This is a genomic window from Herbaspirillum chlorophenolicum (genome assembly GCF_001189955.1).
Taxonomy (GTDB): Bacteria; Pseudomonadota; Gammaproteobacteria; order Burkholderiales; family Burkholderiaceae_D; genus Herbaspirillum; species Herbaspirillum chlorophenolicum.
Map to the genome: position 1 here is coordinate 1 of NZ_LFLT01000027.1, position 55,019 is coordinate 55,019.

General features: G+C 61.9%; 57 protein-coding genes and 5 pseudogenes (2 of these 62 only partly in view). 24 read left to right on the top strand and 38 right to left on the bottom strand.

Features of this window, described 5'->3' with window-relative positions; genetic code table 11:
• Window positions 1-20: 20 nt before the first annotated feature.
• Window positions 21-574, top strand: a pseudogene (locus AKL28_RS15940) (YceI family protein).
• A 23-nt stretch (window positions 575-597) separates the two neighbouring features.
• Entirely contained in the window at window positions 598-1,173 is a 576-nt protein-coding gene (locus AKL28_RS15945; RefSeq protein WP_034303217.1) for a YceI family protein, read from the top strand.
• A gap of 44 nt (window positions 1,174-1,217) precedes the next feature.
• Here AKL28_RS15945 and AKL28_RS15950 read toward each other — a convergent pair whose 3' ends face one another.
• From AKL28_RS15950 to terL, 10 genes and pseudogenes are all read right to left on the bottom strand, one after another.
• Window positions 1,218-1,484, bottom strand: coding sequence for a hypothetical protein (locus tag AKL28_RS15950; RefSeq protein ID WP_155835296.1), 267 nt, complete (start codon window positions 1,482-1,484; stop codon window positions 1,218-1,220).
• Window positions 1,485-1,508: 24 nt separating this feature from the next.
• Entirely contained in the window at window positions 1,509-1,775 is a 267-nt protein-coding gene (locus tag AKL28_RS15955) for an antibiotic biosynthesis monooxygenase (protein WP_050469154.1), read from the bottom strand.
• A 41-nt stretch (window positions 1,776-1,816) separates the two neighbouring features.
• On the bottom strand, window positions 1,817-2,839 hold the full coding sequence (locus AKL28_RS25085) for a SphA family protein (RefSeq protein WP_306411267.1): 1,023 nt from the start codon (window positions 2,837-2,839) through the stop codon (window positions 1,817-1,819).
• A pseudogene (locus tag AKL28_RS25090) lies at window positions 2,822-4,270 on the bottom strand (aldehyde dehydrogenase); the annotation flags it as partial. The pseudogene AKL28_RS25090 and the gene AKL28_RS25085, both read right to left, overlap by 18 nt.
• 96 nt (window positions 4,271-4,366) lie before the next feature.
• Complete coding sequence (locus AKL28_RS15965; RefSeq protein WP_269432196.1) at window positions 4,367-4,630, bottom strand: GMC oxidoreductase; 264 nt, start codon at window positions 4,628-4,630, stop codon at window positions 4,367-4,369.
• Between the two features lie 341 nt (window positions 4,631-4,971).
• On the bottom strand, window positions 4,972-5,568 hold the full coding sequence (locus AKL28_RS15970; protein WP_050469156.1) for a phage virion morphogenesis protein: 597 nt from the start codon (window positions 5,566-5,568) through the stop codon (window positions 4,972-4,974).
• Between the two features lie 89 nt (window positions 5,569-5,657).
• The gene (locus AKL28_RS15975; RefSeq protein WP_050469157.1) at window positions 5,658-6,938 is read right to left on the bottom strand and encodes a PBECR2 nuclease fold domain-containing protein; all 1,281 of its coding nucleotides are present in this window, start codon (window positions 6,936-6,938) and stop codon (window positions 5,658-5,660) included.
• 2 nt (window positions 6,939-6,940) lie between these two features.
• Window positions 6,941-7,207 (bottom strand): hypothetical protein, encoded by a 267-nt coding sequence (locus AKL28_RS24515; RefSeq protein ID WP_061286694.1) that lies wholly within the window; start codon window positions 7,205-7,207, stop codon window positions 6,941-6,943.
• 8 nt (window positions 7,208-7,215) lie between these two features.
• The gene (locus tag AKL28_RS15980; protein ID WP_050469204.1) at window positions 7,216-8,754 is read right to left on the bottom strand and encodes a DUF935 domain-containing protein; all 1,539 of its coding nucleotides are present in this window, start codon (window positions 8,752-8,754) and stop codon (window positions 7,216-7,218) included.
• A complete protein-coding gene (gene terL, locus AKL28_RS15985; protein ID WP_231602463.1) occupies window positions 8,747-9,832 on the bottom strand; it encodes a phage terminase large subunit in 1,086 nt (361 codons plus the stop codon). The genes AKL28_RS15980 and terL overlap by 8 nt, the downstream gene beginning before the upstream one ends.
• Before the next feature lie 38 nt (window positions 9,833-9,870).
• Here terL and AKL28_RS15990 point away from each other — a divergent pair, with 38 nt between their 5' ends.
• From AKL28_RS15990 to AKL28_RS24520, 14 genes are all read left to right on the top strand, one after another.
• On the top strand, window positions 9,871-10,371 hold the full coding sequence (locus AKL28_RS15990; protein ID WP_050469158.1) for a phage protein Gp36 family protein: 501 nt from the start codon (window positions 9,871-9,873) through the stop codon (window positions 10,369-10,371).
• The gene (locus AKL28_RS15995) at window positions 10,358-10,837 is read left to right on the top strand and encodes a phage tail terminator protein (protein ID WP_050469159.1); all 480 of its coding nucleotides are present in this window, start codon (window positions 10,358-10,360) and stop codon (window positions 10,835-10,837) included. The genes AKL28_RS15990 and AKL28_RS15995 overlap by 14 nt, the downstream gene beginning before the upstream one ends.
• Entirely contained in the window at window positions 10,834-12,306 is a 1,473-nt protein-coding gene (locus AKL28_RS16000) for a phage tail protein (RefSeq protein ID WP_050469160.1), read from the top strand. The genes AKL28_RS15995 and AKL28_RS16000 overlap by 4 nt, the downstream gene beginning before the upstream one ends.
• A 56-nt stretch (window positions 12,307-12,362) precedes the next feature.
• Window positions 12,363-12,725: a phage tail tube protein gene (locus AKL28_RS16005; protein WP_050469161.1), complete on the top strand. Its 363-nt coding sequence runs from the start codon at window positions 12,363-12,365 to the stop codon at window positions 12,723-12,725.
• A 10-nt stretch (window positions 12,726-12,735) separates the two neighbouring features.
• On the top strand, window positions 12,736-13,059 hold the full coding sequence (locus AKL28_RS16010) for a phage tail assembly protein (RefSeq protein ID WP_050469162.1): 324 nt from the start codon (window positions 12,736-12,738) through the stop codon (window positions 13,057-13,059).
• 222 nt (window positions 13,060-13,281) lie between these two features.
• Window positions 13,282-15,432 carry a phage tail tape measure protein gene (locus AKL28_RS16015; protein ID WP_050469163.1) on the top strand — a complete coding sequence of 717 codons (2,151 nt, stop codon included), beginning with the start codon at window positions 13,282-13,284 and terminating at the stop codon, window positions 15,430-15,432.
• Window positions 15,429-16,586 (top strand): DNA circularization N-terminal domain-containing protein, encoded by a 1,158-nt coding sequence (locus AKL28_RS16020; protein ID WP_050469164.1) that lies wholly within the window; start codon window positions 15,429-15,431, stop codon window positions 16,584-16,586. The genes AKL28_RS16015 and AKL28_RS16020 overlap by 4 nt, the downstream gene beginning before the upstream one ends.
• A complete protein-coding gene (locus AKL28_RS16025; RefSeq protein WP_050469165.1) occupies window positions 16,579-17,631 on the top strand; it encodes a phage baseplate assembly protein in 1,053 nt (350 codons plus the stop codon). Before AKL28_RS16020 ends, AKL28_RS16025 begins: the two co-directional genes overlap by 8 nt.
• Entirely contained in the window at window positions 17,628-18,203 is a 576-nt protein-coding gene (locus AKL28_RS16030) for a phage baseplate assembly protein V (protein WP_050469166.1), read from the top strand. Before AKL28_RS16025 ends, AKL28_RS16030 begins: the two co-directional genes overlap by 4 nt.
• A 1-nt stretch (window position 18,204) precedes the next feature.
• Window positions 18,205-18,615 (top strand): phage GP46 family protein, encoded by a 411-nt coding sequence (locus tag AKL28_RS16035; RefSeq protein ID WP_050469167.1) that lies wholly within the window; start codon window positions 18,205-18,207, stop codon window positions 18,613-18,615.
• Window positions 18,612-19,661, top strand: a complete 1,050-nt coding sequence (locus AKL28_RS16040; protein WP_050469168.1) for a baseplate J/gp47 family protein — start codon at window positions 18,612-18,614, stop codon at window positions 19,659-19,661. The genes AKL28_RS16035 and AKL28_RS16040 overlap by 4 nt, the downstream gene beginning before the upstream one ends.
• On the top strand, window positions 19,658-20,230 hold the full coding sequence (locus tag AKL28_RS16045; RefSeq protein WP_050469169.1) for a hypothetical protein: 573 nt from the start codon (window positions 19,658-19,660) through the stop codon (window positions 20,228-20,230). The genes AKL28_RS16040 and AKL28_RS16045 overlap by 4 nt, the downstream gene beginning before the upstream one ends.
• The gene (locus AKL28_RS16050) at window positions 20,145-21,704 is read left to right on the top strand and encodes a hypothetical protein (protein WP_156226363.1); all 1,560 of its coding nucleotides are present in this window, start codon (window positions 20,145-20,147) and stop codon (window positions 21,702-21,704) included. Before AKL28_RS16045 ends, AKL28_RS16050 begins: the two co-directional genes overlap by 86 nt.
• 1 nt (window position 21,705) lies before the next feature.
• Window positions 21,706-21,879, top strand: a complete 174-nt coding sequence (locus AKL28_RS24520; RefSeq protein ID WP_156226364.1) for a hypothetical protein — start codon at window positions 21,706-21,708, stop codon at window positions 21,877-21,879.
• A gap of 225 nt (window positions 21,880-22,104) precedes the next feature.
• Here AKL28_RS24520 and AKL28_RS16055 read toward each other — a convergent pair whose 3' ends face one another.
• The 9 genes from AKL28_RS16055 to AKL28_RS16095 are packed head-to-tail and all read right to left on the bottom strand — an operon-like array spanning window position 22,105 to window position 29,819.
• The gene (locus AKL28_RS16055) at window positions 22,105-23,232 is read right to left on the bottom strand and encodes an MFS transporter (RefSeq protein ID WP_231602464.1); all 1,128 of its coding nucleotides are present in this window, start codon (window positions 23,230-23,232) and stop codon (window positions 22,105-22,107) included.
• 47 nt (window positions 23,233-23,279) lie between these two features.
• Entirely contained in the window at window positions 23,280-24,116 is an 837-nt protein-coding gene (locus tag AKL28_RS16060) for an alpha/beta fold hydrolase (RefSeq protein WP_034303221.1), read from the bottom strand.
• A 2-nt stretch (window positions 24,117-24,118) separates the two neighbouring features.
• Window positions 24,119-24,310, bottom strand: a complete 192-nt coding sequence (locus AKL28_RS16065; RefSeq protein ID WP_034303223.1) for a 2-hydroxymuconate tautomerase — start codon at window positions 24,308-24,310, stop codon at window positions 24,119-24,121.
• A 23-nt stretch (window positions 24,311-24,333) separates the two neighbouring features.
• Window positions 24,334-25,122 (bottom strand): 2-oxo-3-hexenedioate decarboxylase, encoded by a 789-nt coding sequence (gene dmpH, locus AKL28_RS16070; protein WP_034303225.1) that lies wholly within the window; start codon window positions 25,120-25,122, stop codon window positions 24,334-24,336.
• A complete protein-coding gene (gene dmpG / locus AKL28_RS16075) occupies window positions 25,119-26,150 on the bottom strand; it encodes a 4-hydroxy-2-oxovalerate aldolase (RefSeq protein ID WP_034303227.1) in 1,032 nt (343 codons plus the stop codon). Before dmpG ends, dmpH begins: the two co-directional genes overlap by 4 nt.
• A gap of 16 nt (window positions 26,151-26,166) precedes the next feature.
• A complete protein-coding gene (locus tag AKL28_RS16080) occupies window positions 26,167-27,078 on the bottom strand; it encodes an acetaldehyde dehydrogenase (acetylating) (RefSeq protein ID WP_050469171.1) in 912 nt (303 codons plus the stop codon).
• Between the two features lie 46 nt (window positions 27,079-27,124).
• Complete coding sequence (dmpE, locus tag AKL28_RS16085; protein WP_034303231.1) at window positions 27,125-27,907, bottom strand: 2-oxopent-4-enoate hydratase; 783 nt, start codon at window positions 27,905-27,907, stop codon at window positions 27,125-27,127.
• A 2-nt stretch (window positions 27,908-27,909) separates the two neighbouring features.
• Window positions 27,910-29,364: a 2-hydroxymuconic semialdehyde dehydrogenase gene (locus tag AKL28_RS16090; protein WP_050469172.1), complete on the bottom strand. Its 1,455-nt coding sequence runs from the start codon at window positions 29,362-29,364 to the stop codon at window positions 27,910-27,912.
• Between the two features lie 23 nt (window positions 29,365-29,387).
• Window positions 29,388-29,819, bottom strand: coding sequence for a GlcG/HbpS family heme-binding protein (locus AKL28_RS16095; RefSeq protein ID WP_034303235.1), 432 nt, complete (start codon window positions 29,817-29,819; stop codon window positions 29,388-29,390).
• A gap of 152 nt (window positions 29,820-29,971) precedes the next feature.
• Here AKL28_RS16095 and AKL28_RS16100 point away from each other — a divergent pair, with 152 nt between their 5' ends.
• A complete protein-coding gene (locus tag AKL28_RS16100) occupies window positions 29,972-30,877 on the top strand; it encodes a LysR family transcriptional regulator (protein WP_050469173.1) in 906 nt (301 codons plus the stop codon).
• 48 nt (window positions 30,878-30,925) lie between these two features.
• On the opposite strand, the gene AKL28_RS16105 is transcribed toward AKL28_RS16100, so the two are convergent.
• From AKL28_RS16105 to AKL28_RS16140, 8 genes are read right to left on the bottom strand one after another with little or no spacing between them, the layout of a single operon-like run.
• Window positions 30,926-31,870: a catechol 2,3-dioxygenase gene (locus AKL28_RS16105; protein ID WP_034303239.1), complete on the bottom strand. Its 945-nt coding sequence runs from the start codon at window positions 31,868-31,870 to the stop codon at window positions 30,926-30,928.
• A 28-nt stretch (window positions 31,871-31,898) separates the two neighbouring features.
• Window positions 31,899-32,276: a 2Fe-2S iron-sulfur cluster-binding protein gene (locus AKL28_RS16110; protein WP_141839018.1), complete on the bottom strand. Its 378-nt coding sequence runs from the start codon at window positions 32,274-32,276 to the stop codon at window positions 31,899-31,901.
• 1 nt (window position 32,277) lies between these two features.
• Window positions 32,278-33,342 carry an NADH:ubiquinone reductase (Na(+)-transporting) subunit F gene (locus AKL28_RS16115; RefSeq protein WP_050469174.1) on the bottom strand — a complete coding sequence of 355 codons (1,065 nt, stop codon included), beginning with the start codon at window positions 33,340-33,342 and terminating at the stop codon, window positions 32,278-32,280.
• A gap of 9 nt (window positions 33,343-33,351) precedes the next feature.
• Entirely contained in the window at window positions 33,352-33,714 is a 363-nt protein-coding gene (locus AKL28_RS16120) for a phenol hydroxylase subunit P4 (protein ID WP_050469175.1), read from the bottom strand.
• A gap of 57 nt (window positions 33,715-33,771) precedes the next feature.
• Window positions 33,772-35,289 carry an aromatic/alkene/methane monooxygenase hydroxylase/oxygenase subunit alpha gene (locus AKL28_RS16125; RefSeq protein ID WP_156226365.1) on the bottom strand — a complete coding sequence of 506 codons (1,518 nt, stop codon included), beginning with the start codon at window positions 35,287-35,289 and terminating at the stop codon, window positions 33,772-33,774.
• A 36-nt stretch (window positions 35,290-35,325) separates the two neighbouring features.
• Window positions 35,326-35,598, bottom strand: a complete 273-nt coding sequence (locus tag AKL28_RS16130; RefSeq protein WP_034303245.1) for an MmoB/DmpM family protein — start codon at window positions 35,596-35,598, stop codon at window positions 35,326-35,328.
• 22 nt (window positions 35,599-35,620) lie between these two features.
• Entirely contained in the window at window positions 35,621-36,613 is a 993-nt protein-coding gene (locus tag AKL28_RS16135) for an aromatic/alkene monooxygenase hydroxylase subunit beta (protein ID WP_050469176.1), read from the bottom strand.
• A gap of 19 nt (window positions 36,614-36,632) precedes the next feature.
• Window positions 36,633-36,866, bottom strand: coding sequence for a phenol hydroxylase subunit (locus AKL28_RS16140; protein ID WP_034303249.1), 234 nt, complete (start codon window positions 36,864-36,866; stop codon window positions 36,633-36,635).
• A 288-nt stretch (window positions 36,867-37,154) separates the two neighbouring features.
• On the opposite strand from AKL28_RS16140, the gene AKL28_RS16145 reads away from it, so the two are divergent.
• Window positions 37,155-38,966 (top strand): sigma-54-dependent Fis family transcriptional regulator, encoded by a 1,812-nt coding sequence (locus AKL28_RS16145; protein WP_082221526.1) that lies wholly within the window; start codon window positions 37,155-37,157, stop codon window positions 38,964-38,966.
• Window positions 38,967-39,754: 788 nt separating this feature from the next.
• Here the strand turns inward: AKL28_RS16145 and AKL28_RS23975 are convergent.
• Window positions 39,755-40,021: pseudogene (locus tag AKL28_RS23975) on the bottom strand (transposase); the annotation flags it as partial.
• Window positions 40,022-40,264: 243 nt separating this feature from the next.
• On the opposite strand from AKL28_RS23975, the pseudogene AKL28_RS16165 reads away from it, so the two are divergent.
• Window positions 40,265-41,379: pseudogene (locus tag AKL28_RS16165) on the top strand (IS3 family transposase); the annotation flags it as partial.
• Between the two features lie 315 nt (window positions 41,380-41,694).
• A pseudogene (locus tag AKL28_RS23980) lies at window positions 41,695-42,829 on the top strand (IS3 family transposase).
• A gap of 36 nt (window positions 42,830-42,865) precedes the next feature.
• Here the strand turns inward: AKL28_RS23980 and AKL28_RS16180 are convergent.
• From AKL28_RS16180 to AKL28_RS16190, 3 genes are all read right to left on the bottom strand, one after another.
• On the bottom strand, window positions 42,866-44,776 hold the full coding sequence (locus AKL28_RS16180) for a TonB-dependent siderophore receptor (RefSeq protein WP_050469180.1): 1,911 nt from the start codon (window positions 44,774-44,776) through the stop codon (window positions 42,866-42,868).
• A 101-nt stretch (window positions 44,777-44,877) separates the two neighbouring features.
• Window positions 44,878-45,903 carry a FecR domain-containing protein gene (locus AKL28_RS16185; protein WP_331456566.1) on the bottom strand — a complete coding sequence of 342 codons (1,026 nt, stop codon included), beginning with the start codon at window positions 45,901-45,903 and terminating at the stop codon, window positions 44,878-44,880.
• Window positions 45,882-46,415: a sigma-70 family RNA polymerase sigma factor gene (locus AKL28_RS16190; protein WP_050469209.1), complete on the bottom strand. Its 534-nt coding sequence runs from the start codon at window positions 46,413-46,415 to the stop codon at window positions 45,882-45,884. The genes AKL28_RS16185 and AKL28_RS16190 overlap by 22 nt, the downstream gene beginning before the upstream one ends.
• Window positions 46,416-46,710: 295 nt before the next feature.
• Here AKL28_RS16190 and AKL28_RS16195 point away from each other — a divergent pair, with 295 nt between their 5' ends.
• Both AKL28_RS16195 and AKL28_RS16200 read left to right on the top strand, forming a co-directional pair.
• Window positions 46,711-47,025, top strand: a complete 315-nt coding sequence (locus AKL28_RS16195; RefSeq protein WP_050469182.1) for a 2Fe-2S iron-sulfur cluster-binding protein — start codon at window positions 46,711-46,713, stop codon at window positions 47,023-47,025.
• A 5-nt stretch (window positions 47,026-47,030) separates the two neighbouring features.
• The gene (locus AKL28_RS16200; protein WP_082221527.1) at window positions 47,031-47,513 is read left to right on the top strand and encodes a GlcG/HbpS family heme-binding protein; all 483 of its coding nucleotides are present in this window, start codon (window positions 47,031-47,033) and stop codon (window positions 47,511-47,513) included.
• 234 nt (window positions 47,514-47,747) lie between these two features.
• Here AKL28_RS16200 and AKL28_RS16205 read toward each other — a convergent pair whose 3' ends face one another.
• Genes AKL28_RS16205 through AKL28_RS16230 form a run of 6 tightly spaced genes read right to left on the bottom strand, consistent with a single transcriptional unit; the run spans window position 47,748 to window position 53,668 of the window.
• Window positions 47,748-48,863 carry a porin gene (locus AKL28_RS16205; RefSeq protein ID WP_082221528.1) on the bottom strand — a complete coding sequence of 372 codons (1,116 nt, stop codon included), beginning with the start codon at window positions 48,861-48,863 and terminating at the stop codon, window positions 47,748-47,750.
• 46 nt (window positions 48,864-48,909) lie between these two features.
• The gene (locus AKL28_RS16210) at window positions 48,910-49,995 is read right to left on the bottom strand and encodes a branched-chain amino acid ABC transporter permease (protein WP_156226366.1); all 1,086 of its coding nucleotides are present in this window, start codon (window positions 49,993-49,995) and stop codon (window positions 48,910-48,912) included.
• A gap of 19 nt (window positions 49,996-50,014) precedes the next feature.
• The gene (locus AKL28_RS16215) at window positions 50,015-50,884 is read right to left on the bottom strand and encodes a branched-chain amino acid ABC transporter permease (protein ID WP_050469183.1); all 870 of its coding nucleotides are present in this window, start codon (window positions 50,882-50,884) and stop codon (window positions 50,015-50,017) included.
• A 2-nt stretch (window positions 50,885-50,886) separates the two neighbouring features.
• Entirely contained in the window at window positions 50,887-51,582 is a 696-nt protein-coding gene (locus AKL28_RS16220) for an ABC transporter ATP-binding protein (RefSeq protein WP_331456567.1), read from the bottom strand.
• The gene (locus AKL28_RS16225) at window positions 51,582-52,337 is read right to left on the bottom strand and encodes an ABC transporter ATP-binding protein (RefSeq protein WP_050469212.1); all 756 of its coding nucleotides are present in this window, start codon (window positions 52,335-52,337) and stop codon (window positions 51,582-51,584) included. The genes AKL28_RS16220 and AKL28_RS16225 overlap by 1 nt, the downstream gene beginning before the upstream one ends.
• Before the next feature lie 29 nt (window positions 52,338-52,366).
• The gene (locus tag AKL28_RS16230; RefSeq protein WP_050469185.1) at window positions 52,367-53,668 is read right to left on the bottom strand and encodes an ABC transporter substrate-binding protein; all 1,302 of its coding nucleotides are present in this window, start codon (window positions 53,666-53,668) and stop codon (window positions 52,367-52,369) included.
• Between AKL28_RS16230 and AKL28_RS16235 the strand changes: the two genes are divergently transcribed.
• Entirely contained in the window at window positions 53,667-53,894 is a 228-nt protein-coding gene (locus tag AKL28_RS16235) for a hypothetical protein (protein ID WP_050469186.1), read from the top strand. The two genes, AKL28_RS16230 and AKL28_RS16235, sit on opposite strands and share 2 nt — an antisense overlap.
• Before the next feature lie 211 nt (window positions 53,895-54,105).
• A protein-coding gene (locus AKL28_RS16240) for a LysR family transcriptional regulator (protein WP_050469187.1) crosses the window boundary here: on the top strand, window positions 54,106-55,019 show its 5' portion. Its footprint extends 19 nt past the window's final position; only the first 914 of its 933 coding nucleotides appear in the window; its start codon is at window positions 54,106-54,108; its stop codon lies beyond the right edge, outside the window.
• Window positions 54,998-55,019, bottom strand: the 3' end of a protein-coding gene (locus tag AKL28_RS16245; protein WP_082221530.1) for a GntR family transcriptional regulator. The gene runs 770 nt beyond the window's last position; 22 of the gene's 792 nt are visible here — the last part of the coding sequence; its start codon lies beyond the right edge, outside the window; its stop codon occupies window positions 54,998-55,000. The two genes, AKL28_RS16240 and AKL28_RS16245, sit on opposite strands and share 41 nt — an antisense overlap.

Genomic DNA, 55,019 nt, shown 5'->3' on the forward strand with positions numbered 1-55,019 from the left:
GCTACACTTAAGGAACAGTAATGAAACCTCTACGCCATCTCGCACTCGCGTCCCTGCTCGTTCCGTTGTTCGGGCAGGCCGCGCCCCTCAAGGTCAACGCTGCGCGCAGCAGCGTCAGCGCCGTGTTCAAGCAGATGAACGTTCCGGTCGAGGCGAAGTTCAAGCAGTTCAACGCGCAGATCGACTATGACGCAAAGCGTCCCGAAGCCGCAAAGGCGCAAGTGAACATCGCGACGGCCAGCCTCGACATCGGCGACCAGGAGTACAACCGCGAGGTCGGAAAGAAGGAGTGGTTCAACGCGGCCCAGTTCCCGCAGGCCAGCTTCGTCTCCACCGCCATCAAGCCCGCCGCCAATGGGACGCTTGCGGTCACCGGAAAGCTGACGATCAAGGGCAAGACTGCTGACGTCGCCTTTCCGCTGACGGTCAAGGCCGACGCCCCAGACAGGTATTCGAGGGTCAGATTCCGATCCGGCGCCTGACTTTCGGCATCGGCGAGGGTGAGTGGAGCGACACCAGCATGCTCGCCAACGAAGTCCTGATCAAATTCCGCGTCACAGCGGGCAACCAGTAATCTCAACCAAGGAAATAACCCACATGAACATCAAGCACATCATCGCAGCCGCCTTTGCCATCAGCGCCGCCGGGAGCGCACTCGCCGCCGACACCTATGCGATCGAGCCGAACCACACCTTCCCGAGCTTCGAGGCAGACCACATGGGTGGGCTGTCGGTCTGGCGCGGCAAGTTCACCAAGACGAGCGGCAGCATCACGCTTGACCGCAAGGCGAAAACCGGCAGCGTCGACATCACGATCGATGCCAGCACCCTCGACTTCGGCCATGCCAAGATGAACGAGCACGCCAAGGGTGCGGACATGTTCGACGTCGCCAAATTCCCGACGGCGACCTACAAGTCGAAATCGATCACCTTCAAGGGCGACCAGCCGTTCGAGGTCAACGGCGAACTGACCCTGCATGGCGTAACCAAACCGGTCAAGCTGACGATCAACCAGTTCAAGTGCATTCAGCATCCGATGTTCAAGCGCGAAGCCTGCGGCGCCGACGCCTCGGCCAGCTTCAACCGCAGCGACTTCGGCATCGACTACGGCGTGCAGATGGGCTTCAACCCGACCGTGAAACTGGCGATCCAGGTCGAAGCGCTCAAGCAGTAACAAGCTTTGCTGGTCGCCAGCTCCGCTCCGCCGCCGGGAGGCCGCTATTTCATCAGCCAGCGCCCGGCCAGGCGGATCAGGAAGGGCATCAGCAGATACACCATCAAACCTGAAATCATCAATGCGGTGACGGCTGCCACCGCCAGGCCCGGCAAACCCGGGACAATCCATGCCGCCATCGTACGGATTGGTGGCGGCAGGAGCACCGTCAGCGGATATACCGCAAGTGCGGACAGCATCCATTGCTTCCAGCGCCTGGGCTGGCGCCGTCCGGATGGCGGGGTGAACCAGAACTCGGCATCATGGTGCACGTGAAAGCGATCGTCGCCGGCCAGTCAGGGTTCGGCAACCTTCAGCAGCGCCTGACGCACCGGCGAGAGCAGCCAGGCGTGCGCGGTTTCCTTGTCGACAAAACGCAGGATGATGACGTACCTGGAACCGGATTCGACCGGACGTATGATATCCGTCCCCAGATAGCCTGCGAAGCGCTGGTGCGCGGCCGTGGCATCGAGAAGCCAGCGCTCGTAATCGGCACGATGTTCGAGACGAACATCGTGCAGGATCACGCTGGTTGCAATGTCGCTCTCAGACTGCTTCGTCATGCATTCCTTCCATGTGCTGGACGCTTACCGCATGGGCCCGATCAGAACGGGATGATGGCCTTGACCCAGAAGGCCTCTCCATCGGAGCGGTTGCGCACACCCGACTGACGCTCGTACTTCGCACTGAGGAACCAGCCGTTCTTGCTCTGGTACTTCACGATCGGTCCCGCCGCGAAGGCACGGCCCCTGTTCGCAGGCACGCTGCTGCCTGTGACGTCGTCGTCGGAAACCTGGCGGTACACATACCCGCCAACCCCGGCCACCCAGCCATTGCCAAGGCCCCAGCCGAGCGCATAGTCGGCATGCAGTTCCTGGCCGGACCGGTAATCGGTATCGCCATTGCGGAAATTGTAATCGTACATCAGCTTCACGTCGGCGTTGATTCCCGACGGCTGCGCGTAAGAAATCGCTATCAGCGGCTCGACATTCCAGTAGTTGCGGCCGATGTTGGCAACGTCGCCGCGTTCATACTTGCCGGTAGGTGCGTTGACCTCGAAGGCGACAACATAATGGAGTTTGTCCGACACGTGATAGCCAAGCGCTGCAGCGAGGTTGATGTCCCCTATTCCGGTCTTGCTCTGCGCATTCGGGCCGACGCGGACGTCGACATTCAACAGCGGAACGATCGTTTGGAAGGCCAGCTGGCCGCCGAATACCCTGGTATCGCTCACCCAGACAAAGCGGGGCACGATACCCGTCACGTCCGCGCGAAAGCCGCCGACGGCCGCAGCGATGTCATTGCCGCTGTCGTCCCGCAGCGCCGTCGCATGGTAGCGGGTGCCGTATACAATCGAATAGAAGCCCGGCGGCGGCAGCGCCCCTGACAGGAAGTTTTCGACGCCGTTGGCATAGATGCTGCCCCCGCCTTCGGTGGCAAAGACAGGGCTGCACAGCAAAGCGGCCAAGGCGGCAAGGGCGTGCGTCGTTCGCGGCAGCATGCGGCCGCGTGTGTGGTTCGTCATGATTGTCTCCTGACTATTCTTGGGATCGGCGGTGGGGCGCTGGTCGCCCGGCACCGCCGTGGAGGAAGCGCAGCGGAAAACGTAGAACGGATAGTCCTGCATCTCGGGCTCGATGGTCACCCACTTAAGTTCGGTGAACTCGTCGATGACGGCGCGGCCGTCGAAGCGGCCATAGCCGCTGTTTTTCGTGCCGCCATAGGGTGCCTGCGCTTCGTTCTGGACCGTGGCGCCGTTCACGTGCACGCATCCGGCATCGATCCTGAGGGCGACCGCCAGCGCACGGTGCACGTCACGGCCGAACACTGCCGACGACAGGCCATAGGCCGTATCGTTGGCGACGCGGATCGCTTCCTCGGCGCCGTTCACGCGTACGACAGTGGTGATCGGGCCGAAGGTCTCTTCGTCATAGATGCGCATGGCGGGCGTCACCTTGTCCAGGATGGTCGCCGGCATCACTGCGCCATCGGCCATTCCGCCGCATACCAGGACTGCCCCCTTGCGGACTGCATCGTCGATCAGATCGTTCAGGCGCGTGCCATTCTCGGCCGTGACCATCGGGCCGATGACGCAGCCCGGCCCTGCGGCAGGATCGCCCATTTTCAGCGCGGATGCGCGTGCCGCGAATTTGGCGACGAAATCGTCGGCCACCTTTTCGTCGACAACCAGGCGCTCGGTCGACATGCAGATCTGCCCTTGGTACAGGAAGGAGCCGAACACGGCGGCCTTGACCGCGCCCTCAATATTGGCATCGTCGAGCACAACCAGCGGCGCCTTGCCGCCCAGTTCGAGCAGGCAGCGTTTCAGCTGGGTGGCAGCCTTCTGCGCGATGATGCGCCCGACCCGGGTCGAGCCGGTGAAGTTGATGCGGCGGACGGCCGGGTGGGCAATCAGCGCATCAACCACTTCCGGTGCATTGTCCGGGTCGTTGGTCAGGAAGTTCAGGGCGCCCGCCGGCAGGCCGGCTTCGAGCAGCGCCTCAGCGACCATCAGGTGCATGCGCGGGCTTGCCTCGGAGGCGCGGAAGATGACGGTGTTGCCGCAGGCGAGCGGATACGCGATGGCGCGGGCCGCCAGCACCACCGGGCCGTTCCATGGCACCATGCTGAGCACCACGCCAACCGGCTGGCGAACCGTCATCGACAGTGTGCCCGGTTTGTCGGTCGGGATGGTTTCGCCCTGGATCTGCGTAACCAGGGAGGCGGCCTCGCGGAACAGGTTCGCGGCCAGCATCACGTTGAAGCCGCTCCAGAGCTCGGAGGCGCCCACCTCGCTGGCCATGACCTGGATGAATTCGGGCACCCGCGCTTCCAGCGCGTCAGCGGCCTTGAGCAGGATCTTGCGCCGCTCGGTCGGGCTGGTCAGCGACCAGGTCTTGAAGGCCGCGGCGGCCGACTCCGCCGCCTTGATGGCGTCTTCGACGGTGGCCGCGGCTGCTGTCGTGACGACGCTGCCGGACACCGGATGCATGCGGGCGTAGGTCGCACCGCCGCGGGCGGCGACATGTTCGTTATCGATAATCAGTTGGGTTTTCATCTTTTGTCTCCTGGTTTGAACGTGGTGTCACCGGTAACCGCAGCTCTGGCAGCAGAACGTAGAAGCCGGTAACGATAAATGCCTGGTGCGGGGCGCTCAGGCCTCGGCTTTCAATATCTCGGCCATCCGTTCGCCAATCAGTACGCAGGTCGCCATCGTCGCCACCGACACGATGCGCGGCATGATCGAGCTGTCCGCGATCCTCAGCTTCCTGATGCCATTCACGCGCAGGCTCGGGTCGACCACGGCAAGCGAATCCTTGCCCATGCGGCAGGTGCCGCTCTCGTGGAAATAGGTCGTCGCGCCATTGCGGATGAGGTCGTTCATTTCCGTACCGGCAAGCTTCCTGGCGGGCGCCACCTCGCGCTTCGGTTGCGAGCTCAATCCTGATCAACATCGCGCCCAGGCCTGTGAGAAACCCATTTTCTTCAACCAGCCGCCAGCTTGCGCGCCCGCAGCCGCGCGAAATTCATCGCCACCGCCACTGCCCCCAGTGCAGTAGGGAGGTAGGAGAAACAGGATGGTCAAAACCATCAGAAACCACCCGGAAAGCCTCGCCAATCCTCACGAACCGCCCGAAACACAAAAACAATGATTCCCGGACAGTTTCGGGATAAAAGTACGGAAAAAATAGGCAAAGGCCGGGAGATATTCAGCGACGCGTTGCGGAATTAATCCCACTTTGAAGCCCGTTTGAACGATCAGCGAATGCGATTCAAGACAAGCATCAGGTGATCGTCGATAACTTCACCGACCAGCGTTGCGTCGGAGCCGGGGAAACCGATCAGCGGTCGGGCCGGGATACCTGGATGCACCACGCGCTTTCTAACCAGGCCGCCGAAGGCCAAAGCCTTTGCCGTCTTCGGCAGAATTGTGTAAGGCGATCCCTTCGGGCCGTAGGAGCCGGTGCCGAAGTGATGCCAGAGCGCTTTCTGATCGCTGAAGCCGAGAGTGAGCGTGTCGCCGTTCACCTGGTAATTGAAACTCCCCAGCATGTCACCATTGCCATAGAGAATGCGGCGGCCTTTAACCTTCTGTGCCGAGGCCAGGCTCATCTGGCCGTTCTTGCGGAATTTGTCACCCTGGGACTTCCATACCGCCGTGCCGATGGTCATCGGAGACAGCGGCTTCCATTTGGTGCCATCAGGGGCAACGCCCTTGGCGTGGCGTTCCTCATTGACGATCTTGAGCGTTTCCCCGATGCTGCCGAGCATTTGAGCCGGCGTGGCAATCTCCCTGCGGATCACTTCAAGTGCCCTGGTCAAATGATCTGCTTGTAAATCGAAAGATATTTGCATATCCTATGTCCTGTGTTCGGTCAGACTGCGTTTCGGCGCTACTGCACAGTATCCGAGGCACTCAAACGCGGCCCAAGTGGTCGCGTTTTTCATTTCTTGAATACCAGCCTGCCGTTACGCTGCTTGTCGAAATAAGCCTCACGCGCTTTTTCCGTCTTCTGCGAGCTCATGAAGGTGGTCGCGCCGGTCCAGCCTGTTTTTCCCCACTCGAAGACGCCAACACCATACTCATCGGAGCCTTCCAGCTCGAACGCCCGCAGATAGCGACGCTTGAGCCGCCAGCGGCCAGCGTCGCCGCCATCTTTTACCCATGTCCACCAAATTTCATCCGGTTCAATCAAGGTCATGGCCAGCATATTGATGTACTCGAGGCGTGATGCCTTGTCGGGCTTGCTCAACCATTTGAATTCACCCGCGCCGTCCTGAAAAAGCGCCTTGGTGACCGCCAGCGAACTCCCGGCGCTGTCCGTAAAGACCGCGCCTTGTTCCATGCTGGCTCCGAACACGTCGAGAAAATCAGACACGGCGACTTCCGGCGCTGTACCGGCTGGTAGCAACACGCTTTTCGGCACCATCGTCGGCGTAGGCAGTGACGGCGGCTTGAACCCTGTCGGCCAGGCCGCGCCGCGCTCTTTTAGAACCGCGTCGTATCCCTGAAGCGGTGGAACGGTCTGCGGTTCGAGCCAGGCTTTACCTGGGTTGTACGCAAAGCCTGGATCAATGCCAACCGGCGTGCGGACAAGGCGCGGTGCGCTGCCATTTTTGCCAACAACGCGCTCTTCCCATTCGATAGGCGGCGCTTCATCGGGGCCGCTCTTGCCTGCACCTTCCCAGGCGCGGGCCGCTTCCGTGCGAGACAGCGAATCGACTTTGCACTTGCAGCCCCAGCCGTTTTGCGGCATGTGGCTATCAAACCAAGGATCATCGGCAGGCAAGATCAGGCCATCCCACGAAAGATGTGTCATGCGCGGATGCTCGGTGCTGGTATGCCGATATCGCCAGAATGGGCGCAGGTGTTTTACCGCCATCATTTGCTTGTAGCGCCCGGCGCTGTACGCCTGGCTGATATTCGTGTCGTAAATCACTTTGCTGCGCCAGCCCGGCGAGCCGTTATGCGCCCATCCGTGCTTCGCCACAATTTCATCGAACTGCTTGCGGAACGCCGGATAGCCGGTGCCTTCTGTTTGCACCTTCCGAATGGCGTTGTAGAAGTCTTCGACCAGGGCGTCATGGGTTGCCCCGGCCACGACATAGGCGTGGCTATGTTGCTCCTGCCAGATATCCGTCCAACCCGACGATGGGAGTTGGATTTTCTTCTGGAAGAAATCGATGGCTTCGGAGAATGGCAAGCGGTCTGGAGATGTGGCCATGTTCAATGTCCAGTCGATTGCAGTTGACGCATGCGGTCGCGTAGCCCTTCAACTGTCCAGGGGCCGTCCGTGCTTGGAGGATGACATGCATCCAGGCCAGCGCCGTCAATCTCAGCCTTCATATTATCGAGGGCCATTGCAACCTGCGGAAACTCCGCCAGCCAGCGCCGATACTGTTCCCATGTGACGCGTCGACGTTCCAATTCCCGCATTTCTGGACCCGCAATAAGCCACTTCAGGCGGATCAGCACTCCTGATAGATTCGACATAGCAGCTCCTATTGACCGTCGGTTATATCGGCGCGGCCCGCCAACTCGGCGGCGGCCATGCCCAGCGCCATCGTCTCAGCCCATTGCGGATGCACTGCCCGCAATGCTTCAATCTTGGTCAGCGCTTCCTCGAAATCACCTGATTCCGCGACGATGGCCGCGATCTGCTGAATCAGCATTTGCTCCTGTGGTGCGCACAGCGCCGCCAGTTGGGCGGCATATGGGCCGGTCACATCTTGTTCGCCAGTTTTGGACAGCATGGCCAGACGCACCAGGTCCGCCTTGCTGGCCGGCTTGGCGTCCGACTTTCCCGACGCGACAAGAATCTTCGCGTCTTTCTTGGCGCGTGGAATCTGCATCGCCTTGTGCGCCCAATCGATGTCAATTTCCATGCCCATGTCCGCGCTCTTGGTCAGCACGTCGGCCATTTTTCCCTGGTCGACTGTCTCTTCGGTCAGGTAGCAAAATGTCGGCAGGCGATCTTCGGGGAACATCCCATTGATCAATGCAACCGGCCTCACCAACTGGCGATTGATGGTCGGCTCAAGCTGGCGCGTGTCATGCAGCATGATTTCCCGGCGCACCTTGTCATGAATCTGGCCGAGGGCATTAGTGCTGCTCTTGCCGTCCGCCTGGCTGGTCAGCGTGCCGCCCAGGATCGCGATGGATTGCTTGCGCTCCCAATAGTCGACCGCGCTCAGAAAGTCGCTGACGTTGCCGCTCATCGCCTGGACAAAATCGATTTTCATAGTGTCCGGCACCACGCCCGCGCTGTCGTTGCCGATGTTTCTCACGGCGCGCAACAGTTCGTCGCGCTGCTTTGCACTGATCCCGGCAGGATATTTACCCAGGCGCAGCGGCATGCCGTAGGTTTCAAGGAAGCGTTGCATGTCCCGGACGTTGTACGCCTTGTATGCATAGGTCCAGGCCAGCACGCGGAACAACGCGGCTTGTTCGATGTAGCCCGACTTTGCATGATGCTCATGGACGATCCAACCCCACTCGCGCAACGGTTCTGGAATGCCCATTTTCAGATACTGAATCGTGCCGGATTCCCGCTCAATCTGAAGCATGCGTTGGGGAACCCATAGGAACTCTTCGGGAACCCAAGTGCTACCGGTTTTCCATTTGATTTCTTGGGCCGAAACGCCTTTGCCTACGGCATCCGTCAAGTTGAATTGCGCACGCTCGAAACTCGGCGTCTTGCGAAAAATGTCCGCGAGCTCATTGGTGCGGTCGATTTCGGACTGGCTGGCGTCGGTAGGCGGATCGATTTTCCAGCCAAGCCCGGTCACAGCACGTCGACGTTTGGACAGCTCGGCGAAGATATGCGTGTCCTGTTCCTCGATCAGCTCAAACAGCGCCGCCTGATCCGTGATGTAGCCCTGATCTGCAACCGCGAACGCCTGCGCCAGCCTGGACGGATCGAGCGTGGTCACTGAGTTGTAGTTCAGTGTGCCGTCCTGGCCGGCGCGTGGACCTGCTTGCAAAATTTCCAATCCCTTCGTTGCAGCCTTGCTCAACGCCGCCTTGATCTCTTTAATCATCGTCATTCCAATCATCTTCATTGCCGCGTGAGCGGCGGCTTGTATTGCGGAGTGACCGCCTCGAACTGGCGGCTGAGATGTATTCCCACTCAACCGCGAATCTGATTGCCAGCCTCCATAACTTTTCCAGGGCGTCGGGGCCGTCGTCGTGATCGGCTTCCGGCCAGAACTTGAGCTGTTCGATCATTACGCTCTGAGACCTATGCAAGCGAATCTTTCCGTTGTTGACGTGCGGTTGCAGAGAGATAATCCGCAGCTCCTTTTCAACGTCTTCCGGCATTGCCAAGCCAGGGAACGCAATGGCTTCCAGTGCTGCGCGCTTCAAGAGTTCGGTGTACATGAATTCCTGAAACTGCACGGTCTCAACGCCCCATTGAAGGCAGTGATATTCCTTCTGGTACTCAATCGCTCGAGAGATGATCAAATCCGGCACACGGCGGCAGATATCGGCTTCCACCAGGTCAAGCACCATCGTTTCCCGGTTGAGGCCGCCGACCAGAATCGCGGACGGGTCGCGTTTCTTGTTCTTCTTTCCAAGAGACGGATCGATAGCACCGAAGTAGAGCCAGTCGTTGCGATGGTCGACCCAGAATTGCACGGTGCGAAAAGGCGCTGTTTCGTCGTTCCCGGCCTCGTTCTGTTGTTCCTGGTTGAACGCATCGTGGTCGACGGCGCGCATGCACATGAGGCGATACAGTGGGCGGACCTCTGGCCAGGACACTACGGCACCCGCATCCATGTCAGCCTTATTCGCCTCATAGAACGCCAGTGCTTCCGCCTCGGCAGCTTCCTTGGCGTCGTCGTCGTCGCTCGCCGTGGTGTAAATGCCTTCCCACTTTTCCCACAAGTCCATGCGGTCAGGCCAGGTCATAATCGACTTGAACACCCTGCGTCGCCAACCAGGCTTACGCGATACCCGATTGATCGCGGCGTCATAGTGCAAGCTGGTGCCGGGCCAAAAGACATCCATGCCGCCGCCAGGACCGGCCAGGCCAAGAACCGCTTTCAATACAAAGCTTTCGACCTTATCGCGTTGTGCCTTGTCGCGCACGTTTTCATCGTTTTCCAGGTCATCCAAAAAGATCAGGTCCGGGCGATGTGGGCCAAGGTTAAGTAATGTTCGCGAGCCGTACCGACCTCCTGGCGCGTAGCAACGCCCAGCGCCTCGGCCAGTTAGCCGTCCCGGCTGACATGGACATGGTGCCGGACGAGGCATTGCGCCTGGCGATTGATGACGGCGATCTGAGCGGCTACACCCAGGCGGAACAGGACGCGCTGGCCCTGGCGCTGGCGGCTATCGACAACGCCCTGGAAGACGCTACCGCCCTGGTGCTGTCGTATGGCATCCCGGCGACGGTGCAAACCGCCTTGCTGGCCAGGATCACGTCCACCATTGCCCTGTACTACCTGCAAGGGGCGGAACACATTACCGATGACATCCGCAAGGCATACGACGATGCCGTGGACAAGCTCAAGGCCCATGCCAAGGGCATATTGAATCTGCTGCCCATCGACGAGTCGCAGCCTGCGCCCAGCGACGATATGGCCATCATCGAAAGTCGGCCAGGCCGTTACGGCGCGCGCCGTCGCCACGGAGACGATTGTGATTTCTCTTAGTCCGGTTATCGCGCTGCTTGAGCCGAAGCCGAATGGCTTTTCTGAAATCTGGTTTCGTGATGTCAAGGGCGCGGCGGAGTTTGCCCAAGTCCCGCCGACAGCACTACCGCTACCGGCATGTTGGATTGTGCGGGCGTCGGACAAGGTGCAGCACGCGGGCGAGCGTGCCGAAAATGTCACCTTGGCCTTCGACGCTGTTATCGCAATTGAAAACGTCCGCGTGCATAAGAGTCGCGGCGAGACCGACGACAAGCTGTTGAAGTACCGCCGCGCCGTCTATGACCTGTTGCTTGGCTATGAGATCGGCGATGTGCGTCCGATCAAGTTCGCAGGCGGCCAGGTGCTTCAGTACACCGATGGCGATATTTATTGGCGCGACCGCTACGAGTTCGACGCCTTGATTACCAATTATTTACCCGACCCGCCCGGATATGGCGACCTCAACTACACAGGAGAAAGACCATGAGCATTTCGTTTAGTGAAGTGCCTGACGCACTGCGCTACCCCGGCGCATACATCGAGATCGACGGCAGCCAGGCCGGGCTGGGCAGTGGTTTGCCTACCGTGCTCCTGGTTGGCCAGAAGCTGCCAACAGGCACAGCGCCAGCCGGCGAGTTGATCCGCTTGTCGGGTGTCAAGGATGCGCAACTGAAAGCCGGCGAAGGCTCGATGCTGGCACAGATGGCCGCTGCCTACCGCAAGGCCGACCAGACCTTCGACTTGTACATGCTGCCGTACGCAGACAATGCGGCGGGCGTGGCGGCACATGGGACGATCACCGTCAATGCACCGGCAACGGATGCAGGCACGCTGGCGCTGTATATCGCTGGTCGCCCGATCATGGTTGGCATCAACAGCACCCAGGACGAAGCAATGGCCGCGACTGCCATTGCCGCCGCCATCACTGCCGCTGGCATGGATATCCCTGTTATCGCGACGGTCGAGGATGCCGTGGTGACATTGACGGCGCGGCACAAAGGAACGTGCGGCAATGCCATCGATATCCGCCTCAACCTGTTCGGTGAAGAAGTCCCCGCCGACCTGGGATTGAGCATTACCGCCATGACAGGCGGTACGGGCGATCCGATTGCCGGCGATCTGGTGGCGATGACCGGCAAGCTGATTTACAACTACGCCGGCCTGGGCATCAACGACGCAGCGACCCTGGCGGCATGGCATGCCGAAACGCAGCGCCGTCGACGCGTGCCGATGCAAGCGGGCTTCCGTGCCTTCACGGCACATCGCGGCGACTTCGATGCCGCTGCCTCGTTCGGCGAATCGAAGAACTATGAGCACATCGCCGACCTCTCGCTTGAGCTCAATCCACCGACCACCTGGGAAGCAGCCGCAACCCTGGTATCGGTCGCCGCGCCAAGCCTGAATAACAATCCGGTGAAGTCCCTGGAGGGCTTGCAATTGCCAGGGCTGAAAGCGGTGACCTATCACGACTGGACAAACTCCAACAGTCTGCTGTTCAAGGGCATGAGCGTGATGGAAGTCGGCAAGGACGGCTCTTGCTCAATCAAGCGTCTGATTTCGATGTACCTGTATCGGCCTGACGGCGCCACCGATGACGCCTACCTGGACATCAACGCTTCCGAGGTTACCGAACGCATCCGCACCGAACAGCGCAACGCAGCGATTCAACGGTTCCGTGGGACGGTGGCGGCAAAGACCAACGAAGGCTTCCGTCCTGGCTTGCCGATCACGACCGAAGACAGCGTGCGGGCGTTGCTGCTGTCGGTCTACAAGAATGTGCTGATGGCCGAGAAAGGTTGGGTGCAAGCCTACGACTACTACAAGAGCACGTTGCTGGTGGAACAGGATGCGACCAATCCAAGTCGCTTCAACTTCCAGGACGATCCCGTGATCAACTCGCCGTTCTATATCGTGGCCGGCCATTCGCGCTTCCGCAAGGCGGTCCCGCTGTTCTAACCGGCAAGCGGGATCTGATACATCGAATTTACATCTGATTTGAAAGGGTTTTTAACATGGCACAACTGACCAACATCCGCACCGTGTCCGTGCCTTCCATCGGCAAGCTGCCGCTGGCGGACAAGCCAGGCACGTTCACGCCCAGCGGCACCAAGCGCGAGCATAAGGCCGGACGCCTGCCGGAAGACGGCGGTCATACCGAGTCCGGCCAGCCCGCAAAGCTGGAGCTCAATCTGAACCTCACGCCTGGCGTCGATATCACTGCGATCAACGCTATCGTCGACGAGGATGTGACGGTACGCCTGTCCGATGGCAAGGTGCATATGCTGAGTATGGCTTTCGTGTCCGACCCTGTTCCGGTCGGCGATGATGGCGGCTCGAAAATCACCATCATGGCCAACACGTCCGAACCGATCTAAGGAGAACGACATGGCAAATTTGACTCTCAAATACCCTCTGACTTTGGGCAAGACCAGCATCAAAAAGCTGACCTTCCGTGACTACACGGTCGCAGGCGATTATCTTTCGTTCGACGTGCGGGGCGGCGTCGCGCAGCGCATCGCGTTGATCGCCAGCCTGACCGGCACGGACGAAGAGATCGTCAAGCAGTTGCGCGGTCCCGACTACCAAGCGGCGGCGAACATGGCCGACGCGATGATCAACGCCGACGAAGAGCAATCGACCGGGAATACCGCCGATCCAGAGGAATCGGAGGAAGACAAGGCAAAAAAGCAAGGGTCGCCCGCATCCTGACCGCTGTCGGGCTGGTGGCGCATGGTCTGCATCAACCTTTGCCGATCATCGAAGCCATGTCTCTTTCCAAGCTGTTCGTCATGGCCGAGATTGCCGCCGCACTGACAGGGAAGAAATTTAGTTAGCACCTGACCAGATACAGCGGGAAACATTTCCCGTATTCTTTTCGAGGGTTCTCCTCGGTAAGCTCCAGATACCACCCCCGGTACTGGAGCTTTTTTTATGACATCGCCTGTTGATGTAGAAATCCGAGTCAAACTACGTGATAGCGGCACTGCCGCTGGCATCAAGGCGCTGACACAAACCGCACAGCAGGAAGCCACGAAGGTCAGCACGGCGACCGAGCGCGCAGCCCAAAAAGCCGCCGAGGCCACGGAAAAGAGTGCGGCACGCCAACGCTCCAGCTACGAAAAACTTTACGCCGCCCGCGAGACCTTGGGCGTGCGTTCCGAACGTTCCATCCAGCGCGAAATCCAGCAGACAGAAGCCGCTTACAACCGTCTCCGCTCGTCCGGTACGATGTCCTGGCGTGAACAGGCTATGGCGGCGGACAAGATGCGAGAAACCGTCACGAAGCTCACAAACGAGATGGGACGCCTCACCGCCGCGCAGAAAGCGCATGGTGCGCTCAAGTTCGCCGGGGCTGCTGCGGTCGGCATAGGTGCTGCCGCATATACGTTGAAGGGGCCGGCTGAACGAGCGATGAGCTATGACCGTCGCTTGGCCAACATGGCTAACACCGCCTATGCTGAACGAGATGCGTCCGGTCGCATGTCGGGTATGAAGACGTTGGAAGATGCTGTCAATCAGGCGCGGCACTCCGGGGGCGGAACACGTGAACAAGTGGCCGAAGCGCTCGATACGATGATCGCATCCGGTACAGTTTCCGATACTGATGCAATCAAAATGCTGCCCGGCATTATCAAAACCTCGACCGCATCCGGCACAGACGCCAAGGAACTGGCGACCATTGGCATCCGTGCGATGCAGAGCTTCAAGATCAAACCGGAGGATTTGCCCAAGGTACTCAGCGCCGCGATGGCTGCGGGTCAGGCGGGTGGCTTTGAGCTGAAGGATATGGCCAAGTGGTTGCCGCAACAGATGGCAATGGCCGGCAATCTTGGCCTATCTGGGAAAGAGGGTTTCGCGAAGCTGGCCGCCTGGAATCAAGCATCGGTCATCACTGCCGGCACGAAGGATGAAGCCGGTAACAATCTTCGCGATCTGCTCAATGAACTGAACACGCCACACTTCCGAAAATACATGGCGGAACAGTATTTGGCCAACGGCCAGAAGATGAAGAAAGGTGACAAAGAAAAGAATCTGAAGTCAGTCGATGATGTATTCCTCGACTATCAATCCAAGGGCGTCGACAAGGTTTCGGCGACCTTGGACATGATGCAGACAGTTTTTTCCAAAAACAAGTCCTATCAAGCCTTGCAAACAAAACTCAAGGCCACAGACAAAGACGACAAGGAAGGCCAACGCACCATCATCGAAGCGATGGCCTCTCAGGTACAAGGTACTGCTGTCGGTAAGGTGTTTCACAATCAACAGTCGCTGATGGCTTTCCTCGGGCTGATGAACAACTCAACTTACACAGACACTGTGCTAGGGAAGGTCCGGGGGCAATTCGCGTCAAAGTTTGATAGTTCTGATGCGGGTTCCTCGGCCGACATCGCACACCAGGTCATTGCGGCAACTCCTGACTACAAGATGGAACAAGCCAAGGAAGATGCTGCGATGGCGCAGAAGTCGGCTATCGACGGGCTTACCCCAGCAATAGGCAGAGCGTCGGAAGCGTTTTCAGACCTGGCCAGTAAGCATCCGCTCCTAGTCGGCACTACCGTCCTGGCGACAACGGCACTCGGCGCACTCGCTGGCGCTGCTGGCCTGGCGTCGATGACGATGGGCGGTAATGCAGTTGGTGGCGGTGCCATCGGTCGCGCCGCGACATGGGCGGCAACAAGCAGCGTGGCCAGCAAAGTGCTTCGCGCCGGTAAGGTCGGTAGCATCGCTGGCGTCGGTGCAATGGCCGGCGATTGGGCGCTGGAAAAGGCGTTCGGCGAGGAATCAGCAATGAGCCGGTACGGCTCCAGCGCATTGAATGGCGCTGCCTTGGGCGCGACTATCGGCAGTATCGTGCCGGTCCTTGGCACTGGCGTCGGTGCAGCAGTCGGCGGCCTTGGTGGCCTCGCCTGGGAAGGCATGAAAGACCTCTTGAAAGGCGGCGAGCAAAAGCCGGTCGACGTGAATGCACGCATGACTGTCGGGCTCGCTCCTGGTCTCGTTCTGCAAAATCAGTCGATCCAGGCCAACGGGGCGAACATCCAGTTCAATACCGGTAACGTCTGGAACGGAGCGCCGCGATGAACTACGTCGACCGTATGGCCACGGCCAACTGGCGCGGCTTCGATTTCCTGTCGGATGGCCACGCGGCAAAAGGTGGCCGGCGTCTGGCCATCAACGAATTCCCTGGTGCGGAGCAACCGCTGGTCAAGGACATGGGCGGCAAGGCATGGGATTACAAGCTCAATGCCTATTTCATCGGCCAAGACTATGACCTGGAGCGAAACGGCTTTCTCGAAAAACTGAACACGCCCGGCGCTGATTGGCTGTTGCATCCCTGGCTTGGCTGGATTTGGGTACGCGTGCGAGATTGGGATGTTGCCGAAACCAACGACAAGGGCGGCTATTGCACGGTTGCCATTGAGTTTGTTCCTGGCGGCGAACAGCCGTACGTTGTCGCCGCCGATAAGGTTGATGTCGCCATCGACAAGACACACCAGTTGTCCGATGCCGCCGAAGCCGACTTCAGCCTGGAGCCCATGAGCGCCGATGGCATGACCTCTTTTATTGCCGCAGTGAGTCAGCAGCTTGAGGGCGTGCGCAATTTGATCTCGCTGGCCAAGCTGCCGCTAACCTGGGCGAATCAGGTCATGGGAGTGATCAACGGTATCAAGGGCGACATCAATACGCTGATGGCCATCCCGCAGCAGTACGCCAATATGCTGCGCGGCTTTGCCGATCTGTTCGGCAGTGTCGACACCGACGACCTGGATGCCACGTCGCGCCCGCGTGTCGTCACTCGCCTGGCCAGCATGGCCACGACGCCCAGGATTCCAGAACTGACCGGCGTGGCCGCGACTGATGGGGCGGTTATCCGTAACCTGGTGCGTGAGTCCGACTTGCGTAGCCGGCTCCTGGTCAGCGCAACCGCCCAGGTGGCTATTGCTGAATACAAGACCGAGGAAGATCGCGATGCTGTGCTGACCAGCACCGTAAATGCTATCGATACCTTGTTGCCTAACTTGCCTGATCCCGTCTTCCAGGCCGCTGTATCGGTTCGTACGGCGGTCATGGAAGCGCTGATGGTGCAAGACCTCAAGCCCGCTGTGGTGCGTGATGTCGTCAAGTCGTTGCCGGCTGTCGTATTGGCCTATCGGCTCCAGATTGACGAAGACGTTTTTCTGGCGCGCAACAAGGTGCGTCATCCGCTGTTTGTGAAGGGGGAAATCAATGGATGAGGCAATTGCCGAGCTGCGATTCAATGGCCAGCGCTACGGCTTTTGGCAGCACGTCGACATCCGTACTTCGGTCGACGATCTGTGCGCAAGCGTCGAGCTGGCCATCACACGCCCAGGCGACGGCAGCAGCAACCCGCTCGGCCTGGACGCCAACACTGTCGCCGAGGTCATGATGGGGAGCGATTTGCTCACCACCGTGCGGCCCGACGTGCTGCGCCGCCTGGTCGACAAGACCAGTCACCGGATATCGATCCAGGCACGCTCCCTGGGGCGCGAGCTGGTCGATTGCCAGTATTCGAAAACAATGTCCGGGCTCAAGCTGGGCGACATTGTGAAGCGTCTTTGCGAGACGTTTAAAGTGCCTGTAATCATCGATGCCGAAACAACCGTGGTGCCGAGCTTTTCGATGCAATGCGAAGTGCCGGCCAATGCGCTTATCAATGCCGTGAGAGCGGCCAATCTGTTGCTTTACCCGTTGCCTTCAGGTGGCCTGATCCTGACTCAGCCGACCGCCGCCGCGCCGGTGGCCACGCTGCAATACGGCGTGAATATTGCGCGCTATGAGGTGGTGGACGAGTTCAAATTGCGGTTCTCCGATTATGTGATCAAGAGTTTCGATTACAGCAGCGACCATTCTTTGAAGGGCAGCATCAAAGACGCGGGCATTCATTTTTTCAGGCCGATGCACATCGTCGCAGACCGGTATAGCAGCAGTATCGGCGGCGTCGAGCGGCGCGCAACGCTGGAACGCAATCGCCGCCTTGCCCGAGCCCATCGCATCGATCTGGAGGTGCCGGGATGGCGTTACCTGGACAGCGACGGCCTCTATAAGCCTTGGGCCATCAATACGCAGGTGCGCGTGATCATTCCCGAAGAAGACATCAACGACGTGTTCCTGGTCGGCGAGCTGCGGCGCTCCTATGACGATAAAGGCGCGGATATGGCGCATCTCCAGGTCATGCGCCGGGACGCGTTCATGGGCGAAGAGAAGAAAAAGACAAAACGCGGTACGGGCGTCAAAGGCGTGAAAGGGACCAGCAAATGAGCGATCAGGTATGGGCGCGGGTGCAATTGATGGTTGCGCAAGGCAATGTCACGCTGGGCGGTGCCGAAAAAATACAAGTCGAAGTGCTGGATGGCGAGCCGCTGGACAACATCAAGCGCGTCGAGCCGTATGGTTTTTCCTATCGGCCAAAACCGGGCAGCCAGGCGCACCTGGTGTTTCCCTCTGGCGACCGGTCCTATGGCGTTGCGCTGATCGTGGGCGACAAGCGTTATCAGATGGACCTCCAGGAGGGTGAGGTTGCGATACACGATGACGAAGGCAATTTCATGCAGTTGAAGCGCGGCGGCACGATCCTGGCCAAGGCTGCAACCGAGGTCATCGCGGAGACGCCGTTATTCAAGACGACCGGCGATGCGCAGATAGGCGGCAATCTGGAGGTCATGGGACAAACCACCTCCGCAGCCGGCTACTACGGTGCTGCTGGCGGCATGGCGGAAATGAAGGGCGGCGCGGATGTGACAGGCGGTTTCAAGGTCAATGGCAAGGATGTGAGCGATGGCCACACTCATACCAGCACTGCACCAGGTACGCCGACATCAAAGGTGAATTGACATGCTCAAACTCATACGAAAAGACGATGGCAGCTTTGACCTGGCCTACGATGATCCGGCATTGCAAGATGCGGATGCAGCGGTGGCCACGGTCATCTATGCGGAGCTGTACACCGATGCGGAAGCGCCGGTCGATCGCGCACCTGATCGCTTCAACCGGCGCGGCTATTGGGCCGACGCTGCGGCTGGTAGCGGTTTGTGGCACGTCCGCCGCCAGCCGCTGACCGACAAGGCCAGGCGCGAGACGCTGAACATTTTCGAGACGCGATTGAAGAACCTCGATCCGGCCTTTACCGATGTCGTTATCCAGGAGGTCACCGTACCCGACCCATCGGGAAATGTTTCCAGCGTTTTTGTTCAAGTCACCGGCTCACATAATAGCGTGAAATTCATTGTGCGAGCCCCTCTGTGACCAAGTACGTCCGCCCCAGTTACGAAGAATTAGAAGCCCGCATTGAAGCCGACCTGGCCGCAATGCCGGCTGTACTGCGCGTACCTCTTTCTCAGTCCTGGGCGCGAGGCAATCACAGCGCGCACGGCCATCTCGATTGGATCGCAGACCAATGCTCGCCGCTCACTTGCGAGCTGGAACGTCTCTACGATTGGGCAGCACTCTACAACGTGCCACGCCTCGATGCGACTTACGCTATCGGGTTCGTCCTGGCCACAGGAACAATCGAGACGCCCCTACTCGCCGGGACGCAGCTTCGCGGCCAATCGAACGGACTCGATTATGCGGTGCTGGAAGCCGTCCAACTCACTGCCAATCCGACGCCGGTACATGTCCGCTGCCTGACTACTGGAACAGAGGGCAATTTGATTGCCGGCCAGGTGCTAACGCTGATTGACCCTGTACCAGGTTGTTCCAATACATTGACCATAGACGGCAATGGCATCACTGGTGGCGCTCCTGATGAGCTGGTCGACGACTGGCGGGCGCGAGTCTGCGATGAATGGCAGGTTGTCGTAACCGATGGCGCTCGTTCTGGCCGGCCAGCCGATTATCGATTCTGGGCTCGCAGTGCGCATCCTTCCGTCACGACAGCCCTGGTGCAGCTTCACACCTTGGGCCTGGGAACAGTGATTGTCCGTCCGATCTGCAATGGTCTGGCCGACCGGTTGCCGACTCAGGCAATCCTCGACGCCATTGCGGCCAAACTGGCGACTGTTGCGCCGGCCACGGCTGACTGGCGCGTTGTCGCACCGCTCAAGCGGCAAGTCGTTATTGGCATTGATCTCTTGCCGACTGCCGACACTGCGCAGAATCGTGCTGCGATCACTGCCGCAGAAAACGCCGCCGTGCTGGCCGAAACCAGCGAGACAGCCGTGTTGGGCTTGGCCGAGATCGATGCCGCCGCCGCAACCGTCACAACGCAATACACCCGCCTGTACCCACTCGCCGATATCGCCGTAGCTGCGGGCGAAGTGCTGGTGCTGTCGCCGATTGAGTGGGCATGAAGATCAAAATTCACTCGCCTCGCGAGTTTGCTGACGCCCTCAAGGCGTTATTGCCCGAGGGCGATGCCTGGGTATGGGCGGAAGGCAGTACAGGCGACGACATCATGCTGGCCACGGCGCAGGAGCTGGCCAGGATCGATGCTGATGCCCAGGACATCCTGGATCAGGCCATCGAGATACATCGCCCAAAGGCGGCAAGCTGGCACATTGACGAATACAGGCGTATTGCGAGCGAGGCCATTGCTGGAACGGCTGAAACGATGCCGCGCCGGATCGCCGTTATCGGTTCCCACATTGGAGATCGCCTCTGGAGCCACGATGCCCCTGAAGAGACGTTCCCGATTGACCTGCTCCAGGTTGAGCACCTTTTCGGCCCGGCCCGTATCGGTAGCCATATCGGCGACGGGCTATGGGGCCATCGCAGCCGCTACATCATCCGCGTGCGCTATTACCGCTCGGTGGTTGATCCCAAGCCGCTTTGGGATGCACTATCCGCGTTTAAGCAAGCACACGTTTTTTTATGGTTTGAAGATATTTCAGGAGCTGGGGGACAGTATGGACAGAATTAACGGCGCAGGGCATGTCAACCACCGTTTTGTGGCGGAGAACAGCGATACGAACACGCCGCCAACGGAATTTACAGCGGACTGGTTCAACGGCGTCCAGGAGGAGCTGATAGGGATTTTGGAAGCGTTGGGAATCGTTCCAAGCGTCGGCGACAACACGCAGGTGCGAAAAGCTATTGAGCGGATGATTGAAGCGCGGCGAAGCACGACACTTGCTGATGTCGGCATTGCAAATGCCTACGCAGCCGTGAACCCGTATCCACTCACCGCCCAGCCCGCGCATGGCTACATCCAACGGGTTGCGATTGCTACAGATAACACTGGCCCGTCCACATATGCGCCGGACGGCATCGACGTGCGCCCGATCTTTGGACGTGGCCTTCTGGCGCTGCAAGGTGGAGAGTTGCTGGCCAAGGGGGTCGCCACGTTCGTTTTCATAATTTCGCCGACGTTGAATGGTGGAAATGGCGCATGGGTACTCGTATCCTCGTCCAGCGGGGCGCAGCAGGTCTCGCCTGCTGTGAAATCCACGCACGCTGTGCAGTTTGCGCAGCTCCTGGCCGCCGTAGGAAGTGCCGGTGCAGTTACAGGCCGCAACAAGCTGATCAACGGCAGCGCGCAGATATCCTCACGCGTAGCACCATCGCTAACCACGGCTGCACAGTATGGGCAAGTGGACTTGTACGCGGGTTGGGCATCTGGCGGAGCGGTGACAGCGGGAACGCTGAGCCAGGATACCGCCGCGCCCGTTGGCCGCACCGGTCTGGCCATCAAGATGGCAGGCGTAACGCTAACGGGAGCTGGCCAGCTTTCACTGCGCTACCGGATGGAAGCTGCTGACGCGGTAAAGCTGAAAAATCAGATAGCGACGCTGCAGTTGCGGGTTCAGCATGATGTCGGCGCGGCGGTTCCTTACACCGTGGTTCTGCGCAAACCGAACGCCAGCGACGTATTTTCTTCCTCCGCAGTTATCGCTACCAGCGGCTCCGTCGCTGTTCCTTCCGGCCAGGGCATCTTACTGAAACCTTGGACTGACGGCATTGCGCTCGGCGATTGTTCTAACGGGCTTGAGGTGGAGGTGCAGATAGCGTGCGGTGCGGTAGCTCTAAAGAATTTTTGGTTCGCCGAATTACAACTGGAAGAGGGAACAATTCCAACCTCATTCGAATTTAAGTCAAGGGCGAGTGAACTGAGCGACGTCCAGCGCTACGTTCTTGTGGTTAACGCAAACGCGCTTCTCCTTTCATCCCAAGTGCCAGCCGCGACGTCGCAAGCTGGGACCATGCAATGCGACTTCCCATGCGAAATGCGGGCCACCCCATCTATTCCTGCTATTGCTTGGTCTTTGGTTCAGGCCCAGACGCCCGTGCTGGCGTCTGCGGGCAATCGCATGCTGCGTTATTCGGTGTTGAGTACAACCAACGGTTCTGTCAATGCCTACAACAACACAACGTTTGTCATTTCAGCGGAGCTATAGCATGTATCAAAAATATGTCACCCCAGGATTTATCGTGCGCCTGTCCGATGGCATGCTGATACCCTCGGATTCGGGTAATTCCGACTATCAGGCCGTGCAGGCATGGCTGGCGAACGGCAACCAGTTGGAGCCGGCCTTGCCTGCGTCCGACCTGAATTCGGGAGCTGTGCAATGACACTTCTCGTTCAGGTCGTGACCAGCCTCCACCTTGCGGTCTTGGACTTGCTCTCGGGGCTTTTCGCCTGTGTGTTTGTGAACTGGTGGGCCAGTTTGGCGCGTGCCGTTCGTATTTTCTATTTCGCTCGCTTGAACCAGGAGCGACGACTATGAAGCCATCCCGAATTCACTGAATTTGTTTATATATTCCCCATCCGGGATTCAAACGCGCTTTGTCCGAAATTCAAAGCCGCTTTACTAGTGCGCCGGCCGCAATCACCGTCGTGGTACCGATCCCCTCCACCAGCGCCCCCGCCAATGCCATCCCGGCGGATTGCCCGAGCAGGAAGCAGGACGAAAAGGCCGATACCGCCGCGCCACGCCGTTCCGGCGCCATCTGCGTGGCGTTGATTTGCAAGGTGTTATGCAGCATGTAGAACCCAAGCCCGGCAAACAGGCATCCGGGAATCGCCCACGGCCACGAAGGCGCCAGCGCCGCCAGCAACAAGCCCGCACCCAGAATCGTCCCGCCCCAGCGTGCCAGGCTCACTTCCCCAAGGCGCCTGACCAGCATGCCCGAGGTCGTCGCAAACAGCACCCCGCCCAGTCCGAACAGCATCACCAGGCTGCCGGCCTTCGACAGCGATACCCCGTGCAGGCGATGCAGGTGCGAAGCAATGAAGGGGAAGGCGCCATACACGAACGCGCCTTCCACGAACACCGTCAGCAGCACCACGCGCGCCCAGCGCGAGGACAGCACATGGCCAAACTCGGCGAGCATGCGGCGCACCGCGTGGCCTTCCGCCTTGCGCACCTGGCGCGCGCGCTCGGGCAGGCGCCGGTTCATCGACAGCAGCGCCACCGAGAGTGCGGCGAACGCCAGCGCAATGCCAAAGAACGGCGCGCGCCAACCCAGGTAGTCGGCCGCCAGTCCGCCCACCATCACGCCGGACGACAAGCCGCCAATCTGCCCCAGCAGGAAGCGCGCCAGGACCGGCTGGCGCCGCTCGTAAGGCACCACATCGCCGATCCACGCCATCGACAAGGGAATGGTCGCGGCGGCAGTGGCGCCCGCCAGCAGGCGCGCACCCAGCAGCATCGGGAAGCTTGGCGCCAGCCCGCATAGCGTCGCGGTGAACGCGCAGGCCACACAGGCCCAACCGACTACGACGTACTTGCCGAAGCGGTCGCCCAGGGGGCCGAAGAACAGCTGCGACGTACCCCATGCGATGGCGAAGCAGGTGATGACCGCCGATGCCACGCCCAGCGAAACGCTGAACTCGCTGGCCAGGTTCGGCAGCTGGGCGTCGGCCACGCGCGACGACATCGCGCTGCAAAACGCCGCCAGCGACAGCCACAGAATGGCCGTCACTGGAATCGTGGTGGCCGCCGCCGGCGCCTGATGAGCTGGTACTTCTGTCAGTCTTCCCCCTCGGCGAAAAAGTCGCCAACCAGCTGGTTGAAGCGCGCCGCATGCTCGATCTGGGTCCAGTGACCGCACTGCCCGAACACGTGCAGCTGCGATTTCGGAATCAGCCCGAACAGCTGGTACGAGCTCTCCAGCGGTATTACTTTGTCCTCGCGGCCGTGGACCACCATGGTCTCGTGCGGCAGCGCGCGGATTGCTTCCACCGGGCTCGCCAGCCCATCGACGCCACGCTGGCGCGGCGCCGGGAACATTTGCGAAAACGCTTCCTGGAATCCAGGCCGGATACTCGCCTCGTAGCGCATCCGCGCCAGCTCGTCATTGACCAGGTTGCGGTTGTACGCGAACACGTCGAGCAGGCCACGCATGTTGTCGAGCGACGGCGTGTAGCCCCACACCCGGTCGAGGCCCTCGGTGATCGGAAACGCGATGCCGGCGCTGCCCATCAGCACCAGGCGGTTGACCCGCTGCGGCGCGCGGATCGCCAGCGCCAGCGCCAGCCCGCCGCCGAACGAGTTGCCGACCACGTGCGCGCGCTCGATGCCCAGCGCGTCCATGAAGTCGATGATGTGGCTGACCCAGGTGTCCATGTTGTATTGGACGCCCGCCGGGCGCTCGGTGTAGCCGAAGCCCACCATGTCGGGCGCCAGCACGCGGAACTGTCTGGCCAGCGCCGGCATGGTCAGGCGCCAGTTGGCCCAGCCGGTCACGCCCGGGCCGGAACCGTGGATCAGCAGCACCGGCGCTCCCTCGCCCTGCTCGTGGTAGTTCGTCTTGACGCCGTTGGCAACGACGGTCTTGCCGATTTCTGGGTTCGGATTGGTCGTCATGATCAGCGCCCCAGGTCCTTGGCGCTGACGCCGCCGATACCCCAATTGGTGTTCGGCACGTCATGCATCCAGACGCGCACGTTTTCCTTCGGCGCACCCACCGCCTCGGACAGCGCCTGCGTCACCTTCTCGATGACGGCGCGCTTCTGTTCCTCGGTCCGGCCTTCCAGCAGATAAATCTGAGCGAACGGCATGATGAATTCCTTTGATAAGTATTTTATACGAAGCGCATGCCAACACTGCCCATGCCCTGAATCCGCAGGCAAACCGAATCGCCGGCCTGCACCGCCACCGCTTCCGTTATGCCGCCCGACAGAATCAGGCTGCCGGCCGGGATTTCCTCGCCGCGCGCACCGAGATGGTTGGCCAGCATCGCGATGGCCGCGGCCGGGTGGCCCAGCACGGCCGCGCCGGCGCCGAAGGCCACCGGCTCGCCATTCTTTTCCAGTACGATGCCGGCCGTGCGCAGGTCTACTTCGCCCACAGCGACCGGGCGGCCGCCGACCACGAAGCGCACTGCCGACGTGTTATCCGCAACGACGCTCTTCAGGTCGAACTTGAAGTCGCGGTAGCGCGAATCGATGACCTCGATCCCCGGCATGACGAAATCGGTCGCCGCCAGCACCGCGCCGATGTGGCAGCCGGGGCCCTTCAGTGCGCGCTTGGTGACGAAGGCGATCTCCGGCTCCACCTTCGGGTGGATCAGCTGCGCCACCTTGCACTCGCCGCCGTCCGGCACCGCGAAGGAATCGGCCAGGAACCCGAAGACCGGTATTTCGACGCCCATCTGCTTCATCTTTGCGTGCGAGGTGAGGCCGGCCTTGAGGCCGACGATCCTGCCGCCGCGCGCTACCTTGCGGCGCCTTATCTCGTCCTGGATCGCGTAGGCGTCGTCCCAGTCCATGCCCGGATAATCCTCAGTGATCTTGGTGGTGTCGCGTGCCTCCAGCTCGCAGTCTTCCAGGTGCTGCGCGAGGCGTACGATGGTTGCGTGGTCGAGATTCATGCTGCCATCCTCCGCTCGCGCGCCAGGGTCATCGCGGTGTCCTCGATCATGTCTTCCTGACCCGCCACCATGCCGCGCCGCCCCAGCTCCACCAGGATGTCGCGCGCCGACACGCCGTACTTCGCCGAGGCGCGCTTGGCGAACAGCAGGAAGGTCGAGTACACGCCGGCATAGCCCAGGGTCAGCGCGTCGCGGTCGATGCGCACCATGTGGTCCATCATCGGCAGCACGATGTCTTCGGCCACGTCCATGATCTGGTACAGGTCAACGCCGGTCTCGATCTCCATGCGGTTGCAGACTGCCACGAACACTTCGAGCCGGGTATTGCCGGCGCCCGCGCCCAGGCCGTTGGTCGAGCCGTCGATGCGCACCGCGCCCGCTTCCACGGCGGCCAGCGAATTGGCCACGCCCATCGCCAGGTTGTCATGGCCGTGGAAGCCGATCTGGGTCTCGGGCCTGAGCACGGCGCGCAGCGCGGCCACGCGCTCGGTCACGCCGTCCGGCAGCAGGTAGCCGGCCGAATCGGTCACGTACACGCATTCGGCGCCGAACGACTCCATCAGCTTGGCCTGCCCGGCCAGCTTCTCGGGGGTATTCATGTGCGCCATCATCAGGAACCCGACGGTGTCGAGGCCCAGCTTGCGCGCCACTGCGATGTGCTGCTCCGCCACGTCGGCTTCGGTGCAGTGGGTCGCCACCCGCACCGTGTGCAGGCCGCAGTCGTGCGCCGCGCGCAGGTGGTCGACGGTGCCGATGCCGGGCACCAGCAGCGCCGACACTTTGGTGCGCTTGAGGTGCGGCAGCACCGCGTTGAGGTACTCGACATCGCTATGCAGCGGAAAGCCGTAGTTCACCGAGCCGCCGCCGAGGCCGTCGCCATGGGTGATCTCGAGCAGCGGCATGCCGGCTTCGTCGAGACCCTTGGCCACCGCGATCATCTGCTCGATCGTGATCTGGTGGCGCTTCGGGTGCATGCCGTCGCGCAGCGTATTGTCATGCAAAATAATCTTCCGGCCTTTAAGGTTCATCTCTTCTCTCCTTGGGTCAGGCGGCCACGCGTTCGAGCGTGAGGCTGCCGTTCAGCAGTTCTTCGGCAAACATCTCGGCGGTGCGGGCGGCGGCCGCCGTCATGATGTCGAGGTTGCCGGCGTATTTCGGCAGGTAGTCGCCCAGCCCTTCCACTTCAAGGAACACCGATACGCGGTTGCCGTCGAAGACCGGGCCGTTGACCAGTTTGTAGCCGGGCACGTATTTCTGCACGTCGGCGATCATGGCGTGGATCGAGGCGGTGATGCGCTCCTCGTCGGGCGCCGACTCGGTCATGCAGTGCACGGTGTCGCGCATGATGATCGGCGGCTCGGCCGGGTTCAACACGATGATCGCCTTGCTCTCCTTTGCGCCGCCCACGTCGCGAATCGCGCCGGCCGTGGTGCGGGTGAATTCGTCGATATTCTTGCGGGTGCCGGGACCGGCGGAGCGCGACGCGACGGTGGCGATGATTTCGCCGTACGCCACCGGCTGCACGCGCGACACCGCAGCCACCATCGGGATCGTCGCCTGGCCACCGCAAGTGACCATGTTCACGTTCATTTCGCTCTTGCCGACCAACGTCTTCAGGTTCACCGGCGGGATGCAGAACGGGCCGATCGCGGCCGGCGTGAGGTCGATCATCAGCACGCCCAGCGCGTTGAGCTTGCGCGAATTTTCGGCGTGAACATAGGCGCTGGTGGCGTCGAACGCGATCTGCACGCCGTCTTCGATGACGTGCGGCAGCAGGCCGTCAACGCCGTCGGCGGTGGTCTTGATGCCCATCTCGCGGGCGCGCTTTAGGCCGTCCGAATCCGGGTCGATGCCCACCATCCAGACCGGTTCCAGCACGGCGCTGCGCTGCAGCTTGGCCAGCAGGTCGGTGCCGATATTGCCCGGCCCGATCACTGCGCATTTGATTTTTTTCATGGAAGATGCTCCGATAAAGTCGTTAGGTAAAACCAGGTCCTGGACGTCAATGGAAGCGCACCGAGCAGCCGCCAAGGCCGCCGATGCTGACGCGGAAGCTGTCGCCGGCCTTGGCGGGGAACATCGCCGCCAGTGCGCCGGACAGGATGACTTCGCCGGCCTTGAGCGGAATGCCAAGCGCGCCCATGGTGTTGGCCAGCCACGCCACCGCATTTACCGGCGAGCCGAGGGCCGCGGCGCCGGCCCCGGTGGCGATGATTTCGCCGTTGCGCTCAAGGACCATGCCGCACAGCGAGAGGTCGATCTTGCGCGGATCGACCGCCTGGTCGCCCAGCACGAACACCCCGCACGAAGCGTTGTCGGCCACGGTGTCGCCGATCTTGATCTTCCAGTCGCGGATGCGCGAGTCGACGATCTCGAAGCACGGCATCACGCATTCGGTGGCGGCCAGCACCTCGGCGTTGGTCACGCCGGGGCCCATCAGGTCCTTCTTGAGGATGAAGGCGATCTCGCCCTCGGCCTTGGGCTGGATCAGGGTGTCGATCGGCACCGACGCGCCTTCGTTGTAGATCATCCCGTCGAGCATGTAGCCGAAGTCGGGCTGGTACACGCCGAGCATGTTCATCACGGCGCGCGAGGTGACGCCGATCTTCTTGCCGATGATGCGTTCGCCGGCTTCGACCCGGCGTTCGATCATGCGCTGCTGGATGCGGTAGGCATGTTCCACCGTCAGCTCGGGGTGGCGCGCGGTCAGCGGATCGATCACCGAACGCGTAATCAGAGCCTGGTACAGTTCGTCGCCGAGCTGGGTAATGAGTGTCTTGTCCATGGTCACAGTTTGATGCACACGTTTTTAAGTTCGGTATAAAACTCGAGCGAATGGACGCCGCCTTCGCGCCCGATGCCCGACTGCTTGGAGCCGCCAAACGGCGTGCGCAAATCGCGCAGGAACCAGGAGTTGACCCAGACGATGCCCGCTTCCAGTACGCCGCCGAGGCGATGCGCGCGCTGCAGGTTGGTGGTCCACACCGCGGCGGCCAGGCCGTAGGGGTTGTCGTTGGCGCGGCGGATGACTTCTTCTTCGCTGTCGAATGGGGAGATGTGGCAGCACGGGCCGAAGATCTCGTCGCGCATCACCGCCGCGCTGTCGGGCAGGCCGGTCCAGATGGTCGGCTCGACCCACGAGCCGGCTTCCAGTGCGGCCGGCATGTCCGGAACCCCGCCGCCGGTGACGACGGTGGCGCCCTCTTCCACCGCCTTGCGGTAGTACGACAGCACCTTGTCGCGGTGCTCCTGCGAGATCAGGGGGCCCATTTTGCTGGCCGGGTCGGCGGGCAGGCCGGGCTTCATGCTCTCGGCGCCGCGCTTCAGGCGGCTGACGAATTCGTCGAAGATCGGGCGCTCGACGTACACGCGCTCGGTGCCCAGGCATACCTGGCCGCAGTTGGCAAAGGCGGAGCGCAAGGTGCCTTCGATGGCAGCGTCCATGTCGCAATCGGCAAAGACGATGGCGGCGTTCTTGCCGCCCATTTCGAGCGACACAGGACGGGCGCCGTCCGCTGCGGCCTTCATGATGGCCGCGCCGGTGCGCGTCTCGCCGGTGAAGGTGATGGCGCTGACGCCGGGGTGGGTGGTCAGGAACTCGCCGGCGGCGTCCGGGCCGAAGCCGTTGACCACGTTGAACACGCCCTTCGGCATGCCCACCTTGTTCATCACTTCGCCCAGCAGGGCGGCGGTCTGCGGTGTTTCCTCGGAAGGTTTGACGACGACCGTGTTGCCGCACGCGAGCGCCGGGCCGAGTTTCCAGGTCATCAGCAGGAACGGCAGGTTCCACGGGCAGATGACCGCCACTACGCCGACCGGGCGGCGCAGCGAATAGTTCAGCGCGCCGCGTCCGTCGGGGGTGGCCATTTCGAAGAATTCGGACGGCACGTTCTTGACCACGTCAGCGAAGATCTTGAAGTTGGCGGCGCCGCGCGGCACGTCGACGTGGCGGATGAAGTGGGACGGCTGGCCGATGTCGCTCATTTCGGCTTCGGCGAAATCGTCGAAGCGGCGGGTGATTTCGTCGGCCACCGCGTACAGCATGTCGACGCGGTCGGCGACCGCCAGCTTGCCCCAGGGGCCGTCAAGCGCGCTGCGGGCGGCGCGTACCGCGGCATCGACCTCGGGCTTGCCGGCGGCCGCGACGCGGGCGATCACCTTGCCGTCGTACGGGGTCGTCTTGTCGAACCAGTCGGTGGTTGCGACAAATTCGCCGTTGATGAAGTTAAGTATTTCTTTCATTGGTAAGGTCCTTGGATTCGCGGTTACGACTCGAGCGACGCGGCGGCCAGGCCGGCGCGCGCACATGCTTCATCTTGTTCCTCGGAGGCGCCCGAGACGCCGATCGCGCCGATCACGGCAGCGCCGGCCCGGATCGGCAGCCCGCCGCCAAACATCACGAACCGTGGGCGCAGGGGAAGGCCCTGGCGCAGCGCGGCCGACTCCTGCTCCAGCACCTTGCCCCACTGGCTGGTCGGCAAACCGAAGCTCAGCGCGGTGTAGGCCTTGTCCTCGCTGATACCGATCGAGTGCAGCGGCGCACCGCCCATGCGCAGGAAAGCGAGTGGATTGCCGCCGGCATCGACCAGGGCAACATTGATCCTGACGCCCAGTTCGACGGCGTGGCGGACCGCGCCCACGGCGGCGCGCTGCGCCGCTTCCCACCCAAATTCCTGCTGGTCTGATCCTGGTGTCATGTGCTGCCTCCTTGACTACGATCCTATGGAGCGCGTTTCATTCTGTAAAATACTAAATAGGTCTTGATTGATACCGAATAGGTATGGCTTTACGTTGCGCAATCGATGCGCCTGGGGTATAACTTTGCAGTCTCCTTCCTCGGTCAATTCCAATGGACCTGCGTCAGATCCGTTACTTCCTGGTGCTCGCCAGCGAGCTCAATTTCACGCGCGCCGCTGGCCGGCTGCACATTTCACAGCCGCCGCTGACGCGCCAGATCCAGCAGCTCGAGGCGAGCATGGGCGTGGTGCTGTTCGAGCGAACCACGCGCGGCGTGGCCCTGACCCCGGCCGGCGCGGTGTTCCTGGAGGAGGCGCGCAAGATCGTCGACCTTACCGACCAGGCCACCAACAAGACGCGGCTGGCGCACCAGGGGCAGCTGGGACGGCTCGACATCGGCGTGTTCGGCTCGGCGATCCTGAACGTGATTCCGACCCTCTTGATCGAACTGCGCAAGACCCATCCCGACATCGTCATCTCGCTGCAGAACACGACCAAGATCCAGCAGGTCGAGGCGGTGCGCGAGAAACGGCTCGACATCGGCTTTAACCGCGTGTTCCCCGAGGTGGAGGAGCTGGTGGTGGAGACGGTGATGATGGAAAGCCTGTACGTGGCGATGCACAAGGACCACGAGCTGGTGCGGCGGCGTACGCTGGCGGTCAGGGACCTGAACAACCAGCCGCTGATCCTGTTCCCCAACAACGTGCGCCCGACCTTTGCCGACAACGTGGTGTCGCTGCTGCGCGACGAGGGCTTGACGCCCAACGTGGTGCATGAGGTGGAAGACGTGATGACCTGCATTGCGCTGGTGTCGGCCGGGCTGGGGATGGCGGTGGTGCCGGAATCGGCGGTGAACCTGCAGCTGCCCGGCGTGCGCTACCACCCGCTGCGCTCGGCGGAGGCGAAGGTCGACCTGAGCTGCGTGTACCGCGCGGACAATGCCTCGCCGGCGCTGATGGGGTTTCTCGACATCGTACGCAAGGTACGCAGCCGCAAGATCAAGCTGGTGACCGAGTAGACCCGTGCAACGCGTGGGTGCTCGTGCCCACGCGTGCCTCCGTCCTGGTCAGGTGTAAACAGTCGTGAAGCTCTCCTCCAATACCCCGGTGTGATAGAAGATACTGCGCCCGGCCTGGTCCTCGGTCCAGGTCACGACCGGCTTGTCGCGCTGCGCCTGGTAGCCGAGCCCCGCAAAGGTCTCATTGCGGTTGCCCGACGGGTCGAAGAAGTAGATCGTCTCGCCGCGCGTGAGGCCGTGGCGCGTCGGCGCCACGTCGATCCGCACCCGGTTCTTGGCCATGATGTCGCCCGCCTTCAGGATGTCGTGCCACGAATCGAGGAAGAACGACAGGTGGTGCAAGCCGGCGCGCTCGCCGCCGACGAAGGCAATGTCGTGCGGCTTGCTCGAATGCGACAGGAACGACGCCAGCTGGAACGCGCCGTCCGGTCCCACCGTGATCTGCTCGGTCTGGAAGAAGTTGAGCGCCTCGATGAAGAACCGGGTGTTTTCCGCGACCTTGTTGATGCCGTTGGCGGGGTCGAATTCGCACATCAGCAGGCAGTGGTCGAGCCAGTGCGCGCCGGCACCGCGCACGTCGTCCGGCCAAGGGTCGGGGTTGGTCGAGCCGACGTCGGTGCCGACGCATTCCTTCTGCGCAAACAGGCGCATCTCGTGCCCGCTGGGCATGGCAAACCGGAGCATGCGCCCGCAGTCGGGCAGGCTGCCTGCCGCCAGGTGCTCGACCGCGATCCCGTGCGCGCCGATCCGCTCGGCCAGCGCATCGAGGTCGCTGTCGCGCTCGACCTTGTACGCCACATGGTTGAATCCCGCCTGGTCCGATGGCGTCAGGATCACCGAATACTTGTCCCACTCGTCCCAGCATTTGAGGTACACATTGCCCTCGGCGTCGGTGTGGGTGGTCTTCATGCCGACCACGTTTTCGTAATGCTTCACCGATGCCGCCATGTCCATCACCTTGATGCTGATGTGGCCTATCCGCATGACACCCATTTCTGTCTCCTTTTTTGTAATTCGGTTGCTATCGGTTTTGCTCGTTTGGCGCCGCTGACGAACGCAGGAAGGCTTTCTTCATCTTACCCACCACTTCCAGCTCCACTTCGCAGTCGGGCACCACGCGGCATGCCAGCACCACGCCCGCTGCTTCTTCCTGCTCGGTTACGTGGGCGCGGCTCATGGCGCCCGACTTGTGGACCTCGCCGGCGCGGATCGCCACCTTGCACACGCCGCAGCCGCCGTTCAGGCAGCCCGCCGGAATGCATTTGCGGCCGATGCGCGCCATGCCCTGCAAGATCGTTTCGCTGCTGCCGCACTGGTAGGTTTCGCCGGTTTCGCGGACCCGCACCGTGTGCTTGCAAGCCGCCGCGTCGAGCCCTTCGGTTGTCGTCAGGGTTCCCATGTCAGATCGCCTTGAACAGTGGGCTGCGGCGCGCGGTCGACTCGGAGTCGGCGGCGGAGATGAATTTTTCCATGTACATATCCCTTTCGAACAGGCGGCCGCGGATCAGCGTCGTGATGCAGGCGTCGATCATTACCGGCGGGCCGCACATGTAGGCCTTGTGCTGGCGGAAGTCACCGCCGAAGTGGCGCGTCGCCACGTCGTGCACGAAGCCGGTTTCGCCTTCCCATGCGTCGCTCTCGGCCGGCGCCGACAGCGCCGGCACATAGGTGAAGTTGGGATGGCGCGCGGCCAGGTCGCGGAACAGCTCGTCGTCATACAGCTCGGCACGGTGGCGGGCGCCGTAGACCAGCGTGATGGCGCGCGTCTCGCCGCGCTCGAGCAGGTCGAGGATCATCGATTTGGGGCTCGACAGGCCGGTGCCGCCGGCCAGGAACAGCAGCTTTTCGGGCGCCGAGCGGCGCACGAAAAAGCGGCCGTAGGGACCGTTCAGGCGCAGGCGGTCGCCTTCCCTGAGCTGGTTGTGGATATAGCCGGTGGCCTGGCCGCCGGGCACGTTGCGGATATTGAGCTCGATCATCCGTTTTTGCGACGGTGCGTTGGCGAGCGAGAACGCGCGCGGCTGATCCAGCCCCGGCACGTGCAGGTTCACGTACTGGCCGGCCTGGAAATCGATGCCGTCGCCATCGAGCTCGATGTACACGCCCTTGGCGGTCGGGGTCAGATCGACGATCTTCGCCACGGTGCCGGTGAAGTCCTGCATCGGATGCATCTCGGCGTCGGGTTCCTCGTCGATCTCCGCTTCGATCACGATATCGCACGAGGCGGTCGCTACGCATGCCAGGCACTTGCCTTCGTCGCGCTCGAAATCCATCAGCGCAAACGGCGAGGCGTCGCCGATATCGACTTCGCCCTCGACCACCTGCACTTTGCAGGTGCCGCACAGGCCATGCAGGCATGCGTGGGGGATGTAGACGCCGGCGCGCAGGGCGGCGTAGAGCAGGGTCTGCCCGGCCTCGACCTCGACGGTCTGGCTCAGGGGTTCAATACACATTCTCGCGTTCATGCCAGCTCCTCAGAAACCCGTGTTGCCGATGCCGTTCAAGCCGGGGGTTGCGAGGCGCAGCAGCGATTTGTGGGCGACGCCGTTCTCGGCGATGCTCCTGTCCATGTCGGGCGTGAAGCGCGCGCCGTCGAGCGACCATTCGGTCGCGGCCCAGTCGATCCTGGCGAAATCCGGATGGGCGCCATACACCGACGGCAGCAGGTCCTTGACCAGCGCCCCGAACGGCATCTGCGGCGGCAGCGGAAAGGCGCCGGCGAACGGGAACATCATGTGCTCGTCCCATCCGATGTACACCACCTGGTTGCCGTGGAAATTCTCGACTGCGTCCGCGTTCGGGCCGCTGTAGTTTTCGTATGCTGCTTTGACTGCCATGGTTGTCTCCTGATTGTGTGGTGCTTGCGCCGGACGATCCGCGGCCGGCGCCTGGTGTCACGCTGCCTCGTCGTCCTTGTTCAGGCCCTTCCACTCGTTCCAGTTGGCGTTATCGCGCGAATGCAGGAACTCGCCGGGGTCGTTCTCGGAGAAGTGGTAGTACTTGAGGACATCGGGAATCGTCGGGCCGCCGCAGTTGCCCTGGAAGATCTGGTGCGGCGGCAGCCAGGCCTGCACATATTTTTCGGGCTCGTGGTCGAACACCGACTTGCAGCCGTCCGAACAGAAATGGAATTTGTCGCCGTTGTAGGTGCTGTGCTTGTACACGCGCTCGGTCGGCTTGCTGGTGTCGGTATAGACCATCGGGATCTGGCAGGTCTGGCACAGCTGCGGCAGTGCTTGGGAGTAGAAGCGCTTGCCGGCCTTTTCCTGGGCGCGCAGGTATTCGAAGCGCGGGCGGTAGTACTTGTCGAAGGTGTTCGGGTATTTTTCGGACAGCCAGTCCAGCTCGGAGTCCTCGGGCACCCAGGTGTGGAAGCCGGCGGCGTTGCCGACGCTGTAGAAGGTCAGCCACAGCTGGTGGGTGATGTGTTCCTTCTCCTCGACCGATTTCTCCCAGAACTTGGGCATCGTGATGCCGTAGCGTCCCAGGTCGTCGAACAGCGCCTTGCCGTTCTGCTCGAAGTACATCTCCCAGCCTTCTTTCCACGACATCACGCGCTTCGGATGCATGTAGTCCATCATCATGCCGACGATGCCGAGCAGGCGGTAGCCGCGCCAGAAGTACTTGTCGATCCAGCGCTGCACGATGGGCAGGTTGTCGGGGTGCTGCTCGAGGATGAACTTGATCACCTCCAGGCCCAGCGTCATGTGGCGCGATTCGTCCGACTGGGCCGAGAAGCCGAAGTTCACGGTGGCCATGTCGCCGTTGTAGGCGGCGCCCGACATGAAGGGCATGAACAGCAAGTTGGTCAGCACGTACTCGAACGAGAACGAGATGGCGGTGACGAATTCGAACGGGCCGGCCGACAGCGCGTCCTCGAAATACGATTTCGGCACCGACAGGTACCAGGCGCGGTCGTACATGTGGAACGGGTCGTGCAGGCCGTCGAAGTACTTGTTGTACTGGCTGATGGTGTGCAGCTGGGTCTGCGCGTGGCGCAGTTCGTCGATCGACTGCATCTGCGAGGCGACCTGGGCACCGACCCCGGGGAAGGCGCGGCCGGCCATCGCAAAGCCGCGGTGGGCGCCGTATTCGAGCGGGGTGACCGCCGTCAGGAAGATCTTCAGGCTGTTGATGTAGCGCGCGTCCGACACGCCGAGGTGTGCGTTGTTCTGGGTGAAGGCGTCGATCACCGCGTACAGCTTGCGCTCCTTTTCACCCTGGTATTTCCAGTAGGCGTCCATGGTCAGGCGGAACGGGTCTTCCCACTTGCTCCAGTCTTCGATCTTGATGCCTTCGAAGTCGCACAGCGGGAATACCTCGGACTGCGACTTGTACGAAAAATCCCAGGCCAGGTCGCTGGTCATGGTGGTGTACTTGTCCTTCAAACTCATTTTCTTGGCTTGGGCCACGATTGTCTCCTGTGATGTTTTGAGGTTGCGCCTGGGTCAGACGCGTTCCAGCGCAAAGTAGTCGTCGGTCTCGTCGATATTTCCGGACAGCGACACCAGCGTCAGGTGGATGTCCTGCGGGTCCCATGGGCGGCCGATGCGCTCTTCGACGCTTTCACGCTTGACCACCAGGCGCCCGGGGGCGTCGATCTTGTAGAGGCCCGGGTACTGCGTGATCGTGGCGTGCGGGTTGTCGGCCTCGATCGACTCGCGGATCGGGCGTGCTTCTTCGTTGTCCTGCAAGGCCAGGAAAACCATTTTTTCAGTCATGTTCTGTCTCCGCTTTCAGGTATTAAAGGCCGCTCTTGGCCAGGCGTTCGGCCAGCTGGCCGGCGCAGGCATCGAGTTCGGTGCCGGCCTGGGTGCCGAACGCCGCCGCGGCGACCGGCTGCAGCGCCTGCAGTACCTGCGGCTGCCACTTGCCGACCCACTGCGCCAGTTGCTCCTTGTTGGCCGGCGATTCGGCGGCGGCGATCTTCAGCACCGCGCCAGTCCAGCGAGCGTGTTCGTCGAACCACTCGCTCATGAACTCGGTCAGCATCGCGAAGCTGGTCTGCCCCGATGCGCTGGCCAGGTTGCCGAATGACTGGTACACCAGCGGATACAGCAGGCCGTCGAGCACCACGTTCTGCGTCACGAACAGTTCGAACCAGTCTTCGGTGACCAGCATGTTCTCAGCCAGCGCGCGCATGCCCTGCCACGCCGGGTCGTTCTGCCATGCGGCCTTGGCGGTCTTGAGTGCGGTGTCGGTGCCGTCCGCCAGCATCAGGCCGATGCGGGTGATGTACTGGGCAATCCCCAGCCGGTCCATCGCGCACATCATCGTGGCCTGGGTGACCGACACACCGTAGCCCTTGGCCGACATCGCGCAGTTGTTGAGGTTGGCCGCGTACTCGAGATGGCGCAGCGGCAGCAGCAGGTACTCGATTTGCGCGCGCAGTCCGGCGGGGATGGTCGCCAGCATCTGGCGCTTTTCGACAAAGGCAAAGTTGCGTTCGGCCGCATCCTGCTGCTTGCTGCGGGTGATGGTCCAGGCACCGTAGTAGTATTGGCGTGGGTCCAGCAGGCGATACCAGTCGGCCATCTCGATCGCGGTGTTGCGCTTGTCGAAGATGGCGCGGTCCTTCGACCACAGCGGCTGGTAGTGGAAGTTCGTTTCCGGCTGCAGCCCAATGGTCGCCTCAAGGTAGCGCGAGGCCGGCTTGTCGGTGCCGGTGAAGCGCGCCACGGCGTCGAAAGTATGGCGCAGCGGCTTGATGTTCAGGCTCTTGATGTCAACTTGCATCCCATGTCTCCTTGTAAAATTATTTGATCCGGCGCAGCGGAATGCCGGGCTCGGACGGCGTGATCAGGCCGGGCGCGCCAGTGTCGATGAAGCGGACCTGATTGATTGCGCAAAACTCCTGAAAGGCGGCTGCGGGCAGGATCAGTTCCACGCACAGGTCGCGGTCGGCGACGAAGAATTCGAACTCGATGAAGCCGTTTTCCGTTTCATTGGTAACTCTTACCCAGCGGTTATTTGCATTGACTTCGGACATCAGCCGCCCCTATATTGAAAAAGACAAATAAGAAACCGACATATGCGGTATTCATCGAATGCATAGCAAACGGTGTGCCAGCTTGATTCCTCAAGTGCGTTTGCTGCACCGCGAGCACGGCAATATGATTGGGCGCGGCCAAGTCAATACGGAGCATGGATGCTGCGAACGCACAAAGTTGTCCATGAGTATCAATTAGTCAATTCATGAAATTCGCCCAAAAGCGCATGTCATCAAAAGCTTAAAAAAAAAGGCGGTGCTGGCGCCTGAGATTAGAAGGAGAAGACCATGCAGTCGAAATCCACAGTGGCCGACGCCGGGGCCGGGCCGGGCGTGAGCCTGCGCCTTCACATCCCCGACAAGATCGAGGACAAGATATTTCCAAATATTCGCGACCTGGCCGAACGGCTGCATTTCAGCCCGACCGACGGCCGCATCTGGCTCGACGACAGCCGCATGATCCTGCTGCGCACCGAGGCCTTCGGGGCCTTGCGCCAGGAACTGATCGAATCGCTGGGGGTCGAGTCGGCGCGCGGCCTGCTGACCCGTATGGGCTACCTGGCCGGCTCCAAGGACGCGGCGCTGGCGCGCAAGGTGCGGCCCGGCGACAACCAGATCGATATGTTCATGGTCGGTCCGCAAATGCACGGCCTCGAAGGCGTGGTGCGGGCCGAACCGGTGCGGCTCGAAATCGACAGCGCCACCGGCCATTTCTATTGCGAGGTGGTGTGGAAGGATTCGTCCGAGGACGAGTCGCACATCTCGATCTACGGGCTGGGATCGGAGCCGGCCTGCTGGATGCAGACCGGCTACGCCAGCGGCTACAGCAGCGCGTTCATGGGCAAGCGGATCCTGTTCCGCGAAGTCGAATGCAGCTCGACCGGCGCCGCCCATTGCCGCGTGATCGGAAAGCCGGTCGAAGAATGGGACGATCCGGAACTGGACATGAAATATCTGGAGGCGCAACCGTTGCAGCAGCGCCGTGGCGTGGCGCCGGGCAGCGCGCCACAGCCGGCTTTTGGCGCGCCTTTGCCAGCCGGGGGCGGCAGCGGCGGGCATGCGGTGGCAATCGGCGCCTCGGCCGGATTTTTCGGCGTGATCCACCGCATCAACCGGGTCGCGGGAACGCGCGCCACCGTGCTGCTGCTCGGCGAAAGCGGCGTCGGCAAAAGCATGTTCGCCTGCGAAGTGCACAGCAAGAGCCCGCGCGCCAACAAGCCCCTCATCCAGCTCAATTGCGCCGCGATGCCAGAGCAACTGATGGAGTCGGAATTGTTCGGGGTCGACAAGGGCGCCTACACCGGCGTCAACGAATCGCGCCCGGGCCGGTTTGAAGCGGCCGACGGCGGCACCATCTTCCTCGATGAAATCGCGTGCCTGAGCCTGACGGCGCAGGCCAAATTGCTACGCGTCCTGCAGAGCGGCGAACTGGAACACCTGGGCAGCACCAGGACCCGCAAGGTCGACGTGCGGGTGGTGGCCGCCACCAACGAAAACCTGAAGGTTGCGGTCGAAGAGGGCCGGTTTCGGAAGGACCTGTATTACCGCCTGAACGTGTTCCCGATCCTGATTCCGCCGCTGCGCGAACGGCGCGCCGACATCCCGCTGCTGCTCGAAAAACTGCTGCGCGAGCTGTGCCAGCGGCTCGGGCGCCAGGTTTCCGGCGTCACCAACCGCGCCATGCAGGCCTTGCTGACGCACCAGTGGCCGGGCAATATCCGCGAACTTGAAAACGTGCTCGAGCGCGGCATCATCCTGGCCGACGAAGGCGGTGCGATCGATATCCCGCACCTGTTCAGCGTCGACGAAAGTCCGGCCAACTCGACGCAGCTGGGACTGGCCGAGCTGGCCGCGCTGACGCCGGCGATGCCGAGCCTGGCCGAGACCACCGGCCTGGGGCCGGCGAGCGGCACCTCGATCGACGAGTGGGCGTCGGGCGTGATCGCGCGCCAGCAGTCCACGCTCGGCCAGATCGAGGATGCGCTGATGCAGGCGGCGCTGAAGTCGGCGCACGGCAATATCAGCAAGGCCGCCAGCCTGCTGGGCATCACGCGCGCGCAAATGGATTACCGCACCAAGAAATTGCCGCAGCCGCGCTGAGCGGGAGATCGGGCCGAGGGGCTGGACCGCGCTACCGCCACTGGGCCCTCTCAGAGCAGCTTGTCGAGGGTATCGGCAAGTTGCGCACGCGGCGCCGGTGGCGTGGCTCGACTGCTTCAAACGGGTCGAACACAGCGGACAATTTGATGGTCACCTGCGCTTTGGGGAAAAACTGGAAATTGGGAAGACGTGGCACCCGCTGGATGACATCTGGCGATAGATGTGCTTCTCGAACCGGGCGCTCTTTTGCTTTTTGACATGAAGCAACTCCGTTAGGTGGAGTTACGTATAAAACAGAAAGAAATGTTGGGATTTTCCCAAACTCTTCATGTCACGTCGAGCCTTGAAGCATCATGGCCTGAAAGGCGTATGAAGAGTGGTGCGGCTGGATGCAAGTGGTTGTCCTGCGCACGCGGGGATCGGCCCCTGCTGGCCTGCGAGTTGATCCTGCAGTTGGCGGTTGCCCCGCGCACGCGGGGATCGGCCCTGGGCCAGGATGGTGTCGCTGCCGTCGTGGAGGGTTGCCCCACGCACGCGGGGATCGGCCGGCCAGCTACTGGGGAAGCCCCGCCTCAACGCGGTTGCCCCGCGCACGCGGGGATCGGCCACAGCGTGACTATCCCGAATAGTATGCCGACCCGGTTGCCCTGCGCACGAGGGGAATCGACCTTCTTGAATGCCATGTATCGGACCGGCATATGGGGGTGTCCCGCGCATGCGGGGATTGTCCGCGATTGGCATACAAAGTGGAACGAGGTATCGAAGGGGGTATTATAAATTCATGAACCTCTTTTTAAGAATTTTCTCCTATGTCGATCCAGGAAAGTTCGGTAGAGGTAGCCGTAAATGTACAGCTTGAGCAGAATGGCGGGATGGTAGGCCGGCCGGCCCGTCTTCGCCGGCGCCACCCGAGCAAAACCCAGGCTGGCAAGATCAAGCTCGTCGACGAACACATCGACGACACGAACCGGATTATCTTCGGCCACGTAGTCGTCCAGAAGCTCGGGCAGCAGCGTGCCTTGTCCGCGGTCCTCGCCCTCAATAAAGCGCTTCATTTCGCACCCGTAGTGATGAGATACTGGCTTAACGTTGACTACGCTGCCGCCGTTTACACGTCCCTACGTTTTTACACAGTCTGGGCCGATTGCAGACCTAGTGTAGCGTCCGCTTACAACCTATAGCGCTCATTGCGATCGAACTGATCAACGAGCTTGTACAGTAAACTGCACTCATCGAGAGTGGACTTCCCCCACTCCGGTAGACATTTCTGACCTATGATTTGAGCATAGGAGAAATGAATGAGCACACAGCGTTACACGCCGGAATTTAAGGAAGAAGCAGTTAGGCAGGTGGTCGAGCGGGGCTACCCCGTTCCGGAGGTTGCAGCCCGATTGGGGGTATCGGCCCATAGTTTATACAAGTGGGTCAAGGCAGTCATGCCAACAAAGGACGAGAAGCAAAGTGCCGAGTTGGTCGAAGCAAAAAGCGAGATCCTGCGGCTGCGGTCCCAGATGCGCCGTCTGGAAGAGGAGCGCGATCTGCTAAAAAAAGCCGCACGGTACTTTGCCAGGGAGCCCGAGTAAAGTACCGGTTCATGAACGAGCATCGGCACGAGTTTTCGCTTGTGCTGATGTGCCGCATTTTGAAAGTGGCCAGAGCCGGGTTTTATCAATGGCTGCACCACCCGATATCGGAGCGAGCGAAGGAAGATGCTCGCCTGGTCGAGGCAATCCGGCATTCGTATTTTGCAAGCGGCGGTGTCTACGGCGCCAACCGTGTCTTTGGCGATCTGCGAGAAGCCGGCGAGACTTGCGGACGTAATCGTGTAGCGCGGCTCATGCAGGTCAATAAGATCAAGGCTGTACGCGGCTATAAAGCACCCAGAAGGATTGCTGGCCGGCCTTCGATCATTGCTCCGAATCGGCTGAATCGAGAATTTACCGTCGATGCTCCTGATCAGGCTTGGGTCACTGACATTACCTACATCCGAACTTGGCAGGGCTGGCTTTATCTGGCCGTCGTGGTCGACCTTTTTGCACGCAAAGTCGTTGGCTGGTCGATGAAGCCGACATTGTCGCGCGAGCTGGCGATCGACGCTTTACTAATGGCGGTTTGGCGCCGCAAGCCAAAGAAGCCGGTACTGGTACATTCCGATCAAGGCAGCCAATATGGAAGCGACGACTGGCGCCGCTTCTGCAAGGCCAACAATCTCGAACCGAGCATGAGCCGACGCGGCAACTGCTGGGATAATGCTGTCGCGGAATCGTTCTTCAGCAGTTTGAAAAAGGAGCGCATTCGCAAGCGCATCTACAAAACCCGGGACTTGGCCCGGGCCGATATCTTCGACTATATCGAAGTCTTTTACAATCGAACCAGGCGCCACAGCCATCTGGGCGGTGTCAGCCCCGAGGCTTCGAGCGCGCCTCAGCGTGAGGTCGGGATTTGTCTACTGAACTGGGGGAAGTCCAATCATAGGTCAGAAATGTCTACCGGAGTGGGGGAAGTCCATACCCGCAAACATCAATAAGAACCCTAAGTACCGTGGACGGACCATAGCAGAGATACTTAAGATGAACGGCGTAGAGCCAATGAGTATCACAACCGTCAACAAGTACCTCACACGTGCCTCTAGTCTCCTCAAGTGGGCGCTCCAGCACGGCTATGACCTGACCTGCAAAAACTGGTCCGACTTGAAATTTCATATGCTATTGAAAAGGAGAGTCAGACCATGCCCAAGAAGCGATTCACATCCGAAGACATCATCCACAAACTGCGTGAAGCAGAAGTCATGTCTGCGCAAGGCAAGACGGTGGCCGAAATCAGCCGCCAACTTGGCGTGACGGAGCAAACCTACTTCCGCTGGCGCAAGGAGTATGGCGGCCTGAAGATTGACCAGGCCAAGCGACTGAAGGAACTGGAGCAAGAGAACGCACGCTTGCGCCGAGCGCTGTCGGATGCTGTCATCGATAACCAGATACTGCGCGAGGTCAGCCGGGGAAACTTCTGAGCCCGGCACGTCGCCGCCAAGCCGTAGCCCATGTCAGAATGAGCTTGGGTCACGCTGAACGGCGTATCTGCCGGGCGCTTCATCTCTCCCGCTCTTCGGTTCGTTATGCTGCCCAGCCACGCGCCGATGAGGCACCACTGACTGGAGCCATCATCGAACTGGCCAGCCAATATGGGCGTTACGGCTATCGGCGCATCCACGCCATGCTAGAAGATCAAGGCTGGGAGCTGAGTCGCTCTCGGGTAGAGCGTATCTGGAAACTAGAAGGATTGAAGGTGCCAGTGAAACAGCCAAAGAGAGGAAGGCTGTGGCTGCCGACGGTAGCTGCAGCCGAATGCGGCCGGAATATGCCAATCATGTCTGGAGCTGGGACTTCGTCATGGAGAGAACGCATGATGGACGTGTTCTGAAAATCCTGGTTCTCATCGATGAATTCACTCGCCGCTGTCTCGCGCTGCACGTGGCCAGGCAAATTCGCAGTACTGACGTCATCGATATCCTGGCTGAGGCCATGGTGACCTACGGTGTTCCGGCATATCTACGCTCTGACAATGGGCCGGAAATGGTCGCCAAGAATCTTCGGCGCTGGCTTGCATCAGTCGGTTCAAAGACGCTGTATATCGAGCCAGGAAGTCCATGGGAGAACGGATACTGCGAATCCTTCAACGGCAAATTCCGGGATGAACTGCTCAACGGAGAAATCTTCTACACCCTCCGAGAAGCTCAGGTCATCATTGAGCGATGGCGTCATCAGTACAATACCGTTCGGCCGCACAGCTCACTGAAATACCGGCCACCGGCACCGCAGGCTACACTGCCGGCAACAACCCCGGCACCACTGCGGCTTGCCGCTTAGACTAACTTTAAGTCTGGACCAGTTGTTTCAGGCCGGTCAGTTGGCGCCCTCTACCGGCGCGAGGAAGGCCCCGGTGGTGTCCTGCGACGTCTGCGGTTTGTAGATGACGGTGTAGCTGCCGTAGACCGAATGCGCGTTGTTGATGTCATAGACCAGCCCGCCGTAGGGCGTAAACACGTTGCTGCCGGATTGCGGGCTGGGCGAATACAGCGTGCTGCTGCGCGTGACATAGTTGGCCGAGTATTTGAACTCACGCGCGCCCACGATCAGCTTGAGCTGGTCGCTCAGCGAGAAGCGGCCGGCCCCGTAGAGCCCCAGCTGGCGGCGCGTGCTGTCGTACTTCATGTAGCTCGCGCCCGGCACCACGACGCCGGTGCGGTCCCAGGTATAAATGTTGACCGCCGAACCCTGCAGGCCGCTGGTGTCGCGCGCGCGATCGGTGTTGCTGACGAAGTTGTTGAAGTCGGCGCCGAACACCAGCTCATGCTCGCGGCCGAACAAGTTGACCGGGCCGCGCACGTTCACGTCGACGGCGTCGGTGCGAGTGTCGTGCAGGTACTGCTCGGCAAACAGCGTGAGGCCGTTACCGGTGGCCTGGTCCGGCACGCCGCTGGCTTCGGCCAGATAGGCCACCTTGTCGGTCTGGGACGACTGCACGGTATTGGCCGACGCCTTGAACTTCCAGCCGCCGCCCAGTTCCTGGTCGAGCGTGGCGAAGAAGGTATTGGAATTGATGCCGAGACGGTTGTCGCGGCTGGCCGAGCTGAACGAGCGCGGCAGGTCGGTCTGGTTGCCGTTGCTGTAGAACAGCGGGAAACCGACATACGAAAACTGCCCCTTGTAGCGGTTTTCCTGATGTTCAAACCCCAGCGTGAGCTTTGTCGACGATGACAGGTCAGCTTCGACGATGCCGTAGAAGAGCTTCTTGTCCTTGCTGTAGTTGTCGATGAAACTGTCGCCGTTCTCCCAGGTGGTCACCAGTCTGCCGCGCGAGGTGCGGGCCTCATTGAGCGGGCCGGACAGGTCGATCATGCCGCGCTTGTTGTTCCACGAACCGGCGCCCAGTTCGGCCGAACCCTGGAATTGCGCGGTCGGTTTCTTGCGCACCAGGTTGATGGCGCCGGATGGATTGCCGGCGCCGGTCACCAGCCCGGACGCGCCGCGCAGGATTTCCACGCTGTCATACACCGCCATGTCAGCCATGCCCTGCGGCGACACTTCGCCCAACCCGTAGTATTCGGCGTAGGTGCTCAGGCCGTCGATCTGGAAGTTGTTGACCGTGTAACCGCGCGAGACCGGATAGTAGCGCTCGGTCCCCATGGAGGTCAGCGTCAGTCCGGGCGCTTGCTCCAAGGTCTGGCGCAGGCTGGTCAGGCCCTGGTCTTCCATGCGCTGCTTGGTGATCAGGCTGACGGCCTGCGGGGTTTCGCGGATGGTCAGTCCCAGCGGGGTGGCGGCGCTGGCTTGCGCCGGGGCCGTATAGGACGCCTCGCTGTCACGATCTGCCGTCACGGCAACGACGGGCAATGCGGTATTGCCGGCGGCGCCTGACGTGGCCACCGGGCGCAAGCTGTAGCTGCGGCCGCCGCTGCCCGTGGCAATGGCTTGCAGGCCGGTACCGGCCAGCAGCCGGGAGAATGCCTCGTCGAGGCTCAACGTGCCGCTGACTCCCTTGGTGTGGATGTGCTGCACCAGTTCCGGCGCAGCGCTGACACTGATGCCTGCGTCCCCGGCAAAGCTGACCAGTGCCGGTGCCAGCGGCCCCGCCGGCACATTGAATGTGGCCGGCTGCACGATGGATGCCGGCTCGGCTGCCTGCGCCATGTTGATGCCGGAAATGCCGCCGATCGCGCCGGCACCCATGGCCAATGCAAGCGACACCAATGCCCCTTGCACTGCACGGCAGACGCGCGTCTTGCGCGGCTGGAAAACCTGTTCTGATGACATGCTGAAACGCCCTTCCCTGTATGTGAGTACTGTCGATGAATGCCTGTGTTCAAGACAGGACACACACGGGAACAAAAAGGGGCCAACCGGCAGACATTTTTTTAAGAAGTTTTTTCGGCCGGCAGCAGCGTGACCCACCAGCGGGTGCGATAGCGGATATCGAGCGACAAGAGTTGCGCCAGATTGGCCAGGGCGGCATCCATATCGTTCACCTGGAAAGCGCCGGTGACGCGCAGGCCGCCAATGGCCGGATCGCAATCCAGGATGCCGGTGCGATAACGTCCCAGTTCAGCCAGCAAGCGGTCCAGTCGCATGTCTTGGGCGGCGACGATGCCGCGGGTCCACATCGCGGCGTCGGCTTGCAAGCGCTGCTCCGGCGCAATACTGTCGCGCGTGAAACCGGCGCTATAGCCGGCGCGCAGCAGATGGCTGGCACCGCTGTCACGCGGGTGCAGTTCGACCGCCCCCTCGAGCACCGACACCACACTGCGCCCGCTGGCTTGCCGCACGATGAAGCGCGTGCCGACCGGCATCGCCTGTCCTTCGGCGGTCTCGACCACGAAGGCACGCGCCGGCCTGCCCTCGGCCAGTTGCGGATCGCGCGCGGTGGTGACCATGATTTCGCCCTGGCGCAGCAACAGCCGCCGCTGCCGTTCGTCGAAAGCAACATCCACGGCGGAGGCCGTATTGAGCATCACCTGCGTGCCGTCAGGCAGCGTCACCCGGCGCTGCTGGCCGGTAGCGGTGGCGTAATCGGCGCGCCAGGCACGCCAGGGTGTGCTTTGCACCGCCAGCCATCCAGCCGGCGCAGCGGTCATCAGCAGCACCAGCGTGGTGAGTGCCTTGCGGCGATCGATCCCGCGTACGGGGCCGCGCAACACGGCCTGGCCGATCGGCGCCGGCACCAGCCCCGCCTTGCGGCTGACCTGCTCGGCGCGCTGCCAGGCGCGCTCATGTTCCGAATCGGCGCGACGCCAGCGCTCCAGCGCCTGCCGGTCCCTGTCGCTGGCTTCGCCGGAGGCGAGCAGCATGAACCATCGGGCCGCCCTGGTGGCGACGGCGCGATCAAGGGGTGTACCGGGGGAATCCACTGATGGCGAAGTGCTCATGGCGCCAGCAGGATGCATTCGGTCATCGCCTGCGCCATGTAGCGCTTCACCGAACGCAAGCCGATGCCCAGCTCGGCGGCGATGTCCGCATACGTCATCCCCTCGACCTGGGATAGCACGAAGACCGCCCGCACCTTGACCGGCAGCGATTCGAGCATGGCGTTGATCTCGCGCAGGGCCCCCAGGATGATGACCTGTTGTTCCGGCGACGGCGCCATGTCTTCCGGCAGGGCGGCCAGCGCTTCAAGATAGGCCTGTTCCAGCGTCTGGCGCCGCAGGTGGTTGATCAGCAGGCGGCGTGCAATGGTGGCAAGGTAGGCGCGCGGCGCGCGCAACGAGAGATCGCCCTCCCTGCCGGGTGCAGTGGGTGCAACGGGTGCCTGCAGGATGCGCATGAAGGTGTCCTGCGCCAGGTCGGCCGCGTCGCCGGCATTGTGCAGGCGTCGGTCAAGCCAGCGACAGAGCCACGAATGCTGGTCGCGATACAGCGTTTCCAACGGGAGGACGGAGACAGGCTGGGGCTGGAACAAGGGCAGAGTCACGGCGGGCAGGCGGGAGGTTTTGCGCAAGCCGAAAAGGATTCCGACCCACAAGTTAATAAGAATTATTATCAATCATAACCGATGCGCCGGCTTCACGCGATGCTGCGCCATCTTGAGGGATGCTTGCATTCCGCCATCCAATTTATCGACATTAAATTTAATTCTCGAGAATTTATTGACGCAATCTGCATCAGGATTTATCGTTACAGAAAAAAGAATGCCAGCCCAGAGCCCGCTGAACGAGCCTTACTGAGCCATTCAACATAACGATCAGGAGACAAGGATGTACCCCATCGAGATTGTGGATACGGGATTGCGCTATGAGTGCGACGAACGCCAAAGCCTGTTGCGCGGCATGGAGCGGCTGGGCAAGCGCGGGATTCCGGTGGGCTGCCGTGGTGGCGGATGCGGCGTGTGCAAGGTGCGCGTGGTGTCGGGCCAGTGCCAGCTCGAGAAGATGAGCAGCGAATGCGTCAGCGACGATGACCTCGCCGAAGGTGTCGTGCTGGCCTGCAAGGCCTTCCCGCGCAGTGAGGTGCGGGTGGAGCTGGTCGACAAGCTGCAGCGTTGCGTCAACAAATCACTCAGCAAGGCCTGATTCCGATGACCTTACCTGCTTCCTCCTCTGCTTTGTCCGCTCCATCGACCCAAGCGTCTCAATCTGCACACAGCGCCACTCTGCTGCCCGCACTGGGCACGCAGCAGGCGCGCCTCGCGGCGGTGGCCGCACTCGGCCATGCGCAGACCTTGGGCGTGAAAATCAATGTTGCCGTGGTGGATCGCGGTGGCCATCTGCTGGCCTTCCTGCGCATGGACGATGCTTTCCTGCATTCCATCGACAAGGCCTACAGTGCGGTCAGCTTCAACATGCCGACCTCCGCCTGGCCGCCCCTGTTCGAACAAGACCCGGCGCTGGCGCGCGCCCTCTCCCAACGACCGCGGCTGGTGCCCATCGGCGGCGGATTGCCGCTGCAATTCGCTGGCACGCTGGTGGGTGGCATCGGGGTCTCCGGCGCCAGTGCTGAACAGGATGAAGCCTGCGCGCTGGCCGGATTGCGCGCCATCGGCGCCGGCAACGACGCCTGAATGTCTCCTGCATGCGGCAGTGCCTGCCGCATCTTCCCGTTGTCTCTCTTCCTGTTGTCTCTCTTCCCGTTGTCTCTCTTTCCGTTGTCTCTCTTTCCGTACTCCCCTTTTCCCACTCTCCTTTCACCACGCCATCCTGTCTCGCAGCAATCTCGCGGCACGTAAAAAAAGAGCAGGTAACGGTTGCCCGTCACCTGCCCAAATCCCGACTACCGGAGCCTCAAGAAAACACCATCAGAAGGTATGGAAAATACCGGCGCGCAGCACTGCCTGGCTGGAGCCGGATGAAGCACCATTGGTCTGCAGCAGACCGTTGATCCATGCGGTGGCACCATCGCCGCGCACGTGCTGGTACACGGTCTGCACGTACAGGTGCGTGCGCTTGGACATGTGGTACTGCAGCGCGGCTGCCAGCTGCTGCGCCTTGTTGTTGTTCACCTGCGCATTGCCCTTCATATAGGAATAGTCCAGCCCGGCGGTCCACACGGTGGCGAAGTCCCATTTCGCGCCGATCTTGTAGACATCCACCTCGGCGCGGTTGGCGGTGTTGCGGGTGTTGGTGTACAGCGCCATCGCCAGCACCGGGCCGAACTGGTAATGCGCGCCCACGCCGTAGTTGCGGATACCATCGTCACCGTTGTTGAGCGCCGCATACTTCTGGTTGGTGTAGGCCGCACCGATGCCGAACGGGCCATTGGCATAGTTCGCGCCCAGGCTCACCGTGTTCGACGATGACGTCTTGCCGGCCACTTCGCCGAAGCCATACAGGCCGCTGAAAGTGAAGCCCTTCAGGTCGATGCTCTTGTACTTCACCGAGTTGGCCACGCGCGTGCCGCCGGCCATGCGGTCGAAGTCGAACGCGCCGGTCGGGTTGTTGGGAATGCCCAGGCCGGTGAACGGGCCCTGGCGGAAGTCATACAGGCCGCCAAACAGGAACGCACCGTCATAGTGATTCAGGGTCAGGGTGTCGAACATCAGTTCGTACTGGTTGCCCACGGTCAGCGTGCCCCATTGCGCGCTGCGCAGGCCGACCAGCGAGGTCCGGTTGAACAGCGCGCCGTTGGACGGCACGATGGAACCGTCGCTGCCGTCGAACTGCGAGGTCAGCTCGAACACCGCGCTGGTGCCATCGCCGAGGTCTTCCGCGCCCTTGATGCTGACCAGGCTGGGCGCCAGGATGCCGCTGTCCATCAGCATGTTCTTGCCGCCGTTCTGGTTGTTGACATAGGTCAGGCCCGTGTCGATCATGCCGCTGATGGTCACGCTGCTCTGCGCATGCGCCACCGGCGCACCCGCTGCCCAACCCATCACCGCCAGTGCTGCGTACAGCGCTTTCTGCTTTTGCTTCATGTCTCCTCCTCCGTTGTGATAAAAACCTGATGTACCGCCTGCCGCCTCATTCCCCTGCGGCCATGGCCGGCGGCATGTTGTTTGATGTTGTTGCCGTGGATGCCGCAGTCGTCGCAATCGCCACAGTTGCCGCATCGATGGCCGCCCTGCCGTTGTCCGCCCCGCCCGGTCTTCGCCGGGTCGGGAACAGCTGGATGCCGAGCGCGCCGAACATGCCCTTGGGATAGCGCAGCATCACCACGATCGTCAGCAGTCCCAGCACCATCTGGTACCACGCGCCCCAGTCACCCAGCCATTGCCGCACCAGGAAATAAACCAGCACGCCCAGAATCGGTCCCTCGATGCTGCCGATGCCGCCGATGACCACCGCGAAGAACATCATCGCGCTCCAGTCCACCGCATACGCGGCCTCCGGCGAGATGCGCATCTTCATCGTGAACAGCAGTGCGCCGCAGGTGGCGCAGCCGGCGGCGGCCGCCACGTAGACGATCCATTTGATCCGCCCGATGCCCACACCCAGGCTTTCGGCCGCGCCCTCGTTGTCGCGCACTGCCGTGAGCGCCAGCCCGAGCCGCGACCGCAACAGCAGCCACACGCCGAGGCACGCCCCCACGCCCAGCGCCAGCGCCGTCCACAGGGTCAGCGACTCGCGCCACCACACCGGCATGCCTTTCATCGCCGGCAGCACCGACAATCCCGAGCCGCCGCCGAGCGACATCGTGTTGACCGTCAGCAGCCGGAACACTTCGGCCAGCACCCAGGTGCCGACGGCAAAATGTGCGCCCCGCAGGCGAAACAGCAGCACCCCGCAGGGCAGCGCAAACAGCGCGCCCACGAGACCTGCCAGCGGTGCGGCGAAGAACGGATTGATCCCCATCCACAACGCCAGCGGCACCAGGCTATAGGCGCCGATGCCGATGTAGAGCTGCTGCCCCACCGATACCATGCCGCCGTAACCGACCAGCAGGTTCCACATCTGCGCCAGCGCGAGGATGCAGAAGAACTCCGCCGCCAGATGCTGCGTGGCGCGTTCGGCCCACCACGGCATGGCCAGCGCGGCTGCGCAACACAGGACTGCGGCGATGGCGCCGGCCACCGCAATGTGGCGCGCCAGGTGTGTCTTGTTCATCATCGTTGTCATTGCCTTGATCTCATCGGTCACGGGTACGCGGGAACAAGCCCGACGGACGCACCGCCAGCGCGCCCAGGAACACCAGGTGGCCGGCCAGGATCCCCCAGCCCGGATTGAGCTTGAGCCCCACCGACTGGGCCACGCCCAGCACCATGCCGCCGGCCAGCGTGCCCCACAGTGAACCGAGGCCGCCGATGATCACCGCCTCGAAGGCGTAGATCAGGCGCATCGGTCCGTCACTCGGACTGACGTTGGCCCGCATCGCCAGGAACACGCCGGCGATGGTGGCGATGCCGATGGACAGCGCCATCGCCACGCCATAGACGTGCTTCGCATCCAGCCCCACCAGCGCGACCACGTCGCGATCGTCCGAAGTGGCCCGCAACACCCGCCCCAGCGAGGTCGACGTGAACAGCTTCTGCACCCCGGCCAGCACGCCGACGGCGACCGCCAGCGTGAGCAGCGGGAACGCGCCGATGTCGGCCACGCCGGCGTGGATGCTCTGCGTGGACAGCGCGCCAATGTCCAGCGTCTGCGGATCGGCGGAAAAGAGTTGCAGCAGCAGGTTCTGCACGATGATCGACATGCCGAACGTCACCAGCAGCGGCGGCAGCAGGTCATGCCCTACGGTGCGGTTGAGCACCCAGCGCTGCAAGACATAGCCGGCGGCCATCATCAGCGGCACAGCCGTGGCCGCGCACAGCCATGGATTCCATTGCGTGCGCGCGGCCACGGCCAGCGCCACGAAAGCACCCGCAATCGCAAAATCGCCGTGCGCGATATTGACGATGCGCATGATCCCGAAGGACAGCGAGAGCCCCAGCGCCAGCAGGCCATACAAGCCCCCGAGCAGGATTCCCTCGATCAGTACGTTCATCCATTGGCTCATGGTCAGATCCCGAAATAGGCTTGTGAAATGCGATCGTGCGACAGGTCCGCCGGGCTTCCCTGCAGGCTGACGCGTCCCTCCTGCAGGCACACCACGTGCCCGGCCACCGCCAGCGCCTGGCGCAGGTCCTGCTCGACCACGACCATCGACATGCCGTCAGCGAGGATGGCTGGCAGCGCCGCGTAGATGTCCTTGACCACGGCCGGCGAGAGCCCGAGAGAAATCTCGTCGCACAACAGCACGTCGGGGTTGGACATCAGTCCGCGCCCGATCGCCACCATCTGCTGCTGACCACCGGACAAGGTGGTCGCAGGCTGGCGACGCCGCTCCTTCAGGATCGGAAACAGGTCATACAGCCGCGCAAGATTCCACGGACCGGCACGCCGGCATTCAGCGCCCAGCAACAGGTTCTCTTCCACACTCAGGCTGGGCAGCAGGCGCCGCCCCTCCGGCACCAGCGCGATACCGCAGCCGACCACCTTGTGCGATGGCAGCGCGGTGATGCTCTTGCCGTTGACATGGATGGCGCCGGTACTGGCGCGCGACAAACCCGCCAGCGTGCGCAACAGGGTCGACTTGCCGGCGCCGTTGGCACCGATCAGTGCCACGACCTGGCCTGCCTCCACCGTGAAGTCCACCCCGAACAAGGCCTGGAAGTCACCGTAATGGGCGGTGACGCCACTTGCTTGCAATCGCATCATTGCTCCCCGATCCCCAGATAGACCTGCCGCACTTCCGCACTGGCCATGACCTGGGTCGGATCGCCTTCGGCCAGCACGCGCCCCTGGTTCACCACGGCCAGCCGGTCCACCACACTCAGCAGCGCATGCACGATGTGCTCGATCCAGATCAGCGCCACGCCCTGGTCGCGAATGCCGATGATGGTGTCGATCAGCGCCCGTACCTCGTGCTCGGTCAGGCCACCGGCGATCTCGTCGAGCAGCAGCAGGCGCGGCCGTGTGGCCAGCGCGCGTGCCAATTCCAGCCGCTTGCGGTCCAGCAGCGTCAGGCTGGCCGCCAGGCGGTCTGCCTTCGCATGCAAGCCAGTCGCCAGCAGCGCCGCCGATGCTTCGGCATGCGCATCGCGGGATGCCCCGGCCGCGCCGAAAGTCGCGCCGACCAGCACGTTCTCGAACACGGTCATGCCGACGAACGGTTTGGGAATCTGGTGCGTCCTCGCCAGTCCGGCACGGCAACGCGTGGCCGGCGACAGCGACGTGACATTGGCCTGGTCGAACCAGATCTCGCCCCCATCCACCTTCAACGCGCCGGACACCAGGTTGAACATCGAGGTCTTGCCCGCGCCGTTCGGCCCGATGATGCCCAGCGCCTCGCCCTCGGCCAGCGTGAGATCCAGCCCGTGCGCCACCCTTACCGCGCCGAAGGCCTTGCTCACCTGGCGCAGCTCCAGCAAGGGCGGCGCGCCGGTGGATGCCGGGCGGGCGCGTCGCATTGCGGTGCGCTCTACAACGGTCGGCGGCATCACTTGATCGGCACCAGCTGTTCGTTGACCGGCACCATGCGCGCCTGGCTGTTGTCGACCAGGCGCAGCTCCAGTCCCTTGCCGCTCTGGCGCCACTGCCCGCCGACCAGCGGTGTGCGGGAAATGTTGGGCACCGGCCCACCCTTGAAATTGACCGGGCCGACAATGGTGTCGAGACGTGTCTCGCGCACTGCATCGCGAATCGCTTCCGGTGTCGGGGCGGTGGCGCGCTGCAAGGCGTTGATTGCCACTTCGAACAGGGCGTGCTTGAAACCCAGCGGCATGGTCCACGGACGGCCGGTGGCCTGCGTGTATTGCGCGGCCAGTTGCTGCGAGCTGGCGCCGGTCAGGCTGGACTTGAACGGATGCATCGGCGACCACCACACTTCTACCGACAAGCCATCGGCACGCTCGCCGAAAGCCTGGATCGCAGCGGGAAACTCGCTGGCCTTGGCCACCGTGACGACCTTCGGGCGGAATCCCTGCTGCCCTGCCTGCGACCAGAAATTGGCGAAGTCCGGCGGCGGTACCACGCCGGTGACGATCGACACGTCAGTGCGTTTGAACTCGGAGAGGTAGGCCGAGAAATTGTCGGACGGCGACTGGAAGCGCCCCTTGTCGACCAGCCGGAATCCCTTGCGATCCAGCACCGGCGGGAAGCCCTTGTTCTTGTCGCCCCAGACGTTGCCGTCGGGGTCATTGGGCCACAGTGCGCCGACGACCTTGTTCGACTCCACCTGCGACCACATGCTGGTGAAGGTGCCGATGATGTCTTCCAGGCCCCAGAAGAAATGGTAGGTCCAGTCGAAGCCCTTGACCGGGTCGCCGCCGCGCCCGAAGAAGTGCGCCTGCCACGGCGTGTCGTTGGTCACGCAGGGCACGCCGTTGAGCTCGCACTGGTCGGCCACCGGATTGGTGGTGGCCGGCGTGGACGACGCCACCACAAGATCCACCTTGTCCTTGAGGATCAGCTCGGCCGTCACGTCGGCGGCGCGGTTGGAGTTGGATTGCGAGTCCTTGTAGATGATCTCCACCGGATAGGTCTTGCCGGCGATGCGGATCCCGCCCGCCACCGCCTTCTTCACCTGCTCCAGTGTGAAGGCATCGGGTTCGGCGAACACTGCCAGCGGTCCGGTGCGCGGGCTCACGTAGCCGATGCGGATCACCTTCGGCGCGGCGGCGTGGACGATGCCGGCCGCACCGGCGAGCGACACACCGGACACGCCGGCCGCCGCCTTGAGCAAACGCCGGCGTGCCGGCTGGACGGATGTTGCGATACCTTCGGATGATGTCCGATTCATGCTTGTCTCCCTCGTGGTTTTTTCTTCGTTGTGCTTTGTTGTGCTTTGTTTTGCGTTGATTGCCCGCACTGCCGCCCCGGCCGCCAGTGTGTTGATGATCTTTGGTCTGTGGCCCGTGGCCGGGCCGAGCGCCGCCCTGCCCGATGCCAGCCGGGCGCGCAAAGGATGCAGAAAGGAAATGCCCGGTGCGCAAATGCGCATGCCGGGTCAAATGCGGATGGGATAGATGAAAATGTGCGGCATCGTGGTTGTCTCCGTCAGTCTTGGCTGGCATGATGGCCGCTGTGTCTTTGCACACGCTGGCCGACTGCCAATTTAGTTTTTGATGTCAGTTCTTGATGTGACGAACACAGAATGATCGAAGAAAAATCGTTCGTCCAATACCAATAAAGTGGGACCAGATACCTTTTCTGCCGCCCACGCCCGGAGGGAGACACATGGATCTCAAGCAGATGCGCTATTTCCTGGCGCTGGCGCAGGAACGCAATTTCGGCCGTGCGGCCCAGCGGCTGCACATGGCGCAACCACCGCTCACGCGCAGCATCCAGGCGCTGGAAGACCGGCTCGGCGTGAGCCTGTTGACGCGCACCAAGCAAGGCACGGAACTGACGCCGGCCGGCAACGTGCTCATGGAAGGCATTCCCAAAATCCTGCAGCTGGTGCGGCAGCTTGAAGAGCAAACGAAGCTGGCCGGCGAAGGCCGCATCGGCAGGATCGACGTGGGCATGTTCAGCTCCGGCATCCTCAACGTCATTCCGCAGCTGCTGGCCGACTTCCACGCGCAACGCCCCGCGGTGCAGATCGGCTTGCACAACATGAGCAAGTCCGAGCAGCTCGCGGCGCTGCGCGAGAAACGCATCGACATCGGCTTCAACCGCTTCCTGCCACAGGACGAAGACATCGCCGTCGAACCGGTGCTGCGGGAATCCTTCCTGGTGGCGTTGCATGAAAGCCACCCGCTGTGCGAGCAGGACACCATCTGCATCCGTGACCTGGACGACCAGCCGATGATCGTCTATCCCAATCTCTCCATGCACGGCCTGGCGCAGGAAGTCGCCCAGGCCTTCCGTGAGGAAGACAGCAAGCTGCGCATCGAGCAGGGTGTGGAAGATGTCGTCACCAGCATCGCGCTGGTGGCCAGTGGATTCGGGCTGTGCATCACGACCGAGTCGGCCGCCAACCTGCACCTGCCCGGCGTGGTGTATCGCCCGCTGAACTCGGCACGGCTGCGCGATATCGAGCTGAGCTGTCTCTACCGGCGCGACAATGCCTCACCGGTGCTGCAGGCTTTCCTGGAAGTGGTGCGCAGGTTCGCGCCGAAATACCAGCCTACTCAGCCGCCCCAGCCGGC

What these genes read in the sequence shown, in the direction of transcription:
- AKL28_RS15945 (WP_034303217.1), top strand. Translation starts at nt 598, where the DNA reads ATGAACATCAAGCACATCATCGCAGCCGCCTTTGCCATCAGCGCCGCC.
- AKL28_RS15955 (WP_050469154.1), bottom strand. Translation starts at nt 1,775, where the DNA reads ATGACGAAGCAGTCTGAGAGCGACATTGCAACCAGCGTGATCCTGCAC.
- AKL28_RS25085 (WP_306411267.1), bottom strand. Translation starts at nt 2,839, where the DNA reads ATGCAGGACTATCCGTTCTACGTTTTCCGCTGCGCTTCCTCCACGGCG.
- AKL28_RS15970 (WP_050469156.1), bottom strand. Translation starts at nt 5,568, where the DNA reads ATGCAAATATCTTTCGATTTACAAGCAGATCATTTGACCAGGGCACTT.
- AKL28_RS15975 (WP_050469157.1), bottom strand. Translation starts at nt 6,938, where the DNA reads ATGGCCACATCTCCAGACCGCTTGCCATTCTCCGAAGCCATCGATTTC.
- AKL28_RS24515 (WP_061286694.1), bottom strand. Translation starts at nt 7,207, where the DNA reads ATGTCGAATCTATCAGGAGTGCTGATCCGCCTGAAGTGGCTTATTGCG.
- AKL28_RS15980 (WP_050469204.1), bottom strand. Translation starts at nt 8,754, where the DNA reads ATGATTAAAGAGATCAAGGCGGCGTTGAGCAAGGCTGCAACGAAGGGA.
- AKL28_RS15990 (WP_050469158.1), top strand. Translation starts at nt 9,871, where the DNA reads ATGTTCGCGAGCCGTACCGACCTCCTGGCGCGTAGCAACGCCCAGCGC.
- AKL28_RS16000 (WP_050469160.1), top strand. Translation starts at nt 10,834, where the DNA reads ATGAGCATTTCGTTTAGTGAAGTGCCTGACGCACTGCGCTACCCCGGC.
- AKL28_RS16005 (WP_050469161.1), top strand. Translation starts at nt 12,363, where the DNA reads ATGGCACAACTGACCAACATCCGCACCGTGTCCGTGCCTTCCATCGGC.
- AKL28_RS16010 (WP_050469162.1), top strand. Translation starts at nt 12,736, where the DNA reads ATGGCAAATTTGACTCTCAAATACCCTCTGACTTTGGGCAAGACCAGC.
- AKL28_RS16015 (WP_050469163.1), top strand. Translation starts at nt 13,282, where the DNA reads ATGACATCGCCTGTTGATGTAGAAATCCGAGTCAAACTACGTGATAGC.
- AKL28_RS16020 (WP_050469164.1), top strand. Translation starts at nt 15,429, where the DNA reads ATGAACTACGTCGACCGTATGGCCACGGCCAACTGGCGCGGCTTCGAT.
- AKL28_RS16025 (WP_050469165.1), top strand. Translation starts at nt 16,579, where the DNA reads ATGGATGAGGCAATTGCCGAGCTGCGATTCAATGGCCAGCGCTACGGC.
- AKL28_RS16030 (WP_050469166.1), top strand. Translation starts at nt 17,628, where the DNA reads ATGAGCGATCAGGTATGGGCGCGGGTGCAATTGATGGTTGCGCAAGGC.
- AKL28_RS16035 (WP_050469167.1), top strand. Translation starts at nt 18,205, where the DNA reads ATGCTCAAACTCATACGAAAAGACGATGGCAGCTTTGACCTGGCCTAC.
- AKL28_RS16045 (WP_050469169.1), top strand. Translation starts at nt 19,658, where the DNA reads ATGAAGATCAAAATTCACTCGCCTCGCGAGTTTGCTGACGCCCTCAAG.
- AKL28_RS16050 (WP_156226363.1), top strand. Translation starts at nt 20,145, where the DNA reads ATGCACTATCCGCGTTTAAGCAAGCACACGTTTTTTTATGGTTTGAAG.
- AKL28_RS24520 (WP_156226364.1), top strand. Translation starts at nt 21,706, where the DNA reads ATGTATCAAAAATATGTCACCCCAGGATTTATCGTGCGCCTGTCCGAT.
- AKL28_RS16060 (WP_034303221.1), bottom strand. Translation starts at nt 24,116, where the DNA reads ATGACGACCAATCCGAACCCAGAAATCGGCAAGACCGTCGTTGCCAAC.
- AKL28_RS16065 (WP_034303223.1), bottom strand. Translation starts at nt 24,310, where the DNA reads ATGCCGTTCGCTCAGATTTATCTGCTGGAAGGCCGGACCGAGGAACAG.
- dmpH (WP_034303225.1), bottom strand. Translation starts at nt 25,122, where the DNA reads ATGAATCTCGACCACGCAACCATCGTACGCCTCGCGCAGCACCTGGAA.
- dmpG (WP_034303227.1), bottom strand. Translation starts at nt 26,150, where the DNA reads ATGAACCTTAAAGGCCGGAAGATTATTTTGCATGACAATACGCTGCGC.
- AKL28_RS16080 (WP_050469171.1), bottom strand. Translation starts at nt 27,078, where the DNA reads ATGAAAAAAATCAAATGCGCAGTGATCGGGCCGGGCAATATCGGCACC.
- dmpE (WP_034303231.1), bottom strand. Translation starts at nt 27,907, where the DNA reads ATGGACAAGACACTCATTACCCAGCTCGGCGACGAACTGTACCAGGCT.
- AKL28_RS16090 (WP_050469172.1), bottom strand. Translation starts at nt 29,364, where the DNA reads ATGAAAGAAATACTTAACTTCATCAACGGCGAATTTGTCGCAACCACC.
- AKL28_RS16095 (WP_034303235.1), bottom strand. Translation starts at nt 29,819, where the DNA reads ATGACACCAGGATCAGACCAGCAGGAATTTGGGTGGGAAGCGGCGCAG.
- AKL28_RS16100 (WP_050469173.1), top strand. Translation starts at nt 29,972, where the DNA reads ATGGACCTGCGTCAGATCCGTTACTTCCTGGTGCTCGCCAGCGAGCTC.
- AKL28_RS16105 (WP_034303239.1), bottom strand. Translation starts at nt 31,870, where the DNA reads ATGGGTGTCATGCGGATAGGCCACATCAGCATCAAGGTGATGGACATG.
- AKL28_RS16110 (WP_141839018.1), bottom strand. Translation starts at nt 32,276, where the DNA reads ATGGGAACCCTGACGACAACCGAAGGGCTCGACGCGGCGGCTTGCAAG.
- AKL28_RS16115 (WP_050469174.1), bottom strand. Translation starts at nt 33,342, where the DNA reads ATGAACGCGAGAATGTGTATTGAACCCCTGAGCCAGACCGTCGAGGTC.
- AKL28_RS16120 (WP_050469175.1), bottom strand. Translation starts at nt 33,714, where the DNA reads ATGGCAGTCAAAGCAGCATACGAAAACTACAGCGGCCCGAACGCGGAC.
- AKL28_RS16130 (WP_034303245.1), bottom strand. Translation starts at nt 35,598, where the DNA reads ATGACTGAAAAAATGGTTTTCCTGGCCTTGCAGGACAACGAAGAAGCA.
- AKL28_RS16135 (WP_050469176.1), bottom strand. Translation starts at nt 36,613, where the DNA reads ATGCAAGTTGACATCAAGAGCCTGAACATCAAGCCGCTGCGCCATACT.
- AKL28_RS16140 (WP_034303249.1), bottom strand. Translation starts at nt 36,866, where the DNA reads ATGTCCGAAGTCAATGCAAATAACCGCTGGGTAAGAGTTACCAATGAA.
- AKL28_RS16145 (WP_082221526.1), top strand. Translation starts at nt 37,155, where the DNA reads ATGCAGTCGAAATCCACAGTGGCCGACGCCGGGGCCGGGCCGGGCGTG.
- AKL28_RS16180 (WP_050469180.1), bottom strand. Translation starts at nt 44,776, where the DNA reads ATGTCATCAGAACAGGTTTTCCAGCCGCGCAAGACGCGCGTCTGCCGT.
- AKL28_RS16185 (WP_331456566.1), bottom strand. Translation starts at nt 45,903, where the DNA reads ATGCATCCTGCTGGCGCCATGAGCACTTCGCCATCAGTGGATTCCCCC.
- AKL28_RS16195 (WP_050469182.1), top strand. Translation starts at nt 46,711, where the DNA reads ATGTACCCCATCGAGATTGTGGATACGGGATTGCGCTATGAGTGCGAC.
- AKL28_RS16200 (WP_082221527.1), top strand. Translation starts at nt 47,031, where the DNA reads ATGACCTTACCTGCTTCCTCCTCTGCTTTGTCCGCTCCATCGACCCAA.
- AKL28_RS16205 (WP_082221528.1), bottom strand. Translation starts at nt 48,863, where the DNA reads ATGAAGCAAAAGCAGAAAGCGCTGTACGCAGCACTGGCGGTGATGGGT.
- AKL28_RS16210 (WP_156226366.1), bottom strand. Translation starts at nt 49,995, where the DNA reads ATGATGAACAAGACACACCTGGCGCGCCACATTGCGGTGGCCGGCGCC.
- AKL28_RS16215 (WP_050469183.1), bottom strand. Translation starts at nt 50,884, where the DNA reads ATGAGCCAATGGATGAACGTACTGATCGAGGGAATCCTGCTCGGGGGC.
- AKL28_RS16220 (WP_331456567.1), bottom strand. Translation starts at nt 51,582, where the DNA reads ATGCGATTGCAAGCAAGTGGCGTCACCGCCCATTACGGTGACTTCCAG.
- AKL28_RS16225 (WP_050469212.1), bottom strand. Translation starts at nt 52,337, where the DNA reads ATGCGACGCGCCCGCCCGGCATCCACCGGCGCGCCGCCCTTGCTGGAG.
- AKL28_RS16235 (WP_050469186.1), top strand. Translation starts at nt 53,667, where the DNA reads ATGCTTGTCTCCCTCGTGGTTTTTTCTTCGTTGTGCTTTGTTGTGCTT.
- AKL28_RS16230 (WP_050469185.1), bottom strand. Translation starts at nt 53,668, where the DNA reads ATGAATCGGACATCATCCGAAGGTATCGCAACATCCGTCCAGCCGGCA.